At 35.0% G+C, this 57,671-nt stretch carries 56 protein-coding genes and 3 tRNA genes (2 of these 59 only partly in view); 34 read left to right on the top strand and 25 right to left on the bottom strand.

Annotated elements, in window-relative coordinates:
- Window positions 1-408: the 3' portion of a hypothetical protein gene (locus tag LNQ34_RS09215; protein ID WP_008466087.1), read on the top strand. Its footprint begins 249 nt before the window's first position; 408 of the gene's 657 nt are visible here — the last part of the coding sequence; its start codon lies beyond the left edge, outside the window; its stop codon occupies window positions 406-408.
- Between the two features lie 732 nt (window positions 409-1,140).
- On the opposite strand, the gene mfd is transcribed toward LNQ34_RS09215, so the two are convergent.
- Window positions 1,141-4,506, bottom strand: coding sequence for a transcription-repair coupling factor (gene mfd, locus LNQ34_RS09210; RefSeq protein WP_202703334.1), 3,366 nt, complete (start codon window positions 4,504-4,506; stop codon window positions 1,141-1,143).
- Entirely contained in the window at window positions 4,499-5,125 is a 627-nt protein-coding gene (locus LNQ34_RS09205; RefSeq protein WP_202703335.1) for a hypothetical protein, read from the bottom strand. The genes mfd and LNQ34_RS09205 overlap by 8 nt, the downstream gene beginning before the upstream one ends.
- A 309-nt stretch (window positions 5,126-5,434) precedes the next feature.
- Between LNQ34_RS09205 and LNQ34_RS09200 the strand changes: the two genes are divergently transcribed.
- Window positions 5,435-6,373, top strand: coding sequence for an L-threonine 3-dehydrogenase (locus LNQ34_RS09200; RefSeq protein ID WP_229999371.1), 939 nt, complete (start codon window positions 5,435-5,437; stop codon window positions 6,371-6,373).
- Window positions 6,374-6,565: 192 nt separating this feature from the next.
- Here LNQ34_RS09200 and LNQ34_RS09195 read toward each other — a convergent pair whose 3' ends face one another.
- The 3 genes from LNQ34_RS09195 to LNQ34_RS09185 all read right to left on the bottom strand — a co-directional run bounded on the left by LNQ34_RS09195 (window position 6,566) and on the right by LNQ34_RS09185 (window position 10,725).
- The gene (locus LNQ34_RS09195; RefSeq protein ID WP_202703337.1) at window positions 6,566-6,913 is read right to left on the bottom strand and encodes a helix-turn-helix domain-containing protein; all 348 of its coding nucleotides are present in this window, start codon (window positions 6,911-6,913) and stop codon (window positions 6,566-6,568) included.
- 235 nt (window positions 6,914-7,148) lie between these two features.
- Window positions 7,149-9,029, bottom strand: coding sequence for a M1 family metallopeptidase (locus LNQ34_RS09190; protein ID WP_202703338.1), 1,881 nt, complete (start codon window positions 9,027-9,029; stop codon window positions 7,149-7,151).
- Between the two features lie 61 nt (window positions 9,030-9,090).
- Window positions 9,091-10,725, bottom strand: coding sequence for a S8 family peptidase (locus tag LNQ34_RS09185; protein WP_229999369.1), 1,635 nt, complete (start codon window positions 10,723-10,725; stop codon window positions 9,091-9,093).
- 293 nt (window positions 10,726-11,018) lie between these two features.
- Here LNQ34_RS09185 and LNQ34_RS09180 point away from each other — a divergent pair, with 293 nt between their 5' ends.
- Window positions 11,019-12,650: a T9SS type A sorting domain-containing protein gene (locus LNQ34_RS09180; RefSeq protein ID WP_229999367.1), complete on the top strand. Its 1,632-nt coding sequence runs from the start codon at window positions 11,019-11,021 to the stop codon at window positions 12,648-12,650.
- Window positions 12,651-12,718: 68 nt separating this feature from the next.
- Here the strand turns inward: LNQ34_RS09180 and LNQ34_RS09175 are convergent, their stop codons facing one another.
- A complete protein-coding gene (locus tag LNQ34_RS09175; protein ID WP_229999366.1) occupies window positions 12,719-13,576 on the bottom strand; it encodes an MBL fold metallo-hydrolase in 858 nt (285 codons plus the stop codon).
- Between the two features lie 296 nt (window positions 13,577-13,872).
- Between LNQ34_RS09175 and LNQ34_RS09170 the strand changes: the two genes are divergently transcribed.
- The 6 genes from LNQ34_RS09170 (at window position 13,873) to sufD (ending at window position 18,899) form a co-directional block, all read left to right on the top strand.
- Complete coding sequence (locus LNQ34_RS09170) at window positions 13,873-14,202, top strand: HesB/IscA family protein (protein WP_202703342.1); 330 nt, start codon at window positions 13,873-13,875, stop codon at window positions 14,200-14,202.
- A 94-nt stretch (window positions 14,203-14,296) separates the two neighbouring features.
- The gene (gene sufB / locus LNQ34_RS09165) at window positions 14,297-15,745 is read left to right on the top strand and encodes a Fe-S cluster assembly protein SufB (protein ID WP_229999365.1); all 1,449 of its coding nucleotides are present in this window, start codon (window positions 14,297-14,299) and stop codon (window positions 15,743-15,745) included.
- 7 nt (window positions 15,746-15,752) lie between these two features.
- Window positions 15,753-16,241 carry a flavodoxin family protein gene (locus tag LNQ34_RS09160; protein ID WP_070906136.1) on the top strand — a complete coding sequence of 163 codons (489 nt, stop codon included), beginning with the start codon at window positions 15,753-15,755 and terminating at the stop codon, window positions 16,239-16,241.
- Window positions 16,242-16,253: 12 nt separating this feature from the next.
- Window positions 16,254-17,000 carry a Fe-S cluster assembly ATPase SufC gene (gene sufC / locus LNQ34_RS09155; RefSeq protein ID WP_202703344.1) on the top strand — a complete coding sequence of 249 codons (747 nt, stop codon included), beginning with the start codon at window positions 16,254-16,256 and terminating at the stop codon, window positions 16,998-17,000.
- A gap of 85 nt (window positions 17,001-17,085) precedes the next feature.
- Complete coding sequence (locus tag LNQ34_RS09150; RefSeq protein WP_229999363.1) at window positions 17,086-17,475, top strand: four helix bundle protein; 390 nt, start codon at window positions 17,086-17,088, stop codon at window positions 17,473-17,475.
- Between the two features lie 107 nt (window positions 17,476-17,582).
- Complete coding sequence (gene sufD, locus LNQ34_RS09145; RefSeq protein WP_229999362.1) at window positions 17,583-18,899, top strand: Fe-S cluster assembly protein SufD; 1,317 nt, start codon at window positions 17,583-17,585, stop codon at window positions 18,897-18,899.
- 118 nt (window positions 18,900-19,017) lie between these two features.
- Here the strand turns inward: sufD and LNQ34_RS09140 are convergent, their stop codons facing one another.
- On the bottom strand, window positions 19,018-20,367 hold the full coding sequence (locus LNQ34_RS09140; RefSeq protein WP_202703347.1) for a serine hydrolase domain-containing protein: 1,350 nt from the start codon (window positions 20,365-20,367) through the stop codon (window positions 19,018-19,020).
- A gap of 219 nt (window positions 20,368-20,586) precedes the next feature.
- Between LNQ34_RS09140 and LNQ34_RS09135 the strand changes: the two genes are divergently transcribed.
- The 15 genes from LNQ34_RS09135 to LNQ34_RS09070 all read left to right on the top strand — a co-directional run bounded on the left by LNQ34_RS09135 (window position 20,587) and on the right by LNQ34_RS09070 (window position 30,056).
- On the top strand, window positions 20,587-21,798 hold the full coding sequence (locus LNQ34_RS09135; RefSeq protein WP_202703348.1) for an aminotransferase class V-fold PLP-dependent enzyme: 1,212 nt from the start codon (window positions 20,587-20,589) through the stop codon (window positions 21,796-21,798).
- An 83-nt stretch (window positions 21,799-21,881) separates the two neighbouring features.
- Window positions 21,882-22,235 carry a hypothetical protein gene (locus LNQ34_RS09130; protein WP_229999360.1) on the top strand — a complete coding sequence of 118 codons (354 nt, stop codon included), beginning with the start codon at window positions 21,882-21,884 and terminating at the stop codon, window positions 22,233-22,235.
- 2 nt (window positions 22,236-22,237) lie between these two features.
- Window positions 22,238-22,663 (top strand): SufE family protein, encoded by a 426-nt coding sequence (locus tag LNQ34_RS09125; RefSeq protein WP_202703350.1) that lies wholly within the window; start codon window positions 22,238-22,240, stop codon window positions 22,661-22,663.
- A 99-nt stretch (window positions 22,664-22,762) separates the two neighbouring features.
- A complete protein-coding gene (locus tag LNQ34_RS09120) occupies window positions 22,763-23,086 on the top strand; it encodes an SUF system Fe-S cluster assembly protein (RefSeq protein WP_017494560.1) in 324 nt (107 codons plus the stop codon).
- A gap of 69 nt (window positions 23,087-23,155) precedes the next feature.
- The gene (locus LNQ34_RS09115; RefSeq protein ID WP_202703351.1) at window positions 23,156-23,665 is read left to right on the top strand and encodes a DUF2480 family protein; all 510 of its coding nucleotides are present in this window, start codon (window positions 23,156-23,158) and stop codon (window positions 23,663-23,665) included.
- An 80-nt stretch (window positions 23,666-23,745) separates the two neighbouring features.
- Window positions 23,746-24,696 (top strand): DUF3078 domain-containing protein, encoded by a 951-nt coding sequence (locus tag LNQ34_RS09110; RefSeq protein WP_229999358.1) that lies wholly within the window; start codon window positions 23,746-23,748, stop codon window positions 24,694-24,696.
- A gap of 511 nt (window positions 24,697-25,207) precedes the next feature.
- On the top strand, window positions 25,208-26,377 hold the full coding sequence (locus tag LNQ34_RS09105; RefSeq protein WP_229999357.1) for an RHS repeat-associated core domain-containing protein: 1,170 nt from the start codon (window positions 25,208-25,210) through the stop codon (window positions 26,375-26,377).
- 4 nt (window positions 26,378-26,381) lie between these two features.
- The gene (locus LNQ34_RS09100) at window positions 26,382-26,576 is read left to right on the top strand and encodes a hypothetical protein (RefSeq protein WP_229999355.1); all 195 of its coding nucleotides are present in this window, start codon (window positions 26,382-26,384) and stop codon (window positions 26,574-26,576) included.
- A 503-nt stretch (window positions 26,577-27,079) separates the two neighbouring features.
- Window positions 27,080-27,205, top strand: coding sequence for a hypothetical protein (locus tag LNQ34_RS23430; protein ID WP_255664282.1), 126 nt, complete (start codon window positions 27,080-27,082; stop codon window positions 27,203-27,205).
- 120 nt (window positions 27,206-27,325) lie between these two features.
- Window positions 27,326-27,703, top strand: a complete 378-nt coding sequence (locus LNQ34_RS23535) for an RHS repeat-associated core domain-containing protein (RefSeq protein WP_346432364.1) — start codon at window positions 27,326-27,328, stop codon at window positions 27,701-27,703.
- Window positions 27,673-28,347, top strand: coding sequence for a hypothetical protein (locus LNQ34_RS09090; protein WP_229999354.1), 675 nt, complete (start codon window positions 27,673-27,675; stop codon window positions 28,345-28,347). Before LNQ34_RS23535 ends, LNQ34_RS09090 begins: the two co-directional genes overlap by 31 nt.
- A gap of 31 nt (window positions 28,348-28,378) precedes the next feature.
- Window positions 28,379-28,891 carry a hypothetical protein gene (locus LNQ34_RS09085; RefSeq protein WP_229999353.1) on the top strand — a complete coding sequence of 171 codons (513 nt, stop codon included), beginning with the start codon at window positions 28,379-28,381 and terminating at the stop codon, window positions 28,889-28,891.
- A 46-nt stretch (window positions 28,892-28,937) separates the two neighbouring features.
- Window positions 28,938-29,249: a hypothetical protein gene (locus tag LNQ34_RS09080; RefSeq protein WP_229999352.1), complete on the top strand. Its 312-nt coding sequence runs from the start codon at window positions 28,938-28,940 to the stop codon at window positions 29,247-29,249.
- Window positions 29,250-29,350: 101 nt separating this feature from the next.
- Window positions 29,351-29,662 carry a transposase gene (locus tag LNQ34_RS09075; protein ID WP_229999350.1) on the top strand — a complete coding sequence of 104 codons (312 nt, stop codon included), beginning with the start codon at window positions 29,351-29,353 and terminating at the stop codon, window positions 29,660-29,662.
- Window positions 29,663-29,666: 4 nt separating this feature from the next.
- The gene (locus LNQ34_RS09070) at window positions 29,667-30,056 is read left to right on the top strand and encodes a hypothetical protein (RefSeq protein ID WP_229999349.1); all 390 of its coding nucleotides are present in this window, start codon (window positions 29,667-29,669) and stop codon (window positions 30,054-30,056) included.
- Between the two features lie 166 nt (window positions 30,057-30,222).
- Here LNQ34_RS09070 and hflX read toward each other — a convergent pair whose 3' ends face one another.
- The 8 genes from hflX to LNQ34_RS09030 form a co-directional block, all read right to left on the bottom strand.
- Window positions 30,223-31,452 carry a GTPase HflX gene (gene hflX / locus LNQ34_RS09065; RefSeq protein ID WP_202703791.1) on the bottom strand — a complete coding sequence of 410 codons (1,230 nt, stop codon included), beginning with the start codon at window positions 31,450-31,452 and terminating at the stop codon, window positions 30,223-30,225.
- Between the two features lie 181 nt (window positions 31,453-31,633).
- A complete protein-coding gene (locus tag LNQ34_RS09060; RefSeq protein WP_202703790.1) occupies window positions 31,634-32,503 on the bottom strand; it encodes a hypothetical protein in 870 nt (289 codons plus the stop codon).
- Window positions 32,504-32,641: 138 nt separating this feature from the next.
- Window positions 32,642-33,991, bottom strand: coding sequence for a DUF5689 domain-containing protein (locus LNQ34_RS09055; RefSeq protein ID WP_229999348.1), 1,350 nt, complete (start codon window positions 33,989-33,991; stop codon window positions 32,642-32,644).
- Between the two features lie 20 nt (window positions 33,992-34,011).
- Complete coding sequence (locus LNQ34_RS09050) at window positions 34,012-36,849, bottom strand: carboxypeptidase-like regulatory domain-containing protein (protein ID WP_229999347.1); 2,838 nt, start codon at window positions 36,847-36,849, stop codon at window positions 34,012-34,014.
- 234 nt (window positions 36,850-37,083) lie between these two features.
- Window positions 37,084-38,301, bottom strand: a complete 1,218-nt coding sequence (locus LNQ34_RS09045) for an MFS transporter (protein ID WP_202703787.1) — start codon at window positions 38,299-38,301, stop codon at window positions 37,084-37,086.
- A 263-nt stretch (window positions 38,302-38,564) separates the two neighbouring features.
- Window positions 38,565-39,608: a Gfo/Idh/MocA family protein gene (locus LNQ34_RS09040; RefSeq protein WP_229999346.1), complete on the bottom strand. Its 1,044-nt coding sequence runs from the start codon at window positions 39,606-39,608 to the stop codon at window positions 38,565-38,567.
- A 160-nt stretch (window positions 39,609-39,768) separates the two neighbouring features.
- Entirely contained in the window at window positions 39,769-40,839 is a 1,071-nt protein-coding gene (locus tag LNQ34_RS09035; protein ID WP_202703785.1) for an NADH:flavin oxidoreductase/NADH oxidase, read from the bottom strand.
- A gap of 499 nt (window positions 40,840-41,338) precedes the next feature.
- Window positions 41,339-41,584, bottom strand: coding sequence for a hypothetical protein (locus LNQ34_RS09030; protein ID WP_229999344.1), 246 nt, complete (start codon window positions 41,582-41,584; stop codon window positions 41,339-41,341).
- A gap of 379 nt (window positions 41,585-41,963) precedes the next feature.
- Here LNQ34_RS09030 and rseP point away from each other — a divergent pair, with 379 nt between their 5' ends.
- The 3 genes from rseP (at window position 41,964) to LNQ34_RS09015 (ending at window position 43,574) form a co-directional block, all read left to right on the top strand.
- Window positions 41,964-43,304, top strand: a complete 1,341-nt coding sequence (gene rseP, locus LNQ34_RS09025; RefSeq protein WP_202703783.1) for an RIP metalloprotease RseP — start codon at window positions 41,964-41,966, stop codon at window positions 43,302-43,304.
- Window positions 43,305-43,390: 86 nt separating this feature from the next.
- Window positions 43,391-43,464, top strand: a tRNA-Asn gene (locus LNQ34_RS09020).
- A 36-nt stretch (window positions 43,465-43,500) separates the two neighbouring features.
- Window positions 43,501-43,574 (top strand) — tRNA-Asn (locus tag LNQ34_RS09015).
- A 243-nt stretch (window positions 43,575-43,817) separates the two neighbouring features.
- Here the strand turns inward: LNQ34_RS09015 and LNQ34_RS09010 are convergent.
- A complete protein-coding gene (locus LNQ34_RS09010; RefSeq protein WP_428979061.1) occupies window positions 43,818-44,771 on the bottom strand; it encodes an ISAon1 family transposase in 954 nt (317 codons plus the stop codon).
- A 22-nt stretch (window positions 44,772-44,793) separates the two neighbouring features.
- Window positions 44,794-45,141: an ISAon1 family transposase N-terminal region protein gene (locus tag LNQ34_RS09005; RefSeq protein WP_229998832.1), complete on the bottom strand. Its 348-nt coding sequence runs from the start codon at window positions 45,139-45,141 to the stop codon at window positions 44,794-44,796.
- 55 nt (window positions 45,142-45,196) lie between these two features.
- Here LNQ34_RS09005 and LNQ34_RS09000 point away from each other — a divergent pair, with 55 nt between their 5' ends.
- Together LNQ34_RS09000 and LNQ34_RS08995 are read left to right on the top strand one after the other, a co-directional pair.
- Window positions 45,197-45,520 (top strand): ISAon1 family transposase N-terminal region protein, encoded by a 324-nt coding sequence (locus LNQ34_RS09000; protein ID WP_229999342.1) that lies wholly within the window; start codon window positions 45,197-45,199, stop codon window positions 45,518-45,520.
- On the top strand, window positions 45,513-46,496 hold the full coding sequence (locus LNQ34_RS08995) for an ISAon1 family transposase (protein ID WP_428979062.1): 984 nt from the start codon (window positions 45,513-45,515) through the stop codon (window positions 46,494-46,496). Before LNQ34_RS09000 ends, LNQ34_RS08995 begins: the two co-directional genes overlap by 8 nt.
- 112 nt (window positions 46,497-46,608) lie before the next feature.
- On the opposite strand, the gene LNQ34_RS08990 is transcribed toward LNQ34_RS08995, so the two are convergent.
- The 3 genes from LNQ34_RS08990 to LNQ34_RS08980 form a co-directional block, all read right to left on the bottom strand.
- Window positions 46,609-47,022 (bottom strand): SRPBCC family protein, encoded by a 414-nt coding sequence (locus tag LNQ34_RS08990; RefSeq protein ID WP_229999340.1) that lies wholly within the window; start codon window positions 47,020-47,022, stop codon window positions 46,609-46,611.
- 610 nt (window positions 47,023-47,632) lie between these two features.
- Entirely contained in the window at window positions 47,633-47,902 is a 270-nt protein-coding gene (locus LNQ34_RS08985) for a hypothetical protein (protein ID WP_202703528.1), read from the bottom strand.
- A 243-nt stretch (window positions 47,903-48,145) separates the two neighbouring features.
- A tRNA-Leu gene (locus LNQ34_RS08980) sits at window positions 48,146-48,225 on the bottom strand.
- Window positions 48,226-48,453: 228 nt separating this feature from the next.
- Here LNQ34_RS08980 and LNQ34_RS08975 point away from each other — a divergent pair.
- The 4 genes from LNQ34_RS08975 to LNQ34_RS08960 all read left to right on the top strand — a co-directional run bounded on the left by LNQ34_RS08975 (window position 48,454) and on the right by LNQ34_RS08960 (window position 52,019).
- Window positions 48,454-49,395: a ribose-phosphate pyrophosphokinase gene (locus LNQ34_RS08975; RefSeq protein ID WP_017494542.1), complete on the top strand. Its 942-nt coding sequence runs from the start codon at window positions 48,454-48,456 to the stop codon at window positions 49,393-49,395.
- Between the two features lie 129 nt (window positions 49,396-49,524).
- Window positions 49,525-50,136, top strand: a complete 612-nt coding sequence (locus LNQ34_RS08970) for a 50S ribosomal protein L25/general stress protein Ctc (RefSeq protein ID WP_202703529.1) — start codon at window positions 49,525-49,527, stop codon at window positions 50,134-50,136.
- Window positions 50,137-50,645: 509 nt separating this feature from the next.
- A complete protein-coding gene (gene pth, locus LNQ34_RS08965; RefSeq protein ID WP_229999337.1) occupies window positions 50,646-51,272 on the top strand; it encodes an aminoacyl-tRNA hydrolase in 627 nt (208 codons plus the stop codon).
- Window positions 51,273-51,410: 138 nt separating this feature from the next.
- Window positions 51,411-52,019 (top strand): superoxide dismutase, encoded by a 609-nt coding sequence (locus LNQ34_RS08960; protein ID WP_202703531.1) that lies wholly within the window; start codon window positions 51,411-51,413, stop codon window positions 52,017-52,019.
- A gap of 89 nt (window positions 52,020-52,108) precedes the next feature.
- Here the strand turns inward: LNQ34_RS08960 and LNQ34_RS08955 are convergent, their stop codons facing one another.
- From LNQ34_RS08955 to LNQ34_RS08935, 5 genes are all read right to left on the bottom strand, one after another.
- On the bottom strand, window positions 52,109-52,453 hold the full coding sequence (locus tag LNQ34_RS08955) for a hypothetical protein (RefSeq protein ID WP_202703532.1): 345 nt from the start codon (window positions 52,451-52,453) through the stop codon (window positions 52,109-52,111).
- Window positions 52,454-53,155: 702 nt separating this feature from the next.
- Window positions 53,156-55,054 (bottom strand): amidophosphoribosyltransferase, encoded by a 1,899-nt coding sequence (locus LNQ34_RS08950; protein ID WP_017494536.1) that lies wholly within the window; start codon window positions 55,052-55,054, stop codon window positions 53,156-53,158.
- A gap of 82 nt (window positions 55,055-55,136) precedes the next feature.
- On the bottom strand, window positions 55,137-56,060 hold the full coding sequence (locus LNQ34_RS08945; RefSeq protein WP_017494535.1) for a PfkB family carbohydrate kinase: 924 nt from the start codon (window positions 56,058-56,060) through the stop codon (window positions 55,137-55,139).
- Window positions 56,061-56,300: 240 nt separating this feature from the next.
- Window positions 56,301-56,696, bottom strand: coding sequence for a hypothetical protein (locus LNQ34_RS08940; protein WP_229999335.1), 396 nt, complete (start codon window positions 56,694-56,696; stop codon window positions 56,301-56,303).
- 4 nt (window positions 56,697-56,700) lie between these two features.
- Window positions 56,701-57,267 carry an RNA polymerase sigma factor gene (locus tag LNQ34_RS08935; RefSeq protein ID WP_202703534.1) on the bottom strand — a complete coding sequence of 189 codons (567 nt, stop codon included), beginning with the start codon at window positions 57,265-57,267 and terminating at the stop codon, window positions 56,701-56,703.
- Window positions 57,268-57,647: 380 nt separating this feature from the next.
- Between LNQ34_RS08935 and LNQ34_RS08930 the strand changes: the two genes are divergently transcribed.
- Window positions 57,648-57,671, top strand: the start of a protein-coding gene (locus tag LNQ34_RS08930) for a DUF6249 domain-containing protein (RefSeq protein WP_026109770.1). It continues 324 nt past the right edge of the window; only the first 24 of its 348 coding nucleotides appear in the window; it begins with the start codon at window positions 57,648-57,650; its stop codon lies off the right edge, out of view.

The raw sequence follows: 57,671 nt of genomic DNA, 5'->3' as shown, positions 1-57,671 counted from the left end.
GTTCGATCTGAATTGACGGATTACACTTTTGCCGCTTCCGAAACTGTTTTGAACAAACAGGCTGATTTAATTTCTGACATTAATGCTTTATCTGATATCTTTTATACCTCATCACGCGGAGTAAACGAAACCAATATTGTGGTAAGCAGCAGTGTAAATCATTTGGTTGAAAAACACTTTATGCGCGAGAAACTTATTCAGAAGTTAGACAACCTGGCCTCCATAACTGTAAAATTACCAAAAGAAAACATCGTGGTTCCAGGAATCTATTACTTCATTTTCCAACGTTTAGCATGGGAAGGAATTATTATCAATGAAGTCATTTCGACTTCAAATGAATTCACCATTTTAGTTGGTGAAGATCAGGTTGATGTTGCTTTCAAAGTAATTAAGGATCTGAAAAACTAGATTTAAATTAGCACTAAAAGAATCTTTAGAAATGCTTTCAGCCTACAATCCTTTTATCTTTTAATAGAAGATAAAAGGATTTTTTTATGATTAGAAAACAACATTATTCCCAAATCTATTGCTCTGAAAGAGCCTCAGCAACAGTATGGTGCAACACACTATGAATAATAAAAAGGATCATTTATGCCCTGAAAGGGCAAAAGCCTGATCACAAAGAAAAGAAATCATACTCTTTTGTGTGTTTTTTTTTAAATTGATCTGTTCCTTATTAAAATCCATACCTGGTTTTGCCCTTTCAGGGCGATATTTATACTTAATTTATACTATAGCACGTTGCACCATGCTATTGCTTTTGGGCTTTCAGCTCTTTTTTAATCCTCTCGAATGCTTATGTCAAGGGGGAAACATAATAAATAAATTTACTCAATGCATGAACTGTTGTCCTAATCTGTGAATATTTACACGTCTTCTGGCAATCTCCTTTAAAACTAATCAATATAATTTTCTAACTTAAAATGCGTTAGGGATGGCAGCGATATCCTTTTGCGGCAGCTGAAATTTTTTCAATTTCCCAAAATCTCTTGTCGCAAAAGATTTAGCGTACAGCCCGACCCGAAGGGTAACGCCCTAACTTTTATAATAATTTTACCCGTCCTTATATAGGTACTAAAAATAAAACCCGACAGTTTTTTGAAATCTGTCGGGTTTAGAATATTATACCTTTTAAAATTATTATTCACCCAATAATTCCATCAACTCCAATGCTCGTTTCGTAGATTTTACATTATCAAAAGTCAATAAAAGGCGTAAACCGTTAGGAGTTTGTTTTTCTTTCATCTGACAAAGATTACTATGAGTCTGTACAAATTTGATCACTTTATGGAAACGCTTCGATTGGTAATAATCAGATTGTTGGTCTGAAACAAAATAACCGATCATTTTGCCTTTCTTCATCACTAATTTCTCAATACCTACACTTGTTGCAATCCATTTGATGCGAATACTATTCATCAAGGCATTGGCACGTGGCGGCATCGGACCAAAACGGTCAATTAATTTATTTTGAAAGATTACCAGTTCTACCTCATTTTTCACACCGCCCAACTCGTTGTATAAACTCAAACGTTCGGTGACATTGTTGATGTATTCATCAGAAAATAACAACTCAAAATCAGTATCGATTTGCAGATCTTTTACATATTCCTTGGTTTCAATATCGTTCTCTTCCGGATATAAGTCCTTGAATTCATTCTCCTTCAATTCTTCAATGGCCTCATTCATGATTTTTTGGTAGGTATCAAATCCAATTTCATTAATGAAACCGCTTTGTTCTCCACCTAATAAATCTCCTGCTCCACGAATTTCAAGATCTTTCATCGCAATGTTAAAACCACTACCTAGTTCGCTAAACTGCTCTAAAGCCTGAATACGTTTTCTGGCATCCTCAGTCATAGAGGAATAAGGCGGACAGATGAAATAACAAAATGCTTTTTTATTGCTTCGGCCTACTCTTCCTCGCATTTGGTGCAGATCGGATAATCCGAAATTATTGGCATTGTTGATGAAAATGGTATTGGCATTTGGTACGTCCAAACCACTTTCGATAATTGTTGTGGCTACCAGGACATCGAAATCGCCGTTCATGAAACCCAGCATCAATTCTTCGAGTTTCGCACCCTCCATTTGACCGTGGCCGATTCCAACTCTGGCATTTGGTACCAAACGCTGAATCATACCGGCAACTTCTTTTATGTTTTCGATTCGGTTATTGATGAAGAAAACCTGTCCGTTACGCTGAATTTCATACGAAATAGCATCGCGGATTATTTCTTCATTAAACCCAACAACATTGGTTTCTATAGGATATCGGTTTGGCGGAGGGGTCGTAATAACAGACAAATCTCTCGCTGCCATTAACGAAAACTGAAGCGTTCTCGGGATTGGCGTTGCCGTTAAGGTTAGGGTATCGACATTCGCAGCAATGGTCTTAAGTTTATCTTTTACGTTTACTCCAAACTTTTGTTCCTCGTCGACAATCAACAAACCAAGGTCTTTAAAAACTACATTTTTATTGACTAATTGGTGTGTTCCAATCACAATATCCAGTTTCCCTTCTGCCAAATCTTTTAAAGTTTGTGCTTTCTGTTTAGCAGTTCTAAAGCGGTTCATATAACCAATGGTAACCGGCATGTCTTTCAAACGTTCTGAAAACGTACGATAATGCTGGTACGCCAAAATGGTGGTCGGAACCAAAACGGCTACCTGTTTACTATTGTCTACTGCCTTAAAGGCCGCACGAATCGCTACCTCTGTTTTTCCAAAACCTACATCACCACAAACTAAACGATCCATCGGACGATCGCTTTCCATATCCGCTTTGACTTCCTGAGTCGATTTAGTTTGATCCGGTGTGTCTTCGTATATAAACGAACTTTCTAATTCGTTCTGCAAATAACTGTCCGGTGCAAACTGAAACCCTTTTTCCAGACGTCGTTTCGCATACAACTGAATTAAATTGAAGGCAATATGTTTGACCCGCGCTTTGGTTTTTTGTTTTAAAACTTTCCAGGCGTTTGATCCCAGTTTATAGATTTTGGGAGGGGTTCCGTCTTTTCCGTTGTATTTGGAGATTTTATGAAGCGAGTGAATACTCACATACACTATATCATTATCGGCATAAACCAGTTTTATAGCTTCCTGCGTTTTACCTTCAACCTGAATTTTTTGCAGGCCGCCAAATTTTCCAATTCCGTGATCGATATGCGTTACATAATCACCAACCGAAAGCGCTGTTAATTCCTTAAGCGTAATATTCTGCTTTTTCGAATAACCGTTTTTGATATTAAATTTGTGATAACGCTCAAAAATCTGGTGATCGGTATAGGCCGTAATCTGACTTTCTTCGTCAATAAATCCCTGATACAAAGGAAGAACAACAGTATGATATTGTTTTCTAATGTTCTCGGAATTAGCTTCGTCTAAGGTTTCGAAAATATCATGAAAACGCTTGGCCTGAGTTTCATTCGAACAGAACAGATAATTTTTATATCCGTTAAAATGATTGTCGCTCAGGTTATTCAGCAGCAAATCAAATTGTTTGTTGAAAGAGGGCTGCGGGTGAATATGAAAATCGAATGTTTTTGTGATTTTAAAAACAGGTTTTGAAGCCAATTCGACTATCGAAAAATCTAAAGCGCGTTTGATAAATGAGCTTTGATTTAAGAATAGTTTTTCAGGTTCAGCCCGTTTTATTTCTTTTGAAAGTTTCTCGAAAGCTTCTTCGGCCCTGACGAATTGTTTGTCTAACTGAGTGAAAAGTCCTTCTGTATTTTGAATAAATAAGACGGTTCTCTCAGCAATATAGTCTAAGAAACTCTCTCTGTTTTCCTGAAAAAGTTTGTTCTCGACATTCGGGATTATCGTGATTTTTTTATGGGTTTCCACCGATAACTGTGTTTCGACATCAAAACTTCTGATGCTGTCTACTTCGTTACCAAAAAACTCAATTCGGTACGGATGATCGTTAGAAAACGAGAACACATCGACAATTCCGCCTCGAACAGAAAACTCTCCTGGCTCGGTAATAAAATCGACTCTTTTAAACTCATATTCAAACAAAACTTCGTTGATAAAATCTATCGAAATTTTATCGTTCAAAGCGACTTTCAACGTGTTTTTATCAAGTTCCCTGCGTGTCACTACTTTCTCAAAAAGCGCTTCGGGATAAGTAACAATCACTGCAGGTTTTTTACGGGAATTGATTCGGTTTAAAACCTCAGCACGAAGCAAAACATTGGCATTGTCTGTTTCATCAATTTGATACGGACGGCGAAATGACGCGGGATAAAACAGTACATCCTGTTCTCCGATCATTTGTTCGAGATCGTTCAAATAATAAGCCGCTTCTTCTTTGTTGTCTAAAATAACTAAAAAAGGCAATTCTGATTTTTTGAAAACAGCACGCAAAACAAATGAAACTGCTGACCCTAACAATCCGTTAAGATGCATTTTTATTTGTTTCTGTTCCAGTAATTGTGTGGCAATCTGCTGATTTTTTGGCAGATCATCATACAGGGTATATAAGGCGTTTTTACTCAACTTTTGGTGTGTTTGGATCTATATTTTTCCCCGGAATCGGAGCTGTAGTTTCGTTTGGGATAGCACGAGCGGTATCTAACATTCTTAAGAAATCTTCCTCACCTTCTTCTTTCGGAATTTTACTTTTTACATTAACAACATCCATCTGTCTTTCTAATGAAACCAACTCTTTGTTGATCTCACCAATTAAAAATGTCACTTTCTCTGAAGGAATCTGGTTCAGATGAATGAATAAATCCATCATTCTGACTTTGGTAATCAAAATAGAAATCCGGCTTCTGATCTGAGGAATATTAAATTCAGGAGGAATATTAGTATTTAAAGCCATTGCTTTTTTTGAAATCGCTGCTGACTTTTTTTGAAATGCTCCAATTGTTTTTCTGGGTTTATCTCTGAGTTCGTTCAAAAAGTCACGCCATTCAATCCATGAATTCACTTTTTGCTCCGAGATTTCGTTGATTGGCTCATCGATAAAAGACCAGCTTTTATTGATTTTATTAAAAATGACTTCGTTTTTCTTGGCTTCCTTTTCATTTTCAGCGCGGCGTTTTTCATCTTCATTCTGACATGAATTCAATACAAAAACAAAAAGCAAAAAAAGAGATATCTTATATTTCATTTGGTAAAACATTAAGCTACAAAGTTACAAAGTAATTTTACAATTACGAATTCTGATTTTTGGTACAAATTACATTATTTAGCTGCTATTGGACCGAAACAGGTTTAGAAATTCTTGGTTGTAAGACTTATGGAAAAATCCTGAATTCCTGATCGAAAATACTTATAATTTACAACTTGCGTTCCACATTCAACAGCGAATAATCTAAAAAAGAATCTTTATCATTGTTAAATTTACAATTTGTTCTCCTTAAAAGCGAAAACATTTGCGAAAACGTTATATTTGTCTCTCAAAAAAACTATTCAAAAAATGAATCCAAAAATATTAATCATCGGTGCCTGCGGTCAAATTGGGACGGAACTGACTCAAAAACTGCGCAAACTATACGGAACAGACAATGTAATTGCTTCTGACATTAGAAAATTAAATACTGACGTTGTAAATTCTGGTCCGTTTGAAGTAGTCAATGCTTTAGATTTCAACCAAATTGAGCATCTTGTTGAAGTGCATCAAATTACTGATATATATCTGATGGCGGCACTTTTATCGGCTACAGCCGAGAAAAACCCTGCATTTGCCTGGGATCTGAATATGAATTCATTATTTCATGTTTTAAATTTAGCCAAAGCCAAAAAGATAAAAAAGATATTCTGGCCTTCGAGTATTGCGGTTTTTGGACCTACTACACCTAAGGAAAACACTCCTCAATATACGGTAATGGAGCCTTCTACAGTTTACGGAATTAGTAAACAAGCGGGAGAAAGATGGTGCGAATACTACCATAATATTTACGGAGTTGATGTTCGAAGCATCCGTTATCCGGGCTTAATCAGCTGGTCGACGCCTCCTGGTGGCGGAACTACAGATTACGCTGTAGATATTTTTTACAAGGCTATTGCCGATAAAAAATACGAATGCTTTTTATCCTCTGAAACAAAAATGCCAATGATGTATATGGATGATGCAATTGATGCTACCATTAATATCATGAAAGCACCTGCAGAGAAAATCAAGATACATTCGTCATACAATTTAGCTGCAATGAGTTTCACTCCTACTGAAATTGCTGCAGAAATTAAGAAACATATTCCTGAATTCGAAATAACTTACAACCCTGATTTCCGTCAGAAAATTGCGGACAGTTGGCCGGCTAGTATTGACGATTCAGAAGCCAGAGAAGACTGGGACTGGAAACATACTTTTGATCTTGAAACGATGACAAAAGACATGTTAGAGCATTTAGGATAACATCTGCTTACAAAATAAAAAAACGCACAAATGTGCGTTTTTTTATGCTTCTCATTTGCTCACCAATATTCCCCATTAAACAGATGAAAGGAGATTTTTCTATTCTTCTTCATTTGGTTCCTTTTTGAGAAAATAATCTATTAATAAAAAAGTCCCGTTTACCATTTATTTCTAAAATTAAACGGGACTTTTTCATACTCCTTCTTTCTCCGGAATGGCTGTTTGCTTTTCGATCAATAAAACGGTCTTTTCTATTCTTTTCAGGAGTTTAAATATGGTGATGAAAGACACCGGATCTGCGCCGAGATTCTCCGAAATTAAAACCTTATCCGCTTTCCTTTTATCTTTAACGTCTACCAACGCATCTATACTAACATTATAAAAAACGGCTATTTTCTTTAAGTTTTTATAGGTTGGATAAAAGATATCGCTTTCCCATTTTCCATAAATTGTTTGTGAAACTTTCAGAATAATCGAAATCTCCTTTTGCGACATCCTTTTTTCTCCTCTTAATTTTTGCAGCTTAGTACCAAAAGTCATTTTGTTTTTTTTTGAAGCGAATATACTACAAATACATTTTTCCTTCCTTATTTAATTGTTAAAAATTATAAGAAAATTCTTGTTTTTGTTTTTTATAAATATTATGCCTTAAACACTATTGATACCTCCTCTTCATCACGCTCCAAACCAATGTAAAAACTATAATTGTAAAAAAGCAAAAAAGCCAAAGTGAGCAGAAACTAACTTTGGCTTTTTTTATATTTTAAAGTGACTATTATTTCACCTCATAAACATTATTCGCTGCTTTTACATCGGCCATTAATCCGCTTGGATCAATCGTGATTTTCTTAATGGCAGTTTTGTTCTTGTCTATTGTAAAACTGTAGTTCGATTGTGCCCAGGCCCAGTCGTCTAAAACGGTTCTTTTTACATTCGGGTTTGGATTTGGCTTGATAAAGTTCATCATTCTTAATGGAATGTAAAAACTCTCAGTAGTTCCGTCTGTATATTCCACTGTTAAATCAATCGGCATCGGCATTCTTCCAATTCTTTCTAAAGTGATATTGGTTTTTCCTGCATTATCCGCTACTTCTTTGATACCATAATCAATTGTATTGGTCGTTCCTGTCCAATCGATTAAATACCAATCTAATTCCGCTCCTGAAACTCTCTCCGCTGATCTTTTAATATCATTTGGAGTAGGGTGTTTGAATTTGAAATCATTGTAGTATCTTTTCAAAGTAGCATCTACATTATCTTTTCCAATTACATATTCTAATTGCGACAAGAAAAGACTTCCTTTTACATAAGAAGAAATACTATAAGGTCTGTTTTCATCGTAACGGTCTCCATGAGTGGTTTGTGGCTGCTCTTTTCCGGAATTAACCAAGCTGTAATAAGCTGCATAATTTCCTTTAAACGGATTCACTTCTTTTTTATCTCCTTTCAATTCATTCAAAGCACTGTCTTCGATGTAAGTGGTAAAACCTTCATCCATCCAAGGGTGTTTTGATTCGTTTGAAGCCAGAATATGCTGAAACCAGGAATGCCCTAATTCATGAGTTGCTGTTCCTAAAATTCCTTCAAGAGTTCCGTTTCCAAGCATTAGGGTACACATTGCATACTCCATTCCGCCATCTCCACCCTGAATAAAAGAGTATTGTTTGTACGGATATGCTCCCACTCTGTGGTTGTAATAATCCATTACTTTCACCATTAAAGGTTCTAATTGTTTCCAATTTGCAGTTGTTTTTGGATTGTTTTTGTAGAAGAAGTGCAAATCAACATCGTTTGGTCCTTTTACAATATCATGTGTGTATTCTTTATCTGCTGCCCAGGTAAAATCATGAACGTTTGGTGCAATAAAATGCCAGGTCAACGTTTTTGTTTTCTTTGGATAAGTAACGGTTACACCTGCATCTTCATAACCGTGACCTATTTGATTCTTATCCTGTAAATATCCTGAACCTCCGATAGTATAGTCTTTATCGATTGTAATTTTCACATCAAAATTCCCCCACACGCCATGAAATTCTCTGGCGATGTATGGATCTGCATGCCAGCCTTCGAAATCAAATTCGGCTAATTTTGGGTACCATTGCGACATTGACAATTCTACTCCTTCAGCATTATTACGTCCAGTACGACGAACCTGAACCGGAACTTGTCCGTCAAAATCTAAAGTAAAGGTTGTTTTAGAATTTGGTAAAATTGGTTTCGCCAATGTTACTTCTAAAATAGTTCCCGAAACTCTCGTTTGTGCCGAAACTCCATCTTGTTTAAAGTCTGAAACTTTTAAATACCCAATTTCATTTGGTTTTAAAGTTTCGATTCGGCTTTGTTTGGTTTCTTTACCGTCTGCGCCTTTTACTTTATTTACCATTCTTCCATCAGGATCTTTTATAGAATGCAAACGAGCATCCATTTCACTTCCCGGCTGAAATGCATTTAAAAATAAATGGTAATACACTTTCTTTAAAGTATCAGGAGAGTTGTTTGTGTACACTAACTCTTGTTTTCCTTTGTACTGATAGTTTTTTACATCCATGGAGACTTCCATTTTGTAATCGACATGTTGTTGCCAATAAGGAGCGCTTTGTGCAAATGCTGAGTTTAAACTCAAACTCAAAAAAGATAGTAGTAAAATTTTTCGCATGGTTATTTCAATCAAAATGGAAGAGCGCGAACTCTTCCATTACATTAGTATTCTGTTTTGTTTATTTTTTAGACATTTTTTCGGCCATCAATAAAGCATTGTAAGCGTTGACCATTTTAGCAGTTCTTGAAGATTCTGTCGAAGAAACTGCTACCGGTTTTACTTCAGGATTTGGATTTTCACCCAAAACTACCATTGACGGAAGTGCTACTCCTGAATCCATTAGGATTTGTTTAACCTGAGCTGCTTTTAATTTCGGATAGTATGAACGTATCAGTGCTGCAACTCCTGCTGCATTTGGAGCGGCCATTGAAGTTCCCTGCAGGTATTTGTATTTGTTGTTAGGTATTGTGGCATAAATTTCTTCACCCGGAGCAAAAACATCTACGTTTATTTTTCCGAAGTTCGAAAATCCAGCTACAACCGTTTCTCCATACTCTTTCTTCAGTGCTCCGATTGTGATTACATTATCAGCAAACTCTTTAACGTTATCTTCTGAGTCATTTGGATAATTGATGTTTTTGGTTTCATCAATATTGTATCCGTCATTTCCGGCTGCATGCACTATTAGAACATCTTTTTTTGCTGCATATTTTATTGCATCGTATACCCATTTTTTATGAGGAGAGAAACTTTTTCCGAAACTTCCGTTGATCACTTTTGCACCATTGTCAACTGCATAGCGAATCCCTAAAGCAATATCTTTATCGTACTCATCGCCATCCGGAACGGCTCTTACGGTCAGAATTTCTACATTATTAGCAACTCCGTCTCCCCCTAAATTATTCCCGCGAACCTGCGCAATGATTCCCGCTACGTGTGTTCCGTGAAGCGCTTCCTCTTTATCCGGACCAAAAACAATATTATTTCCATAACGTGTGTTTTTAATATCCTCCGGATTATCACCTACTATTTTTCTTCCGTCGAATTCTTTATTTAAGTTGTAATTCAACTGACCGTAAACCTGCTTGCTATACTCTTTTAACTCAGAATCAGGATCAAAAGTTGACCCTGCATTCGTTAAAATTTGAGTCATGATTTCTTTGCTCTGAGCTACTTTTGGATCTGTAGAAGTTATAGCATCTAAATCCTCAATTTTATAGGTTGTTTTATTAAGTTCTTTTTGTATCGTTTTATGAACTTCTAACAAAAAGTCAGATTGCTGTTTGTCGCGTAAAGCGTCTTCGTATTTCTTGGTGTATTGCGCCAAAGCCTCTTTATATTCGGGAGATCCGTCATCACCTTTTTTAACGACACGCGTTAATTCAAGATTTTCGTGAACAGCATTTCCTAAGAAATTCCATCCGTGAACATCATCAATAAATCCGTTTTTATCATCGTCGATTCCGTTACCCGGAATTTCTTTTGGATTCGTCCAGATCATCCCTTTCAGATCTTCATGTTCGATATCGACACCTGAATCTACAATTCCCACGATCACCTTCTTTCCGGTTTTCCCTTGCAGTAATTCAGCATAAGCTCTATCGACACTCATTCCCGGGATCGAATCTTTGATTAAATCAAGATGGCTCCATCTTTTTAATTCATTTTCTGAAACAGGAGCTTTCTTAACAACGGCTAAAGGAGCTTTGATAAAATCTTTTCTTGCCGATTCCTGTGCCTGTAAAGTAGTGCTGCAACCTGCCAAAACAAGTAATGCAAAAGCAGATAATTTGAGATGTTTCATAGGACTCATGTATCTAATAAGTATTCTAAAGTTAAATTATGGGTCTAAATTATGATTTTTTGTTACATAAAGCTAACGATTAACACTGTGTTATGATTTTTGCCTTAACATTTAAGAAACCTTAAGGCACTTGTAATCTTCATCTGAATCAAAAATCTTACACGATTTATTCTCTCAGAAAAACAGCACGTTAGGCGTACTCTTTTTTAATCTTTTAAAAGAACTATGGCCATTACGCCTTCCCGTAAGGAAATACAAATTAATTTTTATAGACTTGTGCGACCTAATGATAAATCCTCTCTATGAAGACAAAACTACTCTTATTGCTATTACTAGCAAACCTTTCCATTAATGCCCAGACTAATTTAGTCCCAAATGGTGACCTTGAAAATTGGTCTTCCTCATCACAACCCGATAACTGGTATCGCTATTTTAGTGGATTTATTTCTCAAAGTACAATCGCTCAAAAAGGTTCCTCGAGTACCAATATGAAGATTTCCAGCGGTACATTTAACTATATTAATAGCGAATTTTTTCCGGTAACAGCAAATAAAACATACCGAATAACGATGTACCACAAATTAGTTTCCGGTACATTTTCGAAACTTGATTTCAGTGTATATCATAAACCCGGTGCTTTTAAAGCTGAGATTATCAAAAAAACTGATGCCGTGTTTTCAAGCTCAGAATGGAGAAAAATCGAATTTGAGTATACCCCAACCGTAAGCGAAAACATAGAAATCGATATTTGGACCACAGGAACACAGAATTCTGAAATTTTAGTCGATAATGTTTCTGTTGTTGATATTGCTGATGTTCCTTTGCCATACACCCTAATACCTGATGTAAATTTTGAAAACAAGTTAATCGCATTAGGAATTGATTCCGGAACTGCTGATGGAAAGGTATTAACTTCAAAAGTTTCTACTATCACTGAAATAGATCTTTACAATAGCAATATTACTGACTTAACCGGAATTCAGGATTTTATCAATTTAAAGACCTTAGATTGCGGTGGCAATAAATTGTTAGCTTTAGATGTCACTAACAATACACAATTGACTACATTAAGGTGTAATGGAGGCAGCGGAAGCTCAACCACTAGGGGAGATGGTCAACTAACTAATTTAAATGTCTCTAAAAATACCTTGCTAACTTTTCTAGATTGCGGTAACAATCAAATTACAAATTTGAATATTTCTCAAAACACGTTATTAAAAACATTAATTTGTAATATTAATAGATTATCATCCTTAGATACCTCTAACAATATGCTACTAACGTTGGTGGATTGCGGCGCAAATGACATCAATACGCTAGATTTTTCTAACAGTGAATCTTTACAAATACTCCGATGTTCAGTTAATAAATTGACAACAATGAACATCAGTAATAATAGCAAATTAATTGAGTTAGATTGTATTTCTAATCTATTAACAAGTTTAGACATTTCTAAAAACCCAGCTTTAACACGTGTTCGCTGTGGATCCAATAAAAAGTTATCAAGCTTGAATTTAAAAAACGGAACAAATAAACTCCTGAAATTAACCCTTGCAAATATTATGTTTTGGGACAATCCAAATCTAAAATGTATCGAGGTTGATGATGTTGCTTATTCAGAAGCAAATTGGAGCGATGTGAAAGATGCTACTGCAACTTATTCTAATTCTTGTAAAACATTAGGTATTGATACCAACAATTTTGCAAAAGCAACAATCTATCCAAACCCAACTAAAGGCGAAGTAAACATTCAAAATGCAAGTTTAGAAAAAGCAACTGTTTATAACACTTTGGGGCAACTTCTAAAATCATTTACCTTAAATTCAAGTGACACCACTAATACGATCAATTTATCCGGTTTGCCAAGAGGCGTTTATTATATATACTTAATCAATGGAGATATTGCTTCGGCTAAAAAAGTAATTGTTGAATAATTATAATTTGTTAAACCAAAAAACCCCATTCGCTGCGGCGGATGGGATTTTTTATTTTTAAGCTTTTGCTAAAGAATTTCTTCGCAGGTAAATACTTCTTTTAAGCGAACACCTTTTTCAGTATGTTCTACCGTTATGATTTGATTGTGGGCATCATGTTCCAAAAACAAATAATAGTTGTTGTCTGCCGCTGCATTTAAAAACTTTGATTTCTCCGGCATTGTCAATAACGGCCTAGTATCGTAACCCATCACGTAGGGTAACGGAATATGCCCTGCTGTAGCCAGCAAATCGGCACAAAAAACAATCGTTTTATCCTGATACTTAATATGTGGAATCATTTGCTTTTCGGTATGGCCGTCCACATAATAAATTCCAAAATTCATTTCTTCAGAAAAGCCGAAATCACTTTCGGGACGCTTTATAAAATTCAGCTGTCCGCTTTCCTGCATAGGCAGAATATTCTCTGAAAGAAAAGAAGCTTTTTCACGGGCATTAGGTTTCGTTGCCCATTCCCAATGATTTTCATTCGTCCAAAACTTTGCATTTTTAAAAGCAGGCTCGTAAAAAGTCCGGTCTGAATTCCATTGAACACTTCCTCCACAATGGTCAAAATGCAAATGCGTCATAAAAACGTCGGTAATATCGTCTCTCTGAAAACCATATTTTGCTAACGATTTGTCTATCGAATGCGATCCCCACAGCGAATAATAGCCAAAAAACTTCTCCGATTGCTTGTCTCCCATTCCGGTATCAATCAAAATCAGACGATTTCCGTCTTCAATAAGCAGGCAGCGTGCTGCGATATCAATTAAGTTATTAGCATCGGCAGGATTGGTTTTGTTCCAGATGGTTTTAGGAACTACACCAAACATGGCGCCTCCATCTAACTTAAAATTTCCGGATTCTATAGGGTAAAGTTTCATGAGAATAAATTTTTAATAGGAAAACAAAACTAGGAAATACTATTTCATTTTTACAACAAACCATCATAAAGTCTTCAAAAAACAATAATAAAGTCTCATTCTTTTATCAATATAACATATATCTATTTTAACATTTGTTATAATAATGTGAACCGTTATGGAAAAAGGTTTTTAAGTCGTATCTTTGCCGATAATTTCATTTCAACATTGAAAGACAGCACTTTAAAATCGTAATCTTCGGATTACTATTTTTAAGAGCAAAATTGGAGTGAAAACAAAAACAAACACGATAAACAATGATAAAAGTTTCTGATACAGCCAAAAATAAAATCATCGATTTGATGAAAGAAGATGGTTTTGATGCTGCTAGCGACTACGTAAGAGTAGGCGTAAAAAGCGGTGGATGCTCTGGTTTGTCTTATGATTTAAAGTTTGACAAAACCAAAGGCGACGACGATAAAATATTCGTAGACAACGACATAACAATTGCAGTTGAAAAGAAATCATTTCTATATCTGGCCGGAACAATTCTTGAATTTTCAGGTGGATTAAACGGAAAAGGTTTTGTATTCAATAATCCGAATGCAAGTAGAACTTGTGGTTGTGGAGAATCTTTTTCACTATAAAATAATTAAACGATTGCAAAATTTAAAGATTTAAAAATTACAGAAGTGATGTTATTTAAATCCTTCAATTTTTGAATCTTTCAATAAAGAAACAATGAGCAAATACACAGAAGACGATTTAAAAATCGAACTCGAAACTAAAGAATACGAATACGGGTTTTATACTGATATTGAATCGGAGACCTTTCCTATTGGCTTAAACGAAGACATCGTAAGAGCAATTTCTCTTAAAAAAGAAGAACCAGAATGGATGACTGACTGGCGCATTGAAGCTTTTCGTGCCTGGAAAGAAATGATCGAACCGGAATGGGCAAATGTACATTATGCAAAACCAGATTTCCAAGCCATTTCATACTATTCTGCTCCAAAACAGGTAGATCCAAACAAAACTTTGGATGATGTAGATCCTGAATTATTAGAAATGTACAAAAAGTTAGGGATCTCTGTCGATGAACAAAAAATGATGAACAATGTCGCTATGGATATTGTAGTCGATTCTGTTTCTGTAGCTACGACCTTCAAAAAAACTCTTGCTGAAAAAGGAATTATTTTTTGCCCAATTTCAGAAGCTATAAAAGAACACCCTGAATTAGTTAAAAAATACTTAGGAACTGTTGTACCTCAAAAAGACAACTTCTATGCAGCATTAAACTCAGCCGTTTTCTCTGACGGAAGTTTTTGCTATATCCCAAAAGGTGTTCGTTGCCCAATGGAACTTTCCACTTATTTCAGAATCAATCAGGCAGGAACTGGTCAGTTCGAGAGAACACTAGTTATTGCTGATGAAGGAAGTTACGTTTCATACCTTGAAGGCTGTACCGCTCCAAGCCGTGATGAAAACCAATTGCACGCTGCTGTGGTTGAATTAATCGCTTTAGATGACGCTGAAATTAAATATTCTACCGTTCAAAACTGGTTCCCTGGAAACAAAGAAGGAAAAGGTGGTGTTTATAACTTCGTTACCAAAAGAGGTTTATGCGAAACAAACGCTAAAATTTCATGGACACAAGTAGAAACAGGTTCTGCTGTAACCTGGAAATATCCTTCTTGTGTATTAAAAGGAGACAACTCGGTTGGAGAATTTTATTCAATTGCCGTTACCAATAATTACCAACAAGCTGATACCGGAACTAAAATGATCCATTTAGGAAAAAATACTAAATCGACTATTATTTCTAAAGGTATCTCTGCCGGTAAATCCCAAAACAGTTACCGCGGATTAGTTCAGATTAGTCCAAGAGCTGAAAATGCCAGAAACTTTTCCCAATGTGATTCTCTTCTAATGGGAAACAATTGTGGTGCGCATACTTTCCCATATATCGAAAGTAAAAATCCATCAGCCAAAATAGAGCACGAAGCAACAACAAGTAAAATTGGAGAAGATCAGGTTTTTTATTGCAACCAGAGAGGTATCCCTACTGAAAAAGCAATCGCCCTAATTGTAAACGGTTTCAGTAAAGATGTATTGAACAAATTACCAATGGAATTTGCTGTTGAAGCTCAAAAATTATTAGAAATTTCTTTAGAAGGATCTGTTGGTTAATTGCGAGATGGAAGATAAAAAAGTAATCATTTTAGGTTCCTCTAGAAAAAACGGAAATACAACCAGAATCGCGGATGAAATTTCTAAAGAAACCGGAATAGAAGTAATTAATCTGAGTGATTATAATATTTCTTATTATGATTACGAAAGTAAAAACAGAGAAGATGATTTTTTTCCTTTAATAAAAGGTATCATCGAGAAGTATGACACTTTAATTTTTGCAACGCCTATATATTGGTACAATATGAGTGGAATCATGAAGGTATTCTTTGACCGCTTTTCGGATTTAATCCGAATTGAAAAAGAAACCGGAAGAAAACTCAGAGGGAAGAAAATTGGTGTGATCTCCAATTCACACGATAATGAAATTGAAGAGAGTTTTTACATTCCGTTCAAAAAATCAGCCGATTATCTAGGCATGGAATATTTAGGACACGCGCATTTTAATGCCAACATCCTAAACGAAACAACAAAAATAGAATTGACATTTATATAAAATAAAAAGACAATGTTATCAATAAAAAACCTTCACGCCTCAATTGGTGATAAAGAAATCCTTAAAGGAATTAATATAGAAGTAAAAGCTGGCGAAGTACACGCTATCATGGGACCAAACGGTTCAGGAAAAAGTACACTTTCGGCTGTAATTGCCGGAAACGAAAACTATGAAGTTACTGACGGAGAAGTTTTCCTTGACGGAGAAGATCTTGCTGATCTTGCTCCTGAAGAAAGAGCACACAAAGGAGTTTTCCTTTCTTTTCAATATCCTGTAGAAATTCCGGGAGTTAGCGTAACTAACTTCATGAAAACTGCCATCAACGAAACTCGTAAAGCAAATGGTCAGGAAGAAATGCCTGCAAACGAAATGCTGAAAGTGATTCGTGATAAATCGGAGTTGTTAGAAATCGACCGTAAATTTCTATCACGTTCTCTTAATGAAGGATTTTCCGGAGGAGAGAAAAAAAGAAATGAGATTTTTCAAATGGCAATGTTAGAGCCAAAATTAGCCATCCTTGACGAAACAGATTCTGGCCTTGATATCGACGCCCTTAGAATTGTTGCCAATGGTGTTAACAAATTGAAAAGCGACAAAAACGCCATCATCGTAATCACACACTACCAACGTTTATTAGATTATATCGTTCCGGATTTCGTTCACGTTCTTTACAACGGAAGAATCGTAAAATCTGGTGGAAAAGAACTAGCCTACGAATTGGAAGAAAAAGGATACGACTGGATTAAAGCAGAGAATTAATTTTTAGTTTCAAGTTTCATGTTTTTTTAGTTTCAAGTTGACTTATGTTTTGTAAGTTTAAACTTAAATTATTTAAACAGAAATTATGGCGACAATATCTCGATTTGAAGATTTAGAAATCTGGAAAGAAGCTCGACGATTAGCAAAAGAAATTCATCTTATTGCAGTTCATACAGAGTTAAAATCAGATTTTAGATTCAAAAATCAAATAAAAAGCTCTTCTGCTTCAGTGATGGATAACATTGCTGAGGGTTTCGAAAGGGATGGAAATTTAGAATTTAGACAATTCTTATCCATCGCAAAAGGTTCAGCCGGAGAAACAAGATCACAATTATACAGAATTTTTGATTTTGAATACATTTCAGAACAAAAATTTGAGGCTTTAAAAACAGATTATGAAAATTTAAGCGGTAAAATAAAAAACTTTATCTCTTATCTAAATAAAAAAGATTTCAAAGGAAATAAGTTTCAGTAGATTAAACGTGAAACTTTAAACCTGAAACAAAAGGATTCAAAGGAATTTAAGTTCCGGCAAACAACCTGAAACTTGAAACCTGAAACTCCAAAGGAAACAAAAGAAAAATGGATTTAAAAGAAAAATTAGTATCGTCTTTTATGGCTTTTGAAGAGCGTGTCGATGTACATTCAGATTTGCATGACATTCGCACCAAAGCACTAAAAAACTTTGAAAATAAAGGTTTCCCAACCAAAAAGGAAGAAGCTTGGAAATACACATCGTTAAACGCCATCTTAAAAAATGACTTTACGGTTTTTCCTAAGCAGGAAAGTGCCATCGAATTCAATCAGGTAAAGAAATATTTTTTACATGAAATCGACACTTATAAATTAGTGTTCATCGATGGTGTTTTTAGCTCGCATTTGTCTTCAACTACACATGACGGAATCGATGTTTGCTTAATGTCTTCGGCATTGACCAAACCAAAATATAAAATGATCATTGATACCTACTTCAATCAGATTGCAAGTAAAGACGATAGTTTGACTTCGTTGAATACGGCCTTTGCAAGTGAAGGAGCCTTCATCAATATCCCAAAAAAGAAAGTAGCCGACAAACCTATTGAAATTATGTATTTCTCTACAGGTAATGAAGCTGCATTAATGGTTCAGCCCAGAAATCTGATTATTGTTGGTGAAAACTCTCATGTTCAGATTATCGAGCGTCACCAGAGTTTGAATGAGAATCCCGTTCTCACCAATTCGGTTACAGAGATTTTCGCTCAAAAACGTGCCATTGTTGATTATTATAAAATTCAGAACGATAATAGCGAAGCGAATTTAGTAGACAACACTTACGTTTCTCAACAACAGGAAAGTCATGCTTATGTTCATACCTTTTCGTTTGGAGGAAACCTAACGCGTAACAACTTAAACTTTTATCATTTTGGTGAAAGACTGACAAGTACACTTAACGGAATCTCGATCCTAAACGACAAACAGCACGTTGATCATTATACCTTAGTGAATCACGCAACGCCAAATTGCGAAAGTTTCCAGGATTATAAAGGAATTTTCTCTGATCGTTCAACAGGAGTTTTCAACGGAAAAGTTTTAGTAGAGAAAGAAGCTCAAAAAACAAATGCTTTTCAAAAAAGCAACAACATTTTATTGAGTGACAAAGCTACGATCAATGCCAAGCCGCAATTGGAAATTTTTGCCGATGACGTAAAATGCTCTCACGGTTGTACGGTTGGACAATTAGACGAAACAGCAATGTTCTACATGCAATCCCGCGGAATCCCGAAAAAAGAAGCTAAAGCTTTATTGATGTACGCCTTCTCAAATGCTGTAATCGAAAGCATTAAAATACCGGAATTAAAACAACGAATTACTAAAATCATCGCTATGAAATTAGGCGTTAATTTAGGATTTGATTTGTAAAATAATTTAACCGCAATCCCGATAGCTATCGGGAGCAAAGAGTTACGCAAAGTTCGCAGGGTTTAGTTTTAAACTTTGCGAACTTTGCGCTTTTTACTTGGCGTCATTGCGGTTAAATTTATTTTTTTACTGAAGAAATAACCTCCTTCAAAAATTCATTAAAATCAAAATAATGTTCTCCTTCATTCACTCCCATCCTAACAATTACCATATCCAGAGACGGAATAATCGCTACCATTTGTCCCTGATAGCCATTACAATAAAACATATCACGAGGTGCATCGGGAAACTTCCCTCCGGCATTTAACCAAAACTGAGCTCCATAACCTCCATTTGAAGTATTCGTTGGTGTTGCCGTATACTTTACCCAACTCTCGTCTAAGACCTGCTCTCCGTTCCAGTTTCCCTTATGCAAATACAGTAGTCCGAATTTTGACCAGTCTCTCGCTGTTGCCCATGCATAAGAAGATCCGACAAATATTCCCGACATATCCTGCTCCACAATCATCGAGTTCATCCCAATTTTATCGATTACAGCACTGTACCAGAAATCGAGATATTCCTGTTGTGTTTTAAACTGACTTCTTAAAATTCGCGATAATAAATTAGTAGTTCCCGAAGAGTAATACCAATGTGTATTAGGTTTAAATTTAGCGGGTTTATCCATTTGTACTTTCCCCATATCTTCTGCCTGAAAAAGCATTTCAGTCGCATCACAAATTTTGGTATAGTCTTCCTCCCATTCTAAACCTGAGTTCATATGAAGCAAATCATTAACGGTAATATTTTTACGATCGTCATTTCTCCATTCTGCAATTGGAGCAGGCTTATAAATGTCCATTTTTCGTTGTTGCACTAAAACGCCAAAAGCCGAACTGGTGATACTTTTAGTCATCGACCATCCTAAAATTTTACTGTCTTTATTAAAACCAGTATCGTATTTTTCAGCAATCAATTTATCTTTATACACCACTACCACGGCACGCGAACGTTTATTCTTTTGGCCTTTTCCATCAAACGAACCGTCCACGGCCTTTTTCAGTTTGGCATAGTCAATATTTGAAAAAGTGGTATCCTTTGGTTCTTTATTCCCATAAGGAAAAGAAAGATTGTTAACCAATTTTGTTCTTTTTGGAAGCAGGTACGGCTTCGAAATATCATAATCATCGTCAATCAAAGTAGCCCCCAGTCCTTCTCTGTAAATTGCTTTTCTTTCTTTCAGTCCATAAACTGTAGAAACAGCAAACTTACCGGCATCATCAATAGTATTCTCGGCTAAATCAATCATGTGGATATCATTATCCGTTTTTTCGATTAATTCCTTCGAACGATTGTCAATAAAATGACCTGATGCAACACTCTTGGCCGAGAAGCCTGAAATCAAATCCAGCTTGGGATAAGTAGTAAACCCAAAATACAAAAAGGCAAGAACTAAAACAAGTACAAGTAATTTAAGAATTCTTTTCATCTGGTTGTGGTATTTTTAATGCAATATAAATATTTTACAATCAAGATTATACAACTTATTCCAGAAATAAAATTCATGAAATATAAAAAAAGGAATCTATTTTTAAAGAATCTGTAGGCAAACGCTCAATTGATAGCATCATAAAAGGAAATTATAGTTTTAATGGATAAACCAATTTTGTTTTAGTACTTTTGTAGATAGAATTTTTCTAAATAAGACATGTTAGACATCCAAAAAATAAGAGCTGATTTTCCGATACTTTCAGAAAAAGTGAACGGAAAACCTTTAGTATATTTCGACAACGGCGCAACTTCACAAAAACCACAAGTTGTGATTGATGCAATCGCAAAATATTATCAGGAAATAAATGCCAACATTCATCGTGGCGTCCATACTTTAAGCCAATTGGCAACTGATGCTTACGAAATTTCAAGAGTAAAAATCCAACATCATATCAATGCGAAATTCTCGCACGAAGTACTTTTTACTTCCGGAACGACTCACGGAATTAACTTAGTAACCAACGGTTTTGCTTCTATTTTAAAACCCGGAGACGAAGTTATTGTTTCTTCATTAGAGCATCACAGTAACATCGTGCCTTGGCAAATGTTATGTGAGAAAACAGGAGCAACTCTTAAAGTTATTCCAATGAATGAAGAAGGAGAACTAATAATAGAAGCTTACGATGCCTTATTGTCAGAAAAGACAAAAGTGGTAACGGTAAACCATATCTCGAACGCATTGGGAATTATCAATCCGATCAAATACATGATCGAAAAAGCTCATGCTGTGGGTGCCGCTGTTTTGATCGATGGTGCACAGGCTGTTCCACATTTAAAACCTGATGTTCAGGATTTAGATTGTGATTTTTATGCTTTTTCAGGACATAAAATGTGCGGACCAACGGGAACCGGAATTCTTTATGGAAAAGAAGAATGGCTGAATAAATTACCTCCCTACCAAGGTGGCGGTGAAATGATCAAAGAAGTTACTTTCGAGAAAACGACTTATGCCGATTTACCTCATAAATTTGAAGCAGGAACTCCAAATATTGCCGGCGGAATTGTTTTGGGAACGGCTGTTGATTATTTGAACCACATTGGTTTTCATAACATTCATCAGCATGAAACACATTTATTACAGCACGCAACCAAACGTTTATTAGAAATCGAAGGATTGAAAATTTACGGAACCGGAAATAAAGCCTCTGTAGTTTCGTTTAATATTGATGGAATCCATCCGTACGATATCGGTTCCATTATAGATAAATTGGGGATCGCTGTGAGAACCGGACATCATTGCGCGCAGCCAATCATGAATTTTTTCTGCATTCCGGGAACGATCCGTGCTTCATTTTCTTTTTACAATACCAAAGAAGAAATTGACATAATGGTGGAGGCCATTAAAAAAGCGAAAGCTATGTTAAGCTAAAAAAATCTTTTATGAGGATATTATCTTTGTTACTCTTAACTTTTTTTATTGGAACAAGCTGTTCCAGCCAAAAAAAAGCCAACATGAAAGCTACTGAAATTGAATACTCTGCAGTTTCCCGAGGCACTTACAAAGTAATCGTGGTGCAGAATAAAACGGTTTCAGTAACCAATGGCCGTAATGCTCAGCCGGTGGAGAGCAAAATAGAGGATCTAAAATGGAAGCAGATTGTAACTGAATTTTCAAAAATCAATCTCAAAACTATTCCGGAATTAAAAGGTCCAACACAAAAACGCTTTCATGATGGCGCTGCTTTGGGAAACTTAAAAGTCACTCAGAGTCAGAAAATATATGAAACTCAAGGTTTCGACAATGGATATCCGCCAAAAGAGATAGAAAAATTGGTAAATTTGCTGCTGGATTTTACGAAAGAATAATTATGACAATAAAAGAGATACAAAACGAAATAATAGACGAATTTTCGATGTTTGATGACTGGATGCAACGTTACGAGTACATCATCGAATTAGGAAAAAGTCTTCCCTTAATCAAAGAAGAATATAAAACCGACGACAATTTAATCAAAGGCTGTCAGTCTAAAGTTTGGCTGCAAGGAGAACAGAAAGAAGACCACATTGTCTTTACGGCCGATAGTGATGCTATTTTAACTAAAGGAATTATCGCGATTTTAATTCGTACATTCTCCAATCAAAAAGCATCCGATATTTTAAGCGCCGATGTTGATTTTATTGACGAAATTGGTCTAAAAGAACATTTATCTGCAACACGGGCGAATGGTTTGGTCTCGATGATTAAAAACATCAAAATGTACGCATTGGCTTTTGATGCAAAAAATAAAAATTAAAAAAAAATAAACCCTAAAGAGATTAAGTTTCATAAAGCATTAAGCTTAATATTTTACTGGTAAAAAATAAAAACACTTAGTGTTGAAAAAACAAAAACAATGGAACAAGAAATAGACACAAATGAATTAGGAGAATCTATCGTAAAAGTTTTAAAAGGCATTTACGATCCGGAAATTCCTGTAGACATATACGAGTTGGGATTGATTTACGATGTAATGGTCAACACCGATTACGAAGTAAAAATCCTAATGACTTTAACTTCTCCAAACTGTCCGGTAGCAGAAAGTTTGCCAAGAGAAGTAGAAGAAAAAGTAAAAACAATTGAAAACATAAAAGATGTTGATGTTGAAATTACTTTCGATCCGCCATGGAGCAAAGACTTAATGAGCGAAGAAGCAAAATTAGAATTAGGAATGCTTTAATATTTGTTTCAAGTTTCAAGTTTCACGTTACTCAACTTGAAACTTGAAACCTGAAACCAAAATTTTCTTATGGAAGAAATCATCAATAAAGTTGCCAATAGTGCCTTGGAGGTATTTGATCTTGAAGATTATTACCCAAAAGGAGCACGTGTGCAAATCGATATATCACAATGGCTTTTAGAAGGTTTTTTATTAAAAGAAAAAGACTTTAGAGAGCATTTAAAAAATCACGACTGGTCGCAATATCAAGATCAATATGTAGCAATAAATTGCAGTACAGATGCAATTGTTCCTGCCTGGTCTTCTATTCTGGTTGCAGTACATTTAGCACCATACGCTAAAAAAGTGGTGAACGGAACTATAGAAGATTTGGAAGCAAGCTTATACGAAGAAATATTAAGCAAACTTGATTACACTCCCTATAAAGGCAAACCTGTTATCGTGAAAGGCTGTTCCCGCAAACCTGTACCTACCCGTGCCTACATTTTAGCAGCAACCTATCTGCAGCCTTTTGCAAGAAGTATCATGTATGGTGAGGCCTGTTCGGCGGTACCATTATACAAAGAACCAAAGAAATAACACTCCTTACCAGCTGCATCCCATAAGGCTTTTTAACGATTATTTAGTATATTTGTTCTTACACATTTAAACCAGATATCATGAAAAAGCTAGCATTATTACTCCTTGTTTTAGCAAACTTTACTTTTGTTCATGCGCAAAATTCAGAAAAAGAACTAATCCAGAATACTGAAAAAGCAGTAAAAAAAATAAATGATACTATCGAAGATGAAGGATGGAAGGCAAAAGGTACTGTGTCTCTTTTACTAAATCAATCCAGCTTTAACAATTGGGTTGCCGGAGGTGAAGACAGCTTCTCCGGAACTTTAGGAATCAATTATGACTTTAACTATAAAAAAGACGATCTCACCTGGGACAACAAGATTCTGGCTTCGTATGGTCTTTTGCAAACTAAAAATGCCGATTTCGAAAAAAAGACTGATGACCGTTTAGAATTTAATTCAATTGCAGGAAAGAAAGCTTTTGGAGATTGGTATTATTCTTTCTTTTTAAATTTCAGAACCCAATTTACAACCGGTTATCTGTATGGGAAGGATGTAAACGGGAAGGAAATCCGAACTGAAAACACCAAGTTTATGTCTCCGGGGTATCTAACTACAGGACCTGGTATTTACTGGTCTAAAACGGAGAATCTAAAAATAAACTTTGCTCCCCTAACTTCAAAATTCACTTTTGTAGACCGCGCTTATACTTCGGGAATTGATCAGGCAACCGGGCTTCCTTATGTAGACGGGGCCTACTTTGGAGTAGATGCTAATAAAAGCATGTTATACGAACTCGGATTTTATGCTTCGGTTTATTACAAACTGGCTATTATGACCAACGTAACTGCTGAGAATACCCTGAATTTGTATTCTAACTATTTAAAAGATCCGCAAAATGTAGATATCAACTACTCATTGAATGTCATCATGAAAGTTAACAAATTTCTATCGGCAAACTTATCCTTCCAGGCCATCTATGATGATAATGCTTTCAGTGGATTCCAAACCAGACAAGTATTTGGTGTAGGCATTAATTTTGGGTTTTAAAAATCACAATACAAAATAAATTCTACAAACAATAAACCCTCTCCTATATCTTCATAATACGTTAATTATAAGAAGATCTAAAACCTAAAAAACGATAGAAGCTAAAATTTCTATTTTTCTTATACACCCCCTTTTTATTTATTGAAATAGTGGGTGTTTTTTTTGAGTTTTATCGAGCACCTAAAACACATAAATATTACACCAAATTATACTTATGGATTAGTTCTACATAGTAGAGTATAATACCATATAGTATGAAAATAATGTAATTTTCCTCAGACTACTGAACTCATAATCAACACAGAACACATCAACTGAATCTACTGACTTTTAAAGTCTATTCTTTTTTTAAAGAAGTTAATTCAGAGTACTTTTATCCCCCTTTAAAAACTAGTTATCCTTAAAAAATGTGGTTATTAAATTTACAAGAAATTGTCCATATGCAAAATTGACTAGCTACAAATTACAAAACCATAGTGATCAAGTACCATTCATTAACACAAAAAATATTATGACTATTAAAAACCACAAAATTGTACTAAAAGATACCAGTCCTGGTGAAATGGCACGCTTTAGACATTCTTTTCTTAACATCTGGCGTCAGCAGATTGAAGACGATAAAAATACTGCTAAAATTGAGAAATTTGCTTCAAAATACACAAACAAAACTACCAGACTTGGTCAGATCACTATAAAAAACGATCTTTATGATGCACAATATATAAATAACACCAATAAATTTGACAGCATCTATGTAGAAAACCAGAATAATAGTGAAGATCCTAAATTAGGTGATTATTTTGATCTAAACGAAACTTATACGGGATCTGACAATTTAAATAATAAATATAAATTCAATGGAATGGAGCTTCAAGACGAGCTGGGACTTAACATATATGACTATGGCGCACGTAATTATGCCCCTGCACTTGGTCGATGGATGAACATTGATCCATTGACTGAGACATCCAGACGATTTAGTCCGTATGTTTACACTAATAACAATCCAGTATATTTTATTGACACCAATGGAATGTCAGCTGAAGGAAGTGGAGACCCAACATATTTACTTCAATCTGTTAATTATGATAAAAAGACAGGAAACTATGCGATAAAAGAAAATGTTACAGTAAGTAATTCAAATTCTTCAAGTATGGTCAATGAATTTGGAGGTACAACAGAAGTGACAAATACCACAACTACAAGTGCTAATTTCACAACTGTTGTTAATTCAAAAGGAGAAATAGTAAGTAAGTCAAATTCTATTTACACAACCAAAACAACGACCGAGAGAAATCCTTCAAATATTTTAGATACGGGAAAAGTCACCGATTCTAAAACAAAAAAAACATCGGATAAAAGCTTAACTGGTCCTTTAGCAAAAGCATTTGAGGGTAGCGTTGATGGCATGAAAGATTTAGTAGTTCCACTAAAAAGTGATTTGCAAAATTTTAGAGAAACAACAAAAGATATACCTGGAGCTGGTGATGGTACGACTGGAGGCTTTGGAAGGTTAGGCGAGGCATTAATTGATTATGTAAGAGGAACTGCCACTAGTTACTCGTCAGCGATGACAAAGTCAAAAAGAAGCAAACTGGAAGATCGAGATTTTAATAATGCAGGATATGTCATTTATTCGAAAACATTAAAACAAGTAGGAACAACATTAAATAAAAAATAAGAATATGGCAAGAGAACCGTTCGCAGCGAAACTAACTTCCATTTGGATTGGAGGATTTTTCTTTTGGGCTATTAAAGGATTTAAAGGAAATATGAATGAGCAATTTACTGAAAAATATGAGCTTAGAAATGTTTGGACAGGATATCTAATAACATTGTTAGTAATTGGTATAATTGGATATTTAATACTCAAATATTAAAATATATCCCTAAATTGGTGCGAGTGTCTCATTCGTAAACGTAATCAAAATAACAAAAGCCACTTCAAATCGGAGTGGCGTTTGCTTTTATAGCGCTTTAAAGTGCACCAAACTGTTAAAATAGAATTCAAGTTATCCTGGTATTTGCTAGGGAATCTCAAGAGACTTGAGAAATAGTATTCAGAATATCCTCCCTCCCTGTATCGGCTATTTCAATACTAAATTCCTTGATTTTGTAAGTCAAGTTATCCGCCTGTAGTATAAAATATATAATATTTCCAACGAATATCATCGATAATGCAAACGAAAATTCTACAGTTTTTGAAATTTCCCGGAACAGTGTCTCATTTTGGAACACATATTGACCCAGTAAAAAAATATTTTAAAAAAAAGTGCCAAAAAGCTACACTTTTCGAGATTCGTTAGTATTTATTGAGTAAATTCAGGACTATAGTGGACAAACAGTAAAAAGCTATTTATTTGCTATCAATCATTTTCTAAAAATGAATCCGAAAGTTAAAAGATACAAATACGATAATATCGTTCAGTACATGGAAGAAATCAGCGAGCAACAGTCTAACGAAAAATATAAGGATTGTGATTCTACCAGCAATCAAAAAATATTATGATTATCCGGTTATGAGTAGTTACAGAACTGACCATCCGTGCAAGCGATTGAATATCAAAGTCAACAGTAATTAGGGAAATTTGCTGGAAAACACACAAACAATACTACGAGACTTGGTGAGATCACTATAAAAAACGATCTTTATAATGCACAATATATAAATAACGCCAATAAATTTGACAGCATCTATGTAGAAAACCAGAATAATAGTGAAGATCCTAAATTAGGTGATTATTTTGATCTAAACGAAACTTATACGGGATCTGACAATTTAAATAATAAATATAAATTCAATGAAATAGAGTTTCAAGACGAGCTGGGACTTAACATGTATAACTATGGAGCACGTAATTATGCCCCTGTATTAGGAAGATGGATGAATATTGATCCGCTGGCGGAAAAAAGTAGGAGATTTAATCCTTACACCTATGCGCTTAATAATCCAGTGTACTTTATTACCCAGATGGTATGGAAGCCAGCGACCCTAATGATATTATAACTAAACTTTCAAATACAAAAGGAGATAAACATTATAAACAAAGAAATGTTAACATGACTATGACTTTAACTGTTGTTAATAGTGATGGTGTCGATTTATCTAAAACAATGTTCAATAAATCCTCAGGCAGTGTAGCTTTATCATCCTTATCTGGAAATGCACAAACTGATAATCGAGCTCTTGACATTACAAATTCAGATCATTTAACCGTATCAGTAACATACAAGGTTGTTAAATCTTTATCAGATGTTGGAAAAGATGACCATGTGATGATATTAGCAGATAATATTCCAAAAATGAAGGATGGTACTGACCCTGTTGGTTTGGCTGAGAAGGGAGGAAGAGTAAGTGCAGTAGAGAAAGGCACAATTGCCAATAAGACTTTTAATGAGGCTGCAACACATGAAATTGGACATCTTTTAGGTTTGTCTCATAAAAATGGTGGTTTAATGACCCCAAGTGTAAATGGTTCATTAAGTACAAGCCAAAAAGAAAGAGGAGAAATAATAAATGGAGGAGCAGGTCAAATATCTCAATCAACGGGTAATGGTACTTATCGCCAATCAAGTGTAAACACTAGTTATAAAAGCGGTATCAAGTCTCAGGTAAATAGTTTTGTAAGCAGTAATAATATAACATGGTAAAATGAAAAAAAGACGAATATTATTAAAATGTATGATTATATCTTTATTTTTTAGCTGTAATCAGAAGGATAATTTTCAAGAGTTTGGTTTCGATAGTTTTTCTATATCTCTTCCTTCAAGTTGGAAAAAAATTAAAACAAAAGGAATCGATTCGAACGTTAATATAATTGTAACCAAAAACAATGATTCAATATATTTTGATTGGGGACAATATTCCCAAGAGTTTAATGAAACAAATAAGGTATTTAGTAAAGAACAGATTCGAAAATATGATTCTTTAAAAATGAATATTAATGGGCTTCACTATTCGGATACTCCAGAAATTGACCAAGCGCAAGGAACTTTTTTAAAAGAGTATTATTACTATGACACTATCAACAAAAAAGTTGCAAAAATAAAAGTTCCTAAAAAATATAAGCTAGGTGAAACAGGAATCTATTTTAGTAAAATTAATAACAATGCATTATCGATTGTAGGTAAAAATTTAAATAAAGAGGAGCAAGAAATTTTAGTTGAATCTTTTAAAACCATTAAGTTTAAATAGTATTACAACTAAATTAAAAAACTTATTATTTTGAAAAAAAATGAAAATGAAAAAAAAAATATTTTTGGTTGTAGTGTTATCTATAGTTTTATTCTCTGTTTATTATTATTGGAGTAATAAATATGTAAATCTTTATCCTGTAAATTTAGAACACGAAGAATATATTGTAAATACAAATAAAATTCCAAATGATTTTTATAAGAAAATGGAGTTAGTTCTGAATAATTATAATGAAGATTATATTGTAAAAAATAATACAATTCTAATTAAAAATAAAAAAATGAATGACTTAGAATTGATTTATAATTATACCAAAAAATCAAATGACTCTATTTGGTTATCTACAATAAAACGTTAGCCCCTGCTAGCGTGAACATCCCGCTGGTGAAAGTAATCAAAATAAAAAGCCATTCCTATGAACTGCCCCCAAAAAGCTAGACACTATTTGCAGGCATTTTTATGGAAAGAAAAATCAAGTACAATTATGAGTTTAAACTTCGGTGTGTAAATGAAGTTTTAAATAGACACCGTTCAGTTAATTCAGTTGCGAATGAAAATAATTTTTCCGGACAATCTCCTTCAACAGATAAATCAGTTGGCACTGATACAACACTAAATAAATTTAGATTACAGGTTGACCGTAAAGGAAATTATTATTTTAGAGATGCTGATAATAACATTCCGTATAATAAAAATGAAGCTGTTAAATCAGATAATATGGATGGAAAATACTCAAGACATATATTAACCGAAGTAAGAGATACAAATTAGAACTATGAAAAATTTATATAAATTTATTTTATTGTCAATTTTTACCCTTTATTTAAGTTGTTCTTCGAAGATAGAGGAAAAACAAATCATTGGTAAATATGAAATTGATAAATTTGTCACAAGGGATACATTAGTTAAAGCAGAAGAGTATCGATTATTATTGATCAATGCAGATAAAACTTTTGAATTAAAAAACGATAATACAAAGACAAATTCCGTTGGAACTTGGAAATCTAATAAGTCTGAAAATGATAATGAGATCATTATTGAATTTAGCTTTTCAGACAGAAAAGTAAAAGGATTATTAAACGGCACTATAATTAGTTTTAGTTATCCAGATGACTTATATAAAGGCAGATACTCTAATTTACTATATGTAAAATTAAGAAAATAAAACACCTCTTCATTATGGACTTTTTGATCCCTTAATCTGTGGCGAAAAAAACGAGGACAATTAGTGGCTGAGAATTCCTCACAGATTTGGCAGGTTTAGCAGCTTATAAAAAAACCTCCCTTTTGAAAAAGTCAAAAGGGAGGTTTGTATATTTAAATCCGGAACTTTATTCCTCTTCTTTCTCAACTGCATCTTTATAATCCGGATACAAAAACTTATTATACGGGAATCTTGTGATATGAATCTGGCGGACTGCCTCGTAAACCATTTCTCTGAATTCTTCAAAATTCTGTTTTTGTGTTGCCGAGATAAACAGTGCTTTATCTTGTCCCACATTACTCATCCAGGTCTGTTTCCATTCCTCAAGCGTATAATGTCTTCTTGTTCTCTCCGTAATTAAATCATCTTCATCAATCGTCAAATGTTTGTAAGCATCAATTTTATTAAAAACCATAATAGTTGGTTTGTCATTACTCTTAATCTCTAACAAAGTTTGGTTTACCGATTCGATATGATCTTCAAAATCAGGGTGTGAAATATCTACAACATGCAATAATAAATCGGCTTCACGCACCTCATCGAGCGTACTTTTAAACGAATCTACCAGTTGTGTTGGCAATTTTCTAATAAAACCTACAGTATCCGATAATAAGAACGGTAAGTTTTTAATCACTACTTTTCGAACAGTGGTGTCTAAAGTTGCGAATAATTTATTTTCAACAAAAACATCACTTTTACCAATCGCATTCATAAGAGTCGATTTTCCAACATTGGTATATCCTACCAATGCCACACGAACCATCGCACCTCGATTACTGCGCTGAATGCTCATTTGTCTGTCGATGGTCTTGATTTTATCCTTTAGTAGCGAAATTCGGTCACGCACAATACGTCTGTCCGTTTCGATCTCCGTTTCTCCGGGACCACGCATACCAATACCCCCTTTTTGACGCTCAAGGTGTGTCCATAAACCTGAAAGTCTAGGCAGTAAATATTGACATTGTGCCAACTCAACCTGCGTTCTTGCATAAGAGGTCTCAGCTCTTTGTGCAAAAATATCCAAAATTAAATTCGTACGATCTAAAATTTTACAATCGATAATTCTGGAAATATTCTTTTGTTGTGATGGTGATAATTCGTCATCAAAAATCAACGTCGATATATTGTTTTCTTTTACAAAAAGATTGATTTCATCTATTTTTCCTGTCCCTACAAAAGTCTTCGGATTTGGACGTTCCATTTTTTGCGAAAAGCGTTTAATCACTTCACCACCTGCGGTAAAAGTCAAAAACTCTAATTCGTCCAGATATTCGTTAAGTTTTTCCTCACTTTGATTTTGAGTTATAATACCTACAATGGCAGTTCGCTCAAAATTTATAACTTCTTTTTCTAACATAGCTTTGAATAAGGTGCAAATTTAATGATTTGTAAGGTACTAACCCTTATAGAACTTGTTTTTTAAACTGTATTTGAAAAATTACCCTATTCTTTAAAAAATCCAAATCCCAAATCCCACATTCCAATTGTTAATCGAAGTTTGGAATTTGGGATGTGGATTTTCAGTTTTAAAATTTACGTTACTCGTAAATAAAAGTCTTCTCTGTTTTTACAATTCCGTTTTCTTCAATCTGAGAACAGGAAATTGGAAAGTTTAGTTTATTGTATTTGTATTTTCTGCTCACTCCGACCAATACAGTAGAGGAAGGACTAAAAACAATTTCGTTATTAGGAGAGATGGATTCAAAACTAAATTCTTCTTCATGATAGGAGATCATCGGTACAATTACTTTATAATTCTCTCCAAACAAACTTTTAACAATTAGAAGATCAACAGAATTTTTATCATCAAAAATAAAACTTTTTGAAATTTTATCTCCTACCAAACCTTTATGCTTTATGACATTATCATTGAAATACGCATATTCAATTTTGCCAATAATTGCTTTATTTCTGTCACGGGAAGTACGTCTCACGATAGTTCCTTTTTCAACAATATATTCGATATCGTCAACTAAATTCTGGTGATTGGTGCTCTTTTTTGTAATTACCTTTACTCTCGCTCCCTCGTAGGTAAAAGTTACAACTTTGGTAATATAATCGTTCCCTTCCTGATATTTTTTAACAAACTTTGTAATGTTGTTGTCGGCATCATACGTATAATTTACAACTTCTTTCCAGTCGCTTCCTACCTTATCTTTTACGGTCATGTCCAATAATCCTTTGGTGTTGTAAAAGAAATGCTGAATAACATCTGAAGTAGTAATCGTTTGTATTTTTCCGTCTTTAAAAACAACTGTTTTATTTACAATTTCACCATCTTTAGAATTCTGGTAATTTGTTTTTACAATATTAATTTGTTTCAGTCTCACAGGTGCAGCATCCTGATTCTGACTGTGTACTAAACATGGAAAAACCATCATGATGATGGCAAGAAAATAGATTTTCATAGTTGTATTTGTATTGATTTGGGGTGACCAAAATACAAAATTCTATTAAAATTTAACAGTTTAAATCTGAAAAACAGCTCAACATTAAATTGTCCCCTAAAAATCAACATCTTAACTGAATCCATATAAAAAACAGTCTTATTTTTCGGCAAAAATCCTAACATCGTCAACCATAAAAGCACCATTCAAAGTTTTATCCTTACCCGAACCCATATATTTAAATGCAATATTAATATTCCCTGAATAGGAAGATAAATCAATTGCTCCGGAACTGATAAAAACCCGGGACGGTGTTGACAATGAAGGGAATTTTGCTGTTAGTTTTGTCCATTTTGCTTTGGTTACGCTCGAACCGTCAAAATTAGTAGAAACATAAACCTCAAGCATATTTAATGGTGAATCAAGTTTTAAGTCATGCTGTGCGCTTCTAAAGGATAATACTGCATTTTTATAACCGCTCAAATTGATTTTTGGAGTAACCATCCAGGCAACATTTTCGGCTGCGGTTGTACTTGTAGTATTAAACTCTGTATAACCGTTTCCGGCATACAGCATACTCTCCCATAATTTTGAAGCTTTTTCAACAATATTACTCCATCCCGGCAAAGTAAAATTCACATTGTTTTTTACGGATTGGAAATCTTCCGCAAAAATCGGAGTATCTCTTTTCCCATTCATTTCCAGATCTTTTTCTGATCTGCTCATTAGTTGATAATCTGATCCGTATTTAGTCAAAACTCCTCTTACTTTTCCGCTCCCTTCCGGCACCAATTTATTAGCAAAGCCCGCGTAACTGCTTGTCCTGAAAATAATCTGATTCCCACTTTTATCCTGAAGGTTCCAGTTTGTCGAACCTCCTACATTGTTGGACTCTTCAAAATAATGACGACCAATCGCTTCCTCTGCAAACTGGACTCCGCTTAACTCCACCAGCGTATTAAGCTTACCGTCGTTTAACGCTTCTTCCACAGAAACAGCTTTCACCAACTTACTTTCATCCATTATGGTACAAGACGCATTAAGAACATTTTTATAGTCGGTCTGCGAAATTCTGCCAATCACTGGATCTCCCGAATTGCTTACAGACAAACTTCCGATACGCAAACCACCAAAATATAAATCTGTAAACTGATTCTTTAGTTTGATATACACTTTATTCCCTACCCGAAAATCGATATAGGTGTTGGTAACATCAACCGCAACACTAAATCCTATTGCCGGTGTTTCATCCGTTGCGATAGTTTGCAGGAAAAGTATCTTAAAAAAATTCCCTCCTTCATCGCTTGACACCACATAGGCCTCAATACTATCATCGAAGCCATACTGTTTCGGAACGGAACCTGAAAATTCTTTTACTTTCTGAACCTTTTGATTGACAACTAAATTCGGTTGTGTACATTCCAGTTTTGGAATTTCAATTTCATTATTGCAGCTATAAATTATCAGTAGCAAGAATGCATAACCGAAAACTAAGAATCTATTTTTCATTTCAAATTGGTTTTAAAATTTTACAAACTCATTGTAAGGTTCACAAAATAAGTTCTTCCATATCCATAATAATATTTAGAACCAAATGAGGGTGTTCCGCTGGAAACATCCTGATTGAGAGCTCTGAAATTAGCATTTCTGGTTTGTTCAAAACCACCTGTTTTGTACACTGCATTCAGAACATTATTAACACTCCAGAAAAGCCCAATATATTTGTGAGCGATACGCCAGGACTTTCCTCCTGTAATATTTAATAATGAAACCGGATTAATTTTTTCCTGTTTCAGTAAAGCAACTGTCCGTTCTTCTGTCGCTTCTGGAAATAGGTGACCATTCACAGCGTTTACATAAAACCGATTGGTTCGTGCAATTGGCGAAACGTCAATATAAGCTTCAGTCAAATAATTAATATTCGCTCCGAACCACCAAAACTTAGGATCTCTGTATTCTAATCCAATCGAATAAGCTTGTTGGGGCATGCCCGGCTGTTTGTAGTTTTTAAGATAGGATTCTCCAAAATCAAAAGTGGTCTGAGTACTGCCTTCTGCTACATTTGCATCGTTAGTTATAGATACATTAGGGTTACTACTATAGACATAATTACCGTATGCTGCAGATGAAGTCATTTTTAAAGTTGATGAAATTTGCCATTCAAGACTAAATTCCATACCACTATTTTTCTTGTCCAGATGCGTTAAAGTCTGACTAACAAATGCATCCGTATTATTGTAAGCTGCACCCTGATCAAAAATTCCTTCAGCAAAGAAAAAGGAAGTTCGGATTGTATTTTTAATCAATGAATAATAAAACGTTGAACGAATTTTAAAATTTGGAGAACGAAAAACATAGTTTCCTTCCGCACTACTTATACTTTCATTTTCAATTCCGTCGACTATTGAATTATTCAATCTGGAATTCAAAAACGTGTTTCGTAAGGATGGTGCTCTGCTAAGATGCATTCCGTTAAAAAACAACCATTGTTTTCCTGAAATTTTATAGGTCAGACCTCCTTTAAAACCAAAATTTTCAAAATTCACCTTGTTGCTTTTTCCAAGTGATGATGTTGGATAAATCCCATTTTGATACAATCCTTCTCTTTGGTAATTGGAAACAGAATAAGACTGTCCTAAATAAAAATCTGTTTTATTATAACTGAATTTAAACTGTGTGAAAGCATCAATTGTGGTTGCAAAAAGATTATAATTGCACCCATAGGTATCTCCTTCTTTTACCTGACGATTTGGATTTTGCAAATCAGACTGTGACTGATCACCTTGGTAAAACGCATCAATGTCTTCAAAATATTGCCCTCCCAACAAATCTAAAAGATATTGAAACTGATGTGATTTTAAATTTCTAAAAGTAATTCCTCCATCAAAAGCAGTATTCTCTGTTAATTGTATATTCAGATTTGAATTTACCGCGAAGGTCCTATCATCTGTCCGGTCTTCGTATAAGACATAATGCCTTTTTGAAGGTTCAAATCCGTTAATTGTTCCATCAGAATTTAAAATTGGTTTCTGATTGGCATGATATAATTCATCCCAATTGATTTGACGATCTTCGAGAAAATTTGCTTTTGCTTTTTCGGCATTTATATAATCGGGGGTGAAATTTCCTGAAAACTCCCCTTTATCTTTTTCGTAGATTGAGGTATAGTAACTGGGTAATTTTTGATAATACACCGGATCGGGACTGGCTGCGTTTTGATAGTCAATAGTACTGTTTCCTACCCGACCGAATTGATACATTAAACTGGAATTCAGATTTGTTTTCTCATTTATTTTGTAATAATGATTTAGCATCAATACCGGTTCTTCGACTCTTTTTACTCGCGCATTTCTCTTTTTCCCGTTTTGAAATCCCCAATAAGAATTGTATTTCTCATTGGTTAATTGGGTAACTTCATTTGTATTTGCCGAATTTTTTCCTCTTGAATTTGGCGTATAAAATCCTGTAAAGCTCAATGAATGTTTGTCGCTCAGCTTCTTTTCGACACTAATAAAAAAAGATTCTGCTTTGAAATTTGTTCCGTCAAAATAACCTTGATCCGACCAGCGTTTTCCTGCTGAAAGAACATAAGCCCAGCCGGAAGCATTCATTCCGGAGGCATAAGTAGCAATGGTTCGCCAACTGTAAGTTGTATTGCTCCCTGAAAAAGAAAGCTGACTGCTTTTTCTGTACAATGAAGCACGTGTATTTATTTGCTGGGTTCCTAAGACTCCTCCGAAAGTATAATTTGAAGCAGCTGCTCCAACTGAAAATTCCTGATTTCGCAATACGTTGTTCAAGCCTCCCCAATTGCTCCATTGCGGTCTTCCATCGTAAATTTTATTCATGACCATGCCGTTAAGCATCATTGTACCATTTTCGCTGTCCAGACCCCGAACTCTAAATCGAGCCTGCCCCCAATTGAAAGCTGAAGCCTGCATAAAAGCATCTCTTGAAGATTGCAAAAGACCCGAAGTCATTTCAGAAGAACTATTATCGTCTGAAAAATCACTGCCTAATAAGGTGATTAGTGCTGCCGGTGTCTCCTCTGAAAAATTATCTTCTAATGGTAAAATCCCCAGTTCAACCTTTTGCCCCGGTTTCGATTGTATTTTTAAAAGAAGATCTTTATAGCCTTGACTGTGTATCCATAATAATTGCTCTCCCTTTATAGCAGAGTGTAATTCAAACTTTCCCTTTGCTCCAGTTAATTGTGTTATGGAAGAATTTTGAATGTTTACCACAATATTTTCCAATGGATTTAAAGTCTTTGAGTCAACTATAGTTCCTGAAAAAGTGGTGTGTTCCTGCGCAAACAGAAAACTAATAGGCAATAAAACAAATAGTAACGTTCCTTTTTTTGTCATAAAAACCCCAATTTACTTTATATTTTTAGTTTTAGGATTGAATGTTTTAACAACAAAAACATCCAGTCTCTTACATCAAAAGATAAAATAGGTTTTTGGAAGGAATGAAAAATAAGAAGTTAACACTTGTTATTTTTTTAGGATTCAAATATAAACAAAAAGCAGTAATAAAGTATTTTCTTATTAAATAAATCTTAATATCAAAACAATCCTTCGCTTTTTTTAGCGTACAAACTAAGAGGCTATCCTAATTTTGGAAACCATAAAAGCAATCAGGACTCCGAAAATCCCAATAAAAGCGAATGAAAACTGAAGTCCGAAAGTTTCAGCGATATGTCCGATAACCGGTGGTCCCATTAAGAACCCCAGAAAACTTACACTCGAAACAATAGTTAAGGCTTCCCCGGGTGGAACTGTTGGATTTTTCCCTGCCATGCTATAAACGGTAGGAACTATAGTGGCAACTCCTAAACCAACTGCCATAAAAGCAATCGTACAAGGGATAAGATAAGGAAGAAAAACAGCTGTAAAAAGCCCGGCCGAAATCATAACACCACTGATTTGCATCACGCGTTCACGTCCGAATTTATTGATCAAGCCGTCTCCCAGAAAACGTCCGCTTGCCATCATAATCATGAAGGAAGTGTATCCCAAAATCACCAATGGACCAGGTGCTTTTACGATATCTTTAAAGTATACACCGCTCCAGTCAAACATTACACCTTCGCTTGCCATACTGCAAAACCCAATCACTCCAAGCCAGATTAAAGCGCTGTCCGGTTTTACAAATAGTTTCTTTTTCTCGCTCTTGACTTTGATTTTTTCCTTGGCTTTGATTAAAAACTTAAAGTTAAAAGCAATCATTATTAATACGACTCCTGCCACAATCAAAAAGTGATGAAGAGGACTTAATTTTAGAGCCAGCATTCCCAATCCTACCAAAGCCCCGGTAAATCCTGCAAAACTCCACATGCCATGAAAAGACGACATGATTGTTTTCCTAAAAAGAACTTCGGTATAAACGCCTTGTGTATTGACCGCGATATTGGCCAGATTTCCAAACAATCCAAACAGAAACAATCCTAATGACAATTGTAAGGCCGTAGTAGCCAAACCTAAATTGGCCAGACACAAAACATACATGATTAAGGAAAGAATCAAAATTCGATGACTGCCAAATTTCGTAACCATCTTGCCTGAGAATGGCATAATCAGCAATTGCCCCATCGGCAAAGCAAAAAGAATAGAACCGAGATCTCCTTCCGTTAAATGTAATGCCGTTTTAATGTCCGGAATCCTACTTGCCCAGGTCGCAAAACTTAAACCCATTCCAAAATAAAACATCCCAACTGCCAAGCGAATTCGGTTCAAATAGGAGATTTTAGCTTCTCTGTAAGCTTTCTTAATTTTTCCTTTGGTCTGGAATAATGCTAATGGATTGAAGTCGATCAAAATAATTCGTTTTGGATTTAACACTATAAAAGTACTAAAAAGCTGCTTTATGGCCTATAAAACCTGAGTATTACTCGATTTACAACGTTGTATGTTTATAATTTTTTTGAGAGACGAAGGTTCTGAGACGCAAAGGGGCAAAGATTTTTTGTCGTTAACTGCTTCTGGTTGTTTTACTTTATAGATTATGCTACTTATTTTCAGATTTCAAGAATTAAAAAATCTCTGACAATCTGTTTTACTCCTCAAATCTCTGAGTAACTTCACGATAAATTAATTACTTTTTGCTGCGTATGACTTGCAATTGCCGCTTCGATAATCTGCATTACTTTTACTCCGTCCTGTGCGGTAACCGGTTCTTTTTCATTCTTTACGATAGCCTCATAAACACCATCAAAGAAGGAAAAATAATTGCCCTGAAGCGTTGGGATTTTTTCCCTGATTACTTCTCCCTCAATTTCCGTGTGTAAAAGGCCTTGCAAGGCTTCTGATTCTGTTCCCCAAGATTCCAGATTTGGTTTTTTACTCAATTTTAAATCATCTTCCTGAACATCTCCACGAGGTTTTAAAAATGATCCTTTTTTACCGTGAAGCACATAAGCAGGATTGGCTTCTCTCACAAAAAAACCGGCTTTCAAGCGAACTCTGAAATTTTCGTAAATCAGCAATAAATCAATCCAGTCGTCCACCAAAGTATTTGATCTGGTAAAACGAATGTCTCCAAAAACTGCATTTGGAGAACCAAACAAACAAACGGCCTGATCAATTAAATGAGGACCTAAGTCTTTCAGGATTCCGGCACCATCATTTACAGTTTCTTTATGTGCTTTAGGACTTAATAACGGATTGTATCTGTCAAAATGAAATTCAGCTTCGATCAAATCTCCTAAAACCCGATCATTGATTACTTTTTGAACCGTTTTAAAATCACTATCCCATCTTCTGTTTTGAAAAACGGCCAATTTCAGTCCTTTTTCTTTTGCAATTGTATCCAGTTCCTGAGCTTCGGCTGCTGTTGTGGTAAAAGCTTTTTCAACTACAGCATGTTTTCCGCTCAAAAGCACTTGTTTTGCATACTCATAATGCGTTCCCACTGGGGTGTTTACAATCACCAGATCAACGTCATCCGCCAATAAATCCTCAATCGAAGCATAACTTTTTACAGCCGGATAGTCCTGCTGAATGAGTTTTTTGCTTCTTTCCCAGGAGCCCAATAATTCAAACCCTGGGTGTATGTCTAAAAATGGAGCATGAAATACCTTCCCTGACATTCCGTATGATAATAGTGCTGTTTTTATTTTTTGCATTTTATGTTTAGTTTTTTGCCACAGATTATTGTGATTAAAAAGTATTTTATTTCTGTCATGACCCGAGCAATAGCAAACGGACAAAGTAATTCACGAATTATGTTAAGTTTTTAAACACAATAATTTGTATAAATTCGTGAATTTGTGGCGAAAAAAAATATTATAGTTTCGCTCTTTCGTATTGTTTTGGCCACTGAATATCGTCGTTTAATTCTTTAGCAAAATCTAAAGGCAAATTCGGATTTCTGAGCGATTCTCTAGCAAACAAAATCACATCGGCCTGACCATTTTTCAAAATTTCTTCGGCTTGCTTTGCTTCTGTAATTAAACCGACAGCCCCTGTTAAAATAGAAGCCTCTTTTTTAATTTTGGCGGCGAAAGGAACCTGATAATTGGGTTGCAAAGGAATTTGCTGATGCGAAACTAATCCGCCTGACGAGGTATCTATTAAATCCACACCTTTCTCTTTTAAGAGTATCGAAAGTTGTACGGATTCTTCCGGATTCCATCCTCCTTCTGCCCAATCTGTAGCTGAAATTCGAACAAACAAAGGCAAATCAGACGGCCATTCGGATTGTACAGCTTCAACAATTTCTAAAGTCAGACGGATTCTGTTTTCGAAACTTCCACCATATTCGTCATTTCTGACGTTTGTTAAAGGCGATAAAAACTGGTGCAGCAGATATCCATGTGCTCCATGAATTTCCATGACTTGAAAACCTGCTTTAACAGCTCTTTTTGTTGCTGCTTTAAAATCTGAAATTACTTTTTGAATTCCATTTTTATCTAAAGCTTCTGGAAGAAAAGGCTCATCATCATGATACGGGATCGCACTTGCCGAAACAGTCTGCCACCCACCTTGTCCAATATTTAATTTTTTATTGCCTTCCCACGGAATCGAAACACTTGCTTTTCGTCCGGCATGTGCCAATTGAATTCCGGGTATAGCCTTTTGAGAAAGAATAAATTCGTTAATTGTTTTTAATTTTTCAATATGCTCGTCTTTCCACAAACCTAAATCAGAAGGTGAAATTCTGGCTTCAGGAGAAACTGCAGTAGCTTCCTGGATGATTAAACCCACTCCGCCACTGGCCCGGCTGCCTAGATGAACCAAATGCCAATCGTTTGCAAATCCGTCTGTTGCCGAATACTGGCACATGGGCGAAATAACGATTCTATTTTTTAAAGTAATCTTTTTTATGGTTAAGGGAGCAAATAATAATGAGGTCATATTGTAACTTTTAATTGTTCTCGACCGCCTGTTGGCTATGACGGTACTCTAAAAAGTAAAGTTACGGTATCTGCTTAAAAGTAAAAATCCAAATGTTTATTAATTAACAAACATTTAAAACAAGTTTCGCTTGTTCCAAAGCGTATAGTATCCCTTTTTTGATCGGGCTGAATGTTAGGATTTCAGGATTTTAAAATATTAAAGTATTTCGTCAATCATTTTTTCCACCAAATCATGAGCTTTTTTTAATGAGCCACAGTCAATAATACATGACCCATCACTTTCGTCACGAAATAAAACACTGCCATAAATATTGAACAGGCATAAAAAACAATTAGTGTCCCTAAAAACAAGCTTTCAATTTTTGCCATTTTCTTTCTCATTCCAGTTTATTTTAGTTTAATTGTAAAAGAAAAAAGCAAACAAAACTAAATTCTTTATAAGTATTTTACTACAACAAACTTACAGGAGTTCCGTCCAATAACATTGGACGGAACTCTCAACCTCCAAAAATTTCTTTCCTTTCTTCGTCTTTAATTATACTAAGAGAATAATGCACTACTAGCTCAAAGGACGTTTCATAATAAAAACTCTCTCTTTTTTTACAATATTTTAACGGCGCATCAAATCCTTTAATTATTTCCAGCTCATTGTAAAGCTGGCTTCTGCTTAGAAACATTTTTTTTGCAAAAGCAGCCGGCGAACCTGTTTTCTCCTCACAGATTAACTGATGAATCCTCTTCATTCGCTCTATTTTCTTTATAAAACTCATCGACTATCGTAATGAATAAGTGAGACATAAATCTTCCAAAATCGAATCTTTCTCTAAATAAAGTTCCACGTTTAAAAAGCAGGAAAACTACAAAAGCATTTTACAAAAAGCTGCCTCAATAAGCCATAAAACTATCATGATGAGACTTATTTTATATTCATCTGTCCTTATATATATGAAGTAAGAGAGAAGAACCGCTTTTCTTCCTTTTTACGAAAAAGAATTTAGTTCTGTCTTAAAAAAATAAGAATGAAGTATTAACAAACATTTAAAACCTTATGTATTATATTGCACTATCAAATTAAAATAGAAACGTTACTTTTGTGCGTTAAATACGAACTAAAAATACAAAATGGATATAGTTATCAAACTCTCTCAATTTCTATTGAGTTTATCTTTACTTATTATTCTTCACGAATTAGGGCATTTTATTCCCGCAAAATTATTTAAAACAAGAGTCGAAAAATTCTACTTATTTTTTGACGTTAAATACTCTCTCTTAAAAAAGAAAATTGGCGAAACAGAATACGGAATCGGTTGGTTACCCCTTGGAGGTTATGTGAAAATATCCGGAATGATCGATGAAAGTATGGACAAAGATCAAATGGCTTTACCTCCACAACCTTGGGAATTCCGTTCGAAACCGGCATGGCAGCGTTTAATTATTATGTTAGGTGGTGTTACGGTAAACTTTATCCTGGCGTTTATTATTTATATTGGAATGGCATTTGCTTACGGTGACACTTATGTGGCCAATGCAGATCTGAAAGATGGTGTTTTGGTTGAAAACCCTGTAATGCTAAAAGCAGGTTTCAAAACCGGAGATAAATTTCTGGCTGTTGACGGACAAAAAATAGAAAATTTCGATAATGATATCAACATGAAAATTATCATGGCCAAAGAAATCTTAATCGAAAGAAACGGACAACAGCAAACTATAAAAATGCCAACTGACTTTGTCGATCAGTTGTCAAAACAGGAAAAGGCACCTCTTGTAAACATGAGAATCCCTTTTGCGGTAGCAAGTGTTACAGAAGAATCCGGAAATACAGCTTTAAAACCAAAAGATTTAATTGTTAGCCTTAACGGTCAGGACTCAAGATACTATGATCAGGTAAAAACGATTTTAGAAAGCAACAAAGGCAAAACTATTCCTGCTGTTGTTTTACGCGATTTAAAGAAAGTACCCATTACCGTTAAAGTTTCTGCGGCAGGAAAGCTAGGTGTTGGCGTTGGAGGTTTAAATATCGAATCCTTAGAAAAATTAGGATACTATAAGGTAAGCACTAAAAGCTACACTTTCTTAGAATCCATTCCGGTTGGACTTACAAAAGGTAAAGATCAGTTGGTAGGTTACGGGAAACAGCTTAAAATGATTTTCAATCCTGAGACAAAAGCTTACAAACAAGTGGGTGGTTTTGCAGCTATTTTCAACATTTTTCCAAGCAGCTGGAGCTGGGAAACCTTCTGGTCGATCACTGCTTTATTATCAATTATGCTTGGAGTAATGAATTTATTGCCAATTCCTGCTCTTGATGGCGGTCATGTAATGTTTTTATTATACGAAATAATTAGCGGCAGAAAACCGAGTGATAAATTCCTTGAAAACGCCCAAATGGTTGGTTTCGTTTTACTTATAGCACTACTTTTATTTGCTAACGGGAACGACATTTATAAGGCAATTGTGAAATAGAAAAAAAAATCAATAAAAAGTGCTAAAATATTTTTGAGAAACTAAAAAACGTCTTATATTTGCACTCGCTAAAAAGAACAGCAACTTCCTCCTTAGCTCAGTTGGTTAGAGCATCTGACTGTTAATCAGAGGGTCCTTGGTTCGAGCCCAAGAGGGGGAGCAACTTTTTAGCAAACATATTTACCTTTAAGGTGATTCCTCCTTAGCTCAGTTGGTTAGAGCATCTGACTGTTAATCAGAGGGTCCTTGGTTCGAGCCCAAGAGGGGGAGCTTACTAAAAACCACTTACAAACGTAAGTGGTTTTTTTTTTTACTCTTTTATTTTATTCCAGCGCACAGACCATACCCGAATCTTATTCAGCCGTCTCCCCAAAACAGGATCAAGAACAAAACCTGGGGAGGAATGTCAAAATAAAATTAGAAATTTGTAATCTAAGAATTAGATATGACACCTATAGAGCTTTTAAAATTTATGCTTCCTGATTTTTTAGGATCAGGTTCAAAAGTTGGGGATTAAGCAAAAAGATTAGATAATCTGAACAAGAAAAAATCTATATTGCTCACTCCTCTAAATTGACTTCTAAAAGCTTTTATTTTAGCATTGAAAGATTCTGCCGAAGCATTTGTGCTTCTATTATCAAAATAGTTTAAGATTGACTGATAATTAATAGTTATGGTATTGAGTAGAATATTAAAGTTTTTAAAACCTGATTCTTCTACATTTCTATACCAATGTGCCAGTTTGGTCATGGCAATATGTTTGTCATTGTAGTTATTGTAAATTCCTCGAAGCTGTTGGTTTAAATTGTAAGCTGTTTTAATGTCAGGATATAGTTCAAATACCATTTGTGCTCTTTCTTCTTGGCTCCGAGTCCATTTTTCGCGAGACTTATAAAGTAGATACCTACTTCTGGCTAATAACTGTTTAACAGAATCTCCGTTAGGTAAAAGCTGGGGAATGTATGTTTTGTTTTCTAATTTGGCTTGTAGTATCGATTGATTCTCAAAGTCCATAGCTTCCCAGCGATGTTTGATTCTAATCTCTTGTACTGCTTCGAGTGCTAATTTTTGAACATGGAACCGATCTGTAACCTGTATGGCTTTAGGAAAACATTTCTTAGAGATTAGCTTCATGGAATTAGCCATATCGAGCGTTATCTCTTTGACAAAAGATCTTTTCTTGTAATCAATCTTTCTGATGTGTTCTATAACCTGATCTGCTTTAGTTCCGGCAACAATAGCTACCAGGCAACCTTTTTTGCCTTTGAATTTCTTGTTGGTCAGGATAGTATAAAGTTCCCCCTGAGACAAAGCCACCTCGTCAATGGATAAATGAGTGCCCATGTTTTCAGGGTAAATCATCCATTGGTGCGCATGTTCGCGTGGAGCCCATGTATTAAACGAGCTTAAATGTTTTTTGTATTGTCTTTGGAGTCTCTTTCCGTTAACTCCGAAAAAGCCTCCAATAGTATGACAATCTGTAGCACTCTTATCTATTAATTTCTTTTAAAAAAGTCGCAAACTCCTGAGTCATGCGAGTTCCTTTAGCAACTAAAGTCCAATCTCTTTTGATGATTTCTCCATTGGTTTTATTAGTCCAACGGCGTCTTTTGATGTGTAAATACACAAATTTACCTCTTAATGGAAAATCCTGAATAGTAATCTCATCAAGAAACCCCTTAGAAATCAATTCAAAAGAATTAAACTCTTGTGGAGGTTTTATTTTTTCTTCAAAATACAGATGCAATACTTCTTCTGTGTTAGTGGTAGAAACTACTTCAAAGTATTCTATTAAAAAATCAGGAAGCATAAATTTTAAAAGCTCTATAGGTGTCATATCTAATTCTTAGATTACAAATTTCTAATTTTATTTTGACATTCCTCCCCAGGTTTTGTTCTTGATCCATTTTTTAATAGAATACTTTGAAGTAGTTTCTACCACTAACACAGAAGAAGTATTGCATCTGTATTTTGAAGAAAAAATAAAACCTCCACAAGAGTTTAATTCTTTTGAATTGATTTCTAAGGGGTTTCTTGATGAGATTACTATTCAGGATTTTCCATTAAGAGGTAAATTTGTGTATTTACACATCAAAAGACGCCGTTGGACTAATAAAACCAATGGAGAAATCATCAAAAGAGATTGGACTTTAGTTGCTAAAGGAACTCGCATGACTCAGGAGTTTGCGACTTTTTTAAAAGAAATTAATAGATAAGAGTGCTACAGATTGTCATACTATTGGAGGCTTTTTCGGAGTTAACGGAAAGAGACTCCAAAGACAATACAAAAAACATTTAAGCTCGTTTAATACATGGGCTCCACGCGAACATGCGCACCAATGGATGATTTACCCTGAAAACATGGGCACTCATTTATCCATTGACGAGGTGGCTTTGTCTCAGGGGGAACTTTATACTATCCTGACCAACAAGAAATTCAAAGGCAAAAAAGGTTGCCTGGTAGCTATTGTTGCCGGAACTAAAGCAGATCAGGTTATAGAACACATCAGAAAGATTGATTACAAGAAAAGATCTTTTGTCAAAGAGATAACGCTCGATATGGCTAATTCCATGAAGCTAATCTCTAAGAAATGTTTTCCTAAAGCCATACAGGTTACAGATCGGTTCCATGTTCAAAAATTAGCACTCGAAGCAGTACAAGAGATTAGAATCAAACATCGCTGGGAAGCTATGGACTTTGAGAATCAATCGATACTACAAGCCAAATTAGAAAACAAAACATACATTCCCCAGCTTTTACCTAACGGAGATTCTGTTAAACAGTTATTAGCCAGAAGTAGGTATCTACTTTATAAGTCTCGCGAAAAATGGACTCGGAGCCAAGAAGAAAGAGCACAAATGGTATTTGAACTATATCCTGACATTAAAACAGCTTACAATTTAAACCAACAGCTTCGAGGAATTTACAATAACTACAATGACAAACATATTGCCATGACCAAACTGGCACATTGGTATAGAAATGTAGAAGAATCAGGTTTTAAAAACTTTAATATTCTACTCAATACCATAACTATTAATTATCAGTCAATCTTAAACTATTTTGATAATAGAAGCACAAATGCTTCGGCAGAATCTTTCAATGCTAAAATAAAAGCTTTTAGAAGTCAATTTAGAGGAGTGAGCAATATAGATTTTTTCTTGTTCAGATTATCTAATCTTTTTGCTTAATCCCCAACTTTTGAACCTGATCCCCAAAACACCTGACAACCTACAACAACCATTTTTTAAACGAAGCTAAAGCTAAAACTTTCGTTTTTGATACGGAGTCCCCTCCCCGTCTTCACAATGCCCTTTTAAGACTCAAAAGAAACATCGCCCAGTTGTAATTACACCATTGATAGAATTCCGTTAACTCACGCCAGCCAAAATGCCTCAAAACAACTGCCACCACCCCGTCCTTCTCCACTAGATCAAACGAAATACCCGTTCCAATCCATTCCGGATCTGATTCCACACATTCCCACACTATTCTTTTATCAGGAGACAATTCAACCACTTTCATTCTTGTCACATCCTCATCTCCGAAACCAAACTCATTGACAAAACCCACTTCCGGCTTAACAACTAATTCCTCCGTCCAGACAGCTGCCAAACCTTCCTGCGTCGTCAACACCTTATAAACCTCCGCGATAGGCACTTTAATATAATTGATATGCTCTATTTTTTCCATTTTCACAACTAGATTATTGTTCACATACCCAAAGTTAACAAGTTTTACATCACTCCAACACAAGCCGTTATCTCAAAATTCCAAGAACCTTAATTCACCACTCCACCAAAGAACACATCCCTTTACAACATCAATAGACCGCAAACCCACACAAACACAACAAAAAAAAACCCGCTATGAGAAGTGTTCATTTGCAACGCTGTGCGAATATCCCTGACTTCGCACCCGCAAAGTGATTAAGTTTTCCTGTAGAAGATGTAATTTGGAAATGACTATTAATACATAGAGAATTAAGAAAAGTCAGGAGACTTATACAGGCTTAAAGTTTATTAGAACTAAAGGTTAAAAACGCAAAGTCAGGAGACTTTGCGTAGCGGGAGGTGATTCAGATCCAAAAATCAAGAAATATTTAAAAAATCATATTAAAAATGATCATAAAATTCTTGAAAATAGGCAGTATGAAATTGTAGAAAATATTGAGATAAACGAATTACTAACAAGAATGAAAAGTGAGTAAAGCAAAGAAAACACCCTTTTTTAAAAGATAACCTAGAAAACGAGTAATAAAAGAGCTGTCGTATTCGGGCAGCTCTTCATTGTTGTTTGACTTAATTTTTAACTATTCCGATTGGCTTTACATTATCCACGCTCTTAGTATATTCTCAGGATTATCATTATTGTAATCAATAATCCTTCTATCATACAAACCTTGATCCTCTTTATATCCTTTCTTTTCTAAATCAGCGATGGAGTTGTTGACTCCAAAATAATAGACTGTATATTGAGGTTTTACCTTATTTAATACAATGATATTATTTCTAATATGTAATTCTCTTTCTTCGCTCAAATTAGCTAATTTTTGAAACAGTTTATTTGTAAAATCTTCTAATAATATTGATATCATATGTCTGTTAAATTAAATTATTGATATACCTTAATGTCTCTTTTAAGGGATTTCTTGTAATTATATAATTTTCTAGCTGTACAATGTATGTTTTTTGTGTTAATTTAAAAAATGAGAAGTGTAGGATTTTGAAAGTTTATTGAAACATGTTTCAGTAACAGGGGGCAATATTCAAATCAAAGATCAAATTCAAAATTTATGAAGCACAAAAAAAAGCCCCTTCTTTTCAGAAGAGGCTTTAAGTACCCGGAGCCGGAGTCGAACCGGCACGGTTTCCCACAGGTGTTTGAGACCAGCGCGTCTACCAATTCCGCCATCCGGGCTTAGCAGACGAAAAAACAATCAAGATTTGATTATTTCAACGCAATAGAATAAGTTTATTATGATATCATAACTGTGCTTATTCCTTTAACACGGTGCAAATGTAAAAAATAAAATTAAAAATTCTAATAAAAATACTTAATTTTTTCCTTTCAGTGTCCAATAAATTTTCTAAATTTGCACCTCGTTAAAACGAAGCACACACAACTAACTACAAAACAACAAATTAAATGTCGCACCTAGAACCAGAAGCTAAAATTTTTGCTTGTTCACAAAGTGTCTATCTTGCAGAAAAAATTGCAGAACAGTACGGAATTCCGTTAGGAAAAGTAACGATGTCGAAGTATAGTGATGGAGAATTCCAACCATCGTACGAAGAATCAATAAGAGGATTACGTGTTTTTATCGTGTGTTCAACTTTCCCATCTGCTGATAATTTGATGGAATTGTTACTCATGATTGATGCAGCGAAACGTGCATCAGCAAGACACATTACAGCTGTCATGCCATATTTTGGTTGGGCAAGACAAGACAGAAAAGATAAACCAAGAGTTCCGATTGGAGCAAAATTAGTAGCTAATTTATTAGATGCTGCCGGAGCGACAAGAGTAATGACAATGGATTTGCACGCAGATCAAATTCAGGGGTTTTTCGAAAAACCGGTAGATCATTTATTTGCATCTACAATCTTTTTACCATACGTAGAAAGTTTAAAGTTAGACAATCTAACCATTGCATCTCCGGATATGGGAGGTTCAAAAAGAGCATATGCTTACTCTAAGTTTCTAGAATCAGATGTAGTAATCTGTTACAAACAAAGAAAAGCAGCCAACGTTATCGACACTATGGAACTAATTGGTGAAGTAAAAGGCCGTAACGTAATATTAGTAGACGACATGATCGATACGGGTGGAACATTAGCTAAAGCCGCAGATTTAATGATCGAAAAAGGAGCATTAAGCGTTAGAGCCATTTGTACACACGCCATTTTATCAGGTGAGGCCTATGAAAAAATTGAAAACTCTAAATTAAGCGAATTAATCGTTACCGATTCTATTCCTTTAAAAAGAGAATCAAAGAAAATAAGAGTCGTGAGTTGTGCACCTCTTTTTGCCGAAGTTATGCACATGGTGCACCACAACAATTCCATCAGTGGAAAATTTATAATGTAAATTTTGGCCGTAAGCTTTAAGCAATAAGCCGTAAGCACTCCAATAGTTACTTTATAAAAAGCTTAAAGCCTACAGCTTAAAGCTTATAGCAAATGAAGAATATTTATTAATAACTATATTTTTTTTACAATGAAATCGATTACAATTAAAGGATCAGAAAGAGAAAGCGTGGGCAAAGTGTCAACTAAAGCCTTACGTAATGCTGGAGCGGTTCCTTGCGTGTTATACGGAGGAAATCAGGCAGTACACTTCTCAGCAGACGCTGCAGCGTTCAAAAACTTGGTTTACACTCCAAACGCACACACAGTTGTGATTGAGCTTGGAAAAGGAAAATCATTTACAGCAGTTTTACAAGACATTCAGGTTCACCCTGTTTCTGACAAAATTTTACACATTGACTTCTTCCAATTATTTGATGATAAAGAAATCACAATGGAAGTTCCTGTGAAAATTGTTGGTACATCTAAAGGTGTTCTTGCAGGTGGTGTTTTACGTTTGAACCAACGTAAATTAAAAGTTAAAGCTTTACCAGCAAATCTTCCTGATTTTGTTGAAGCTGACATTACTCCACTTGAAATGGGTAACAAATTATATGTTACTAAAGTTGGAAAACCAGAGTACAAAGTTATGCACCCGGACAACACAGTAGTTTGTCAGGTAAGAATCTCTCGTGCTGCTATGAAAGCTGCTCAAGAGGCTGCAAAAGCTGCAAAAGCTCCTGCAAAAGGAAAGAAAAAATAATTTTTTTCAATTCAAAATACAAAGCATCAATCGAAAGGTTGGTGCTTTTTTTTTGAGGTTCTGAGATACCAAGGCACTGAGATTCTAAAGTTTTTTTACTACAGAACGGCTTCGACTCCGCTCAGCCGGACACCCTTAATATTTGTCGAACGTGTCGGGCTGAGCGGAGTCGAAGCCCTCTAAAGCTAATTATCTATTTTTTTTTAGAAGCAGAACATCCCGTTTTCATAAAACGCGACATTCCTGCCATCCGCTATATCTTTTTATCCGCAAAAAAAAGCGGCTAAAAAGGATGCCGCTGCTGTCAGGGCTAGCCAGAAGTTTCGTTTTTTTATTAGACAAGAGGCACAAAGTTGTAATGGTTTTTAAACAATCTTATCCGTATGATAAAAAATAATCCGTGTAAATCCATCCAAATCCGCGTCATCAGCGTGCCATTCTTTGCCGTTAAAAGCAAATTATCTAATTAACAAATTGGCACATTCTTCAATTAACCCTATTTTTGTACCATGATAAAATGGATGACAAAACTGTTTTCATCAACACAAAAAGAAGAGAACGCTGATTATATGAAAAAATATTTAATCGTTGGATTAGGCAATATTGGTGCCGAATACGTAAATACACGACACAACATAGGTTTTAAAGTACTTGATTTTTTAGCTAAGAAAGAAGGTCTTTCATTCGAAACCGTAAAACTGGGTGCTTTGGCCGAATATAAATTTAAAGGAAGAACTTTTTTTCTGCTCAAACCAAACACCTATATGAACCTGAGCGGTAAAGCCGTAAAGCACTGGATGGACAAAGAAAACATTCCATTAGAGAATATCCTGGTAATTACAGACGATCTAAACCTCTCTTTTGGAACTATCCGTATCAAACCAAAAGGCAGCGACGGAGGACACAACGGACTTAAAAACATCAATTTAGTTTTAAATACCCAACAATATACCCGCTTTAGATTTGGGATCAGCGATCAATTCAAAAAAGGACAACAGGTAGACTACGTTTTAGGAGATTGGGACGAAGAAGAAAAAGCAAAATTGCCCGAACGTTTAGAAGTCGCTTCAGAGATTATTAAATCTTTTGGTACCGCCGGCTTAGAAAACACGATGACGACTTTCAACGGAAAATAAAGAATTCCAATACGTTAGCATTCCGAAAAACCAATTATCAATTAATTAAATGGAATAATAACGAAATAGTATTTCCAATTCCAAAGTTAAATGTCTAAATTTGGAATAAATAATTATAAATCATAAAATCATAATATCATGGCTTTTGAATTACCTCAATTACCTTATGCATATGATGCATTAGAACCACATATTGATGCCCGTACAATGGAAATTCACCATTCAAAACATCATAATGCTTACACCACAAATCTTAATGCAGCAATCGCCGGAACAGATTTAGAAGGTAAAACTATCGAAAACATCTTAATCAATCTAGATAAATCAAATGCAGCAGTTCGTAACAATGGTGGAGGTTTTTACAACCACAATTTATTCTGGACTGTAATGTCTCCAAATGGCGGTGGATTACCAACAGGTGATTTACTTGCTGCTATCGAAGCTTCTTTTGGAACTTTTGAAGAATTTAAAGCAAAATTTGCTAAAGCCGGTGCTACACAATTTGGTTCAGGATGGGCTTGGTTATGCGTACAAAAAGGTGGAAAATTAGACGTTTGCGGAACTCCAAACCAAGACAATCCATTAATGCCGGAAGTAGGCTGTAATGGGACTCCAATCTTAGGAATGGATGTTTGGGAGCACGCTTACTACCTAAACTACCAAAACAGAAGACCTGATTATATTGAAGCTTTCTTCAACGTAATCAACTGGACGGAAGTTGCAAGAAGATTTGCTTTAGAGAAATAAGAAAATAGAGTAAAGATTATAGAAAAAAGACGAGTGCCAAATGGTACTCGTCTTTTTTTATCGTTTAATTTTCCGTTGAACACTTCAATTTACATAATACTGGATATGACCAACATGTAGATCAGCAGCGCCATAAAAAACAATACCAAGTTAATATTACGCAATTCTTCCTCTTTCTTCATTTGCAAAGCTATGGTTTCAGCAAACATATAAGCAAACCATACTATCGGAGCAAATATACTAAGCAACAGAAATTCAAACTCACTTCTATTACTCAAATCAGGAAGTGACAATAGCAAGAGTGGCCCTCCCGCAATAACGACCAAAATTACAATCCGGACAAGTAAATGTCTGATTCTACTTTTTGCTTTTAGAATTATACCCCTTGAATTTGCATTATCTGTCTCAAAAGACTCATTAAGTTCCTGATTCATTTTTTTTTCGAGTTAACCTTGTTCTTCCTTTATTATTCACACAAGAAGCATTGTACTTCTAATTGAGTCCTAATATACCCTAAGAAACAGCAATAAAAAAATTATAAAAAATGAAATATGTGAAAACTAATCTGTTTTATTGTTTGACTTAATTCTGAGTCAGATTAATATTTAGAATCCAACTTTCTTGTCGTTAAAAGCCAATTCTTCTTATAAAGAAGAAAATAGAACAAAGATTATAGACAAAAAAGACGACTACCAAATGGCACTCGTCTTTTTTGTCGTTATATTTCGTCTTTACTCTATTCTCTTTGTTCTATACTCTATTCTCTTAAAAAAAGAAAATAAAAAAGGCGGAATCACTTCCACCTTTTTTGCCCCAAATCTACCATAAACTTAACCTACTAATGTTATGGTTCTGTAAAGGTATGGCAGCTATTCGAATGAAAAAAACTTTCTAGACGAATGGCAAATATATCCGATAAAGTGAATGTAATGTCTTACTTTAGAAATACTTGAGTTTATTCCAATAAAAAAGGTGGAATTACTTCCACCCTTTTTGCCCCAAATCTACCATAAACTTAACCTACTAATGTTATGGTATTTCAAAAGTATTGTAGCTTTCCAATTTCACCAAACAAATAAGACGAACGGCAAAAAAAATCGATGAACTACACAATTTAACCTTTTGTTAGTATTTTATTAATACGCTCTCGCGTCTTTTCCTTCGTAAAAATTCATGAAAGCTCTATTAACCACACGGTTCCCACCAGGGGTCGGATAATCTCCTGTAAAGTACCAATCTCCTAAGTTTTTCGGACAAGCAATATGCAAATCTTCTACTTTTTGGAAAATAATTTTTACTTCAGCATTAATTTCAGGAGAGCTTAACATTTCAGCTATTTTATCTGAAATTTCTTCAGGAGTAAACTGGTCGTAAATTGCCGTAACGTAGTTTACAACATCCGTATCTACATAATTCTCCTGCGCTTTACATTTCGCATAAACCTCGTCAACAATATGATATAAATTTCTTTCTTTCAACAAAGCCAAAGCCGCTCTAAAAGCCACAAGACCTTCCAGTTTAGCCATATCGATTCCGTAACAGTCAGGATAACGAATTTGTGGTGCCGATGAAACGATTACGATACGTTTAGGCTTTAAACGATCCATCATCTTTATGATACTCATCTTTAAAGTAGTACCACGAACAATACTATCATCAATAATAACCAGATTGTCCGTTGGCTTAATCACTCCGTAAGTAACATCATACACGTGAGCAACTAAATCATCACGACTACTGTCTTCTGTAATAAAGGTTCTTAGTTTAGCATCTTTGATCGCCACTTTCTCTGTACGAATCTTTACAGCCAATAATTCCTGTAAAGTCTCAGCATTAAGCGTATTCCTGTTGGCTAAAATATAATTGTTTTTTCTTTGATTTAAAAAATCCTGAGCCGCTTCAACTAAACCATAAAAGGAGGTTTCAGCTGTATTTGGAATATAAGAAAACACCGTATTATCGGTATCACTGTCAATTGATTCCAAAACAGCAGGTAAAATTAATTTTCCTAAATTTTTACGTTCCTGATAAATTTCAGCGTCACTTCCTCTTGAGAAATAGATTCTTTCGAATGAACATGCTTTTTTAACGGTTGGTTCTAAAATTTGATTCATAGAAACTTTTCCGTTTTTCTTAATGATCAAAGCATTTCCCGGTTCGATTTCCTGCACACTTTCAAAAGGCACATTAAATACGGTTTGAATAACCGGTCTTTCAGAAGCCACAACTACCACTTCATCGTCCTGATAGTAATATGCCGGACGAATTCCTGCAGGATCTCTAAAAACAAAAGCATCACCATGACCTAATAATCCGGCCATTGCATATCCTCCGTCTAAGTTTTTAGCAGAACGGGCTAAAATTTTCGCAATATCCAATCGGTCTGCAATTACCGGAGAAGCCTCTCTCTTAGAATATCCTTCGAGTTTGCAATCCTGATAAAGCTGCATCACTTCTTTGTCTAAAAAGTGTCCGATTTTCTCCATTACAGTAACCGTGTCAGCCATTTCTTTCGGATGCTGACCCAATTCTACTAAATTTTCGAAAAGTTCTTTAACATTAGTCATGTTAAAGTTCCCTGCCAAAATTAAATTACGGTGCATCCAGTTGCTTTGACGCAGGAATGGATGTACACTTTCAATGCTATTCTTTCCGAAAGTTCCGTAGCGAACATGCCCCAGAAACAACTCTCCTATATAAGGTATGTTTGCTTTTTGTTTGGCAACATCGTCTGCATATTCCGGATGAGAACTCATCTCTTCATTAATACGCTCGTTGATTTGCTTGAAAACATCCTGAATGGGCTGTGAATGATTGGAACGAACTCTGCTGATATAACGTTCACCGGGAGCCACATCTAATTTAATGCTTGCAAAACCAGCTCCGTCTTGCCCACGGTTGTGCTGCTTTTCCATCATCAGGTACATTTTTTGTATCCCGTAAAAAGCGGTTCCGTATTTTTCTTTGTAATATTCAAGCGGTTTAAGAAGTCTAACCAAAGCTATACCACATTCGTGTTTTAAAGCGTCGCTCATTGTGTTGTGTATTTTGTGTTGTTGTAAGTTGTGTGTATAAACGTAATAAAAAAGCCCCGTTATTATTCGAGGCTTTTGGGCATTATATTTCTATGTCAAACTGAGTTAACGACTTAAACTGTTGTAATCGAATCGCTACTTCAGCTTTGCTTAAGCTCTCCATCCTTTCTGTTCCAAATTTCTCTACACAGAATGAAGCTAAATTCGAACCGTAGATGATCGCATTCTTCATATTGCCAAATGAAATGTTTTCACTTTGCGCAATGAATCCTGAGAAACCACCTGCGAAAGTGTCTCCTGCTCCTGTTGGATCAAAAACATCTTCTAATGGTAATGCCGGAGCAAAAAATACTTCTCTGTTGTGGAATAAAAGTGCACCGTGCTCTCCTTTTTTGATCACCACATATTTTGGTCCCAATTCCTGGATTTTCGCTGCAGCTTTTACTAATGAATATTCTCCTGAAAGCTGTCTTGCCTCTTCATCGTTGATCGTGATTACGTCAACACGTTTGATCACGTCTAATAATTCAGGTAAAGCACAGTCCATCCAGAAGTTCATAGTATCTAAAACTACTAATTTTGGTTTTTTCTCTAACTGATCCAAAACACTGCTTTGTACTAATGGGTGTAAGTTTCCTAACATCACCACATCGGCATCTTTATAGTTTTGAGGAACTTTTGGTTGAAAATCAGCCAAAACATTAAGTTCTGTTACTAAAGTATCTCTGGAATTTAGATCGTTGTGGTACAAACCGCTCCAAAAAAATGTTTTACCGCCTTTTACAATTTCGATACCTGAGATATCAATATTTTTTGAAGTCAATAAATCCAAATGTTCTTGAGGGAAATCGTCTCCAACTACAGAAACAATAGCCGATTGCAGGTTGAAAAAAGATGCTGATAAACCAATGTAAGTCGCAGCACCACCTAATATTTTATCTGTTTTTCCGAAAGGAGTTTCAATCGCGTCGAAAGCAACCGTTCCAACAATCAATAATTTATTCATTTTATGAATTTCGAATTAGGGTGCAAAGATACTTCATAAGTTACAATATTGCAACGGTTTAGGTTCTCAAAATTTTCATAAATAAACAAGAGTGTTTTTCAACACAAAACAATTGTAAATGAAATACTTACACCATAATATTTTAGGAAGTCAAAATATGTTTTACAGATTTAAAATACAAGATTTATTTTTACGAAATACTTTTGAAGCTTTTACTGATTTACAACGCTAAGACCAGTTTTATACCTGATATTTTTTATCAAAATAATTTTTCAAAACCCCAACCTGAATCAAAACCATAAAAGGAACCACTAAAATCGCATATAAAACATTTTTAGATAAATGTATTCCTGAAAACAGCGTCGAAATCTTATCCGCATATAATTTTCCAATTTCCAGATTATTGTCGGTTCCGCCAAAGAATACTGCGTAAACCATTAAAGCAATCAAACCTAAGCCAATCACAAACCAGATCGATTTAGAAATCAGAGGTTTATACACTTTGGCACCACTCTTTTCAGCTACCTGAATCTGAGCCATTATTTTTGAGGTAAAATCAATTGAAGGCGATTCCAAAGTGGTTTCGCTCATCATTTTATCAATAAGGTTTTCTATGTTTTTATCGCTCTCTTTCATCACATTACACTATTTCAGGTTCTAATTGCTTTTTTAAAATTACGGCTAATTTTTGTCGGCTTCTGTATAATTTCACCTTAACATTATTGGCTGTAATTCCCATAACTTTTCCAATTTCTTCTAAACTTTGATCTTCGAAATAAAATAAAGTCAATAAAAAATTTTCTTCTGCCGGCAGCAAATTCAAACAGTTCTGAATCGTTTGCTTTCGTTCTTTATCTTCTAAAGCACTCAAAGCATTGTCCATTGTCTTAATTAAATGTGCCGAAAATTCATCTATTGAAATATTCAGATCTTCTTTTTTATTTTTCTTCAAACGATCCAGACACGTATTATAAGCTACTTTGTAAACCCAGGTCGAAAATTTCGAATCTCCTTTAAATTTACTCAACGAATTATAAATTTTAATAAAAGTGTCCTGTGAAACTTCTTCAGCCTCTTCTCTGTTTTTAACCATCTGAAGCGCCAGAGTAAAGATCATATTCTTATAACGATCCACTAGCACGGCAAACGCATTGGTCTCACCCTGCAGAATTTTATCGATATAATGTTGATCCGGTATTGTACTCATATTATATAGGACGACAGTTTATTATTGCAGGTTACAAGAATTTTAAAATAAATCTCAAAAAATAAATTTCCAATCTCAAATTACAAAATCCAAGTTTCAGGTTTCAAGTTTCAAGTTCCAGGTTTCAAGTTCTAGGTTTCAAGTTCTAGGTTTCAAGTTCCAGGTTTCAAGTTCCAGGTTTCAAGTTTCAAGTTTCAAGTTCTAAAATCTGATTATTGAATACATTAGCGCTTTGTCAAAGTTTCGATATTCAAAATTAACTCATAATCAGCATGTTTTGGAATTTGGAATTTAAAAATTGAAATTTTTAACCAAAAGTTGTAACCTAAATTTTAAAGCTGTCGTCCTATGGAGTATCAATCAATTAAACAATAAAAAATATGGGACCAGAAATTTTAGTACCA

The sequence above is a fragment of the Flavobacterium lipolyticum genome, from assembly GCF_020905335.1.
Lineage (GTDB): Bacteria > Bacteroidota > Bacteroidia > Flavobacteriales > Flavobacteriaceae > Flavobacterium > Flavobacterium lipolyticum.
This window is presented reverse-complemented; position numbering and strand designations above follow the sequence as displayed.

Excerpts from the sequence above, each read along its gene's own strand:
- LNQ34_RS09205 (WP_202703335.1), bottom strand. The coding sequence starts at position 5,125 with ATGAAATATAAGATATCTCTTTTTTTGCTTTTTGTTTTTGTATTGAAT.
- LNQ34_RS09200 (WP_229999371.1), top strand. The coding sequence starts at position 5,435 with ATGAATCCAAAAATATTAATCATCGGTGCCTGCGGTCAAATTGGGACG.
- LNQ34_RS09195 (WP_202703337.1), bottom strand. The coding sequence starts at position 6,913 with ATGACTTTTGGTACTAAGCTGCAAAAATTAAGAGGAGAAAAAAGGATG.
- LNQ34_RS09190 (WP_202703338.1), bottom strand. The coding sequence starts at position 9,029 with ATGCGAAAAATTTTACTACTATCTTTTTTGAGTTTGAGTTTAAACTCA.
- LNQ34_RS09185 (WP_229999369.1), bottom strand. The coding sequence starts at position 10,725 with ATGAGTCCTATGAAACATCTCAAATTATCTGCTTTTGCATTACTTGTT.
- LNQ34_RS09180 (WP_229999367.1), top strand. The coding sequence starts at position 11,019 with ATGAAGACAAAACTACTCTTATTGCTATTACTAGCAAACCTTTCCATT.
- LNQ34_RS09175 (WP_229999366.1), bottom strand. The coding sequence starts at position 13,576 with ATGAAACTTTACCCTATAGAATCCGGAAATTTTAAGTTAGATGGAGGC.
- LNQ34_RS09170 (WP_202703342.1), top strand. The coding sequence starts at position 13,873 with ATGATAAAAGTTTCTGATACAGCCAAAAATAAAATCATCGATTTGATG.
- sufB (WP_229999365.1), top strand. The coding sequence starts at position 14,297 with ATGAGCAAATACACAGAAGACGATTTAAAAATCGAACTCGAAACTAAA.
- LNQ34_RS09160 (WP_070906136.1), top strand. The coding sequence starts at position 15,753 with ATGGAAGATAAAAAAGTAATCATTTTAGGTTCCTCTAGAAAAAACGGA.
- sufC (WP_202703344.1), top strand. The coding sequence starts at position 16,254 with ATGTTATCAATAAAAAACCTTCACGCCTCAATTGGTGATAAAGAAATC.
- LNQ34_RS09150 (WP_229999363.1), top strand. The coding sequence starts at position 17,086 with ATGGCGACAATATCTCGATTTGAAGATTTAGAAATCTGGAAAGAAGCT.
- sufD (WP_229999362.1), top strand. The coding sequence starts at position 17,583 with ATGGATTTAAAAGAAAAATTAGTATCGTCTTTTATGGCTTTTGAAGAG.
- LNQ34_RS09140 (WP_202703347.1), bottom strand. The coding sequence starts at position 20,367 with ATGAAAAGAATTCTTAAATTACTTGTACTTGTTTTAGTTCTTGCCTTT.
- LNQ34_RS09135 (WP_202703348.1), top strand. The coding sequence starts at position 20,587 with ATGTTAGACATCCAAAAAATAAGAGCTGATTTTCCGATACTTTCAGAA.
- LNQ34_RS09130 (WP_229999360.1), top strand. The coding sequence starts at position 21,882 with ATGAAAGCTACTGAAATTGAATACTCTGCAGTTTCCCGAGGCACTTAC.
- LNQ34_RS09125 (WP_202703350.1), top strand. The coding sequence starts at position 22,238 with ATGACAATAAAAGAGATACAAAACGAAATAATAGACGAATTTTCGATG.
- LNQ34_RS09120 (WP_017494560.1), top strand. The coding sequence starts at position 22,763 with ATGGAACAAGAAATAGACACAAATGAATTAGGAGAATCTATCGTAAAA.
- LNQ34_RS09115 (WP_202703351.1), top strand. The coding sequence starts at position 23,156 with ATGGAAGAAATCATCAATAAAGTTGCCAATAGTGCCTTGGAGGTATTT.
- LNQ34_RS09110 (WP_229999358.1), top strand. The coding sequence starts at position 23,746 with ATGAAAAAGCTAGCATTATTACTCCTTGTTTTAGCAAACTTTACTTTT.
- LNQ34_RS09105 (WP_229999357.1), top strand. The coding sequence starts at position 25,208 with ATGACTATTAAAAACCACAAAATTGTACTAAAAGATACCAGTCCTGGT.
- LNQ34_RS09100 (WP_229999355.1), top strand. The coding sequence starts at position 26,382 with ATGGCAAGAGAACCGTTCGCAGCGAAACTAACTTCCATTTGGATTGGA.
- LNQ34_RS23430 (WP_255664282.1), top strand. The coding sequence starts at position 27,080 with ATGAATCCGAAAGTTAAAAGATACAAATACGATAATATCGTTCAGTAC.
- LNQ34_RS09090 (WP_229999354.1), top strand. The coding sequence starts at position 27,673 with ATGGAAGCCAGCGACCCTAATGATATTATAACTAAACTTTCAAATACA.
- LNQ34_RS09085 (WP_229999353.1), top strand. The coding sequence starts at position 28,379 with ATGATTATATCTTTATTTTTTAGCTGTAATCAGAAGGATAATTTTCAA.
- LNQ34_RS09080 (WP_229999352.1), top strand. The coding sequence starts at position 28,938 with ATGAAAAAAAAAATATTTTTGGTTGTAGTGTTATCTATAGTTTTATTC.
- LNQ34_RS09075 (WP_229999350.1), top strand. The coding sequence starts at position 29,351 with ATGGAAAGAAAAATCAAGTACAATTATGAGTTTAAACTTCGGTGTGTA.
- LNQ34_RS09070 (WP_229999349.1), top strand. The coding sequence starts at position 29,667 with ATGAAAAATTTATATAAATTTATTTTATTGTCAATTTTTACCCTTTAT.
- hflX (WP_202703791.1), bottom strand. The coding sequence starts at position 31,452 with ATGTTAGAAAAAGAAGTTATAAATTTTGAGCGAACTGCCATTGTAGGT.
- LNQ34_RS09060 (WP_202703790.1), bottom strand. The coding sequence starts at position 32,503 with ATGAAAATCTATTTTCTTGCCATCATCATGATGGTTTTTCCATGTTTA.
- LNQ34_RS09055 (WP_229999348.1), bottom strand. The coding sequence starts at position 33,991 with ATGAAAAATAGATTCTTAGTTTTCGGTTATGCATTCTTGCTACTGATA.
- LNQ34_RS09050 (WP_229999347.1), bottom strand. The coding sequence starts at position 36,849 with ATGACAAAAAAAGGAACGTTACTATTTGTTTTATTGCCTATTAGTTTT.
- LNQ34_RS09040 (WP_229999346.1), bottom strand. The coding sequence starts at position 39,608 with ATGCAAAAAATAAAAACAGCACTATTATCATACGGAATGTCAGGGAAG.
- LNQ34_RS09035 (WP_202703785.1), bottom strand. The coding sequence starts at position 40,839 with ATGACCTCATTATTATTTGCTCCCTTAACCATAAAAAAGATTACTTTA.
- LNQ34_RS09030 (WP_229999344.1), bottom strand. The coding sequence starts at position 41,584 with ATGAAGAGGATTCATCAGTTAATCTGTGAGGAGAAAACAGGTTCGCCG.
- rseP (WP_202703783.1), top strand. The coding sequence starts at position 41,964 with ATGGATATAGTTATCAAACTCTCTCAATTTCTATTGAGTTTATCTTTA.
- LNQ34_RS09005 (WP_229998832.1), bottom strand. The coding sequence starts at position 45,141 with ATGACACCTATAGAGCTTTTAAAATTTATGCTTCCTGATTTTTTAATA.
- LNQ34_RS08985 (WP_202703528.1), bottom strand. The coding sequence starts at position 47,902 with ATGATATCAATATTATTAGAAGATTTTACAAATAAACTGTTTCAAAAA.
- LNQ34_RS08975 (WP_017494542.1), top strand. The coding sequence starts at position 48,454 with ATGTCGCACCTAGAACCAGAAGCTAAAATTTTTGCTTGTTCACAAAGT.
- LNQ34_RS08970 (WP_202703529.1), top strand. The coding sequence starts at position 49,525 with ATGAAATCGATTACAATTAAAGGATCAGAAAGAGAAAGCGTGGGCAAA.
- pth (WP_229999337.1), top strand. The coding sequence starts at position 50,646 with ATGATAAAATGGATGACAAAACTGTTTTCATCAACACAAAAAGAAGAG.
- LNQ34_RS08960 (WP_202703531.1), top strand. The coding sequence starts at position 51,411 with ATGGCTTTTGAATTACCTCAATTACCTTATGCATATGATGCATTAGAA.
- LNQ34_RS08955 (WP_202703532.1), bottom strand. The coding sequence starts at position 52,453 with ATGAATCAGGAACTTAATGAGTCTTTTGAGACAGATAATGCAAATTCA.
- LNQ34_RS08950 (WP_017494536.1), bottom strand. The coding sequence starts at position 55,054 with ATGAGCGACGCTTTAAAACACGAATGTGGTATAGCTTTGGTTAGACTT.
- LNQ34_RS08945 (WP_017494535.1), bottom strand. The coding sequence starts at position 56,060 with ATGAATAAATTATTGATTGTTGGAACGGTTGCTTTCGACGCGATTGAA.
- LNQ34_RS08940 (WP_229999335.1), bottom strand. The coding sequence starts at position 56,696 with ATGAAAGAGAGCGATAAAAACATAGAAAACCTTATTGATAAAATGATG.
- LNQ34_RS08935 (WP_202703534.1), bottom strand. The coding sequence starts at position 57,267 with ATGAGTACAATACCGGATCAACATTATATCGATAAAATTCTGCAGGGT.